52 protein-coding genes (1 of these 52 running past the window's edge) are annotated in these 57080 nt (G+C 63.9%); 33 read left to right on the top strand and 19 right to left on the bottom strand.

Features of this window, described 5'->3' with window-relative positions:
• Positions 1–3058: the 3' portion of a DUF3971 domain-containing protein gene (locus Q7U29_RS05190; RefSeq protein WP_304739199.1), read on the top strand. The gene continues 695 nt to the left of window position 1, outside the view; only the last 3058 of its 3753 coding nucleotides appear in the window; the start codon falls outside the window, past its left edge; it ends in the stop codon at positions 3056–3058.
• Between the two features lie 108 nt (positions 3059–3166).
• Here Q7U29_RS05190 and Q7U29_RS05185 read toward each other — a convergent pair whose 3' ends face one another.
• Together Q7U29_RS05185 and tyrS are read right to left on the bottom strand one after the other, a co-directional pair.
• Positions 3167–4414 carry an MFS transporter gene (locus Q7U29_RS05185; protein WP_304739197.1) on the bottom strand — a complete coding sequence of 416 codons (1248 nt, stop codon included), beginning with the start codon at positions 4412–4414 and terminating at the stop codon, positions 3167–3169.
• A gap of 54 nt (positions 4415–4468) precedes the next feature.
• Positions 4469–5722, bottom strand: coding sequence for a tyrosine--tRNA ligase (tyrS, locus tag Q7U29_RS05180; RefSeq protein WP_304739196.1), 1254 nt, complete (start codon positions 5720–5722; stop codon positions 4469–4471).
• A gap of 164 nt (positions 5723–5886) precedes the next feature.
• On the opposite strand from tyrS, the gene Q7U29_RS05175 reads away from it, so the two are divergent.
• Together Q7U29_RS05175 and Q7U29_RS05170 are read left to right on the top strand one after the other, a co-directional pair.
• Complete coding sequence (locus Q7U29_RS05175; protein ID WP_304739194.1) at positions 5887–6990, top strand: anhydro-N-acetylmuramic acid kinase; 1104 nt, start codon at positions 5887–5889, stop codon at positions 6988–6990.
• Between the two features lie 83 nt (positions 6991–7073).
• Positions 7074–7751, top strand: a complete 678-nt coding sequence (locus Q7U29_RS05170; RefSeq protein WP_304739192.1) for a glutathione S-transferase family protein — start codon at positions 7074–7076, stop codon at positions 7749–7751.
• 176 nt (positions 7752–7927) lie between these two features.
• Here the strand turns inward: Q7U29_RS05170 and Q7U29_RS05165 are convergent, their stop codons facing one another.
• Positions 7928–8575 (bottom strand): alpha/beta hydrolase, encoded by a 648-nt coding sequence (locus Q7U29_RS05165; protein ID WP_159009389.1) that lies wholly within the window; start codon positions 8573–8575, stop codon positions 7928–7930.
• A gap of 315 nt (positions 8576–8890) precedes the next feature.
• Between Q7U29_RS05165 and Q7U29_RS05160 the strand changes: the two genes are divergently transcribed.
• The 8 genes from Q7U29_RS05160 to Q7U29_RS05125 all read left to right on the top strand — a co-directional run bounded on the left by Q7U29_RS05160 (position 8891) and on the right by Q7U29_RS05125 (position 16544).
• Positions 8891–10057, top strand: a complete 1167-nt coding sequence (locus Q7U29_RS05160) for a cysteine desulfurase family protein (RefSeq protein ID WP_304739190.1) — start codon at positions 8891–8893, stop codon at positions 10055–10057.
• An 85-nt stretch (positions 10058–10142) separates the two neighbouring features.
• Positions 10143–11624, top strand: a complete 1482-nt coding sequence (sufB, locus tag Q7U29_RS05155) for a Fe-S cluster assembly protein SufB (protein WP_304739188.1) — start codon at positions 10143–10145, stop codon at positions 11622–11624.
• A gap of 126 nt (positions 11625–11750) precedes the next feature.
• A complete protein-coding gene (gene sufC, locus Q7U29_RS05150; protein ID WP_304739186.1) occupies positions 11751–12503 on the top strand; it encodes a Fe-S cluster assembly ATPase SufC in 753 nt (250 codons plus the stop codon).
• A 19-nt stretch (positions 12504–12522) separates the two neighbouring features.
• Complete coding sequence (gene sufD, locus Q7U29_RS05145) at positions 12523–13848, top strand: Fe-S cluster assembly protein SufD (protein WP_304739184.1); 1326 nt, start codon at positions 12523–12525, stop codon at positions 13846–13848.
• Positions 13845–15092 (top strand): cysteine desulfurase, encoded by a 1248-nt coding sequence (locus Q7U29_RS05140; RefSeq protein WP_304739182.1) that lies wholly within the window; start codon positions 13845–13847, stop codon positions 15090–15092. Before sufD ends, Q7U29_RS05140 begins: the two co-directional genes overlap by 4 nt.
• Positions 15089–15487 (top strand): SUF system Fe-S cluster assembly protein, encoded by a 399-nt coding sequence (locus Q7U29_RS05135; RefSeq protein WP_304739180.1) that lies wholly within the window; start codon positions 15089–15091, stop codon positions 15485–15487. The genes Q7U29_RS05140 and Q7U29_RS05135 overlap by 4 nt, the downstream gene beginning before the upstream one ends.
• A 72-nt stretch (positions 15488–15559) precedes the next feature.
• A complete protein-coding gene (locus Q7U29_RS05130; RefSeq protein ID WP_304739178.1) occupies positions 15560–15970 on the top strand; it encodes an iron-sulfur cluster assembly accessory protein in 411 nt (136 codons plus the stop codon).
• A 151-nt stretch (positions 15971–16121) separates the two neighbouring features.
• Entirely contained in the window at positions 16122–16544 is a 423-nt protein-coding gene (locus tag Q7U29_RS05125; RefSeq protein ID WP_304739177.1) for a TfoX/Sxy family protein, read from the top strand.
• A 129-nt stretch (positions 16545–16673) separates the two neighbouring features.
• On the opposite strand, the gene Q7U29_RS05120 is transcribed toward Q7U29_RS05125, so the two are convergent.
• The 3 genes from Q7U29_RS05120 to Q7U29_RS05110 form a co-directional block, all read right to left on the bottom strand.
• Positions 16674–17741: a GGDEF domain-containing protein gene (locus Q7U29_RS05120; RefSeq protein ID WP_304739175.1), complete on the bottom strand. Its 1068-nt coding sequence runs from the start codon at positions 17739–17741 to the stop codon at positions 16674–16676.
• Between the two features lie 152 nt (positions 17742–17893).
• Entirely contained in the window at positions 17894–19393 is a 1500-nt protein-coding gene (locus Q7U29_RS05115; RefSeq protein WP_304739172.1) for a DEAD/DEAH box helicase, read from the bottom strand.
• Between the two features lie 362 nt (positions 19394–19755).
• Positions 19756–20727, bottom strand: a complete 972-nt coding sequence (locus tag Q7U29_RS05110) for a helix-turn-helix domain-containing protein (protein ID WP_304739171.1) — start codon at positions 20725–20727, stop codon at positions 19756–19758.
• Positions 20728–20955: 228 nt separating this feature from the next.
• Here Q7U29_RS05110 and Q7U29_RS05105 point away from each other — a divergent pair, with 228 nt between their 5' ends.
• Positions 20956–22473 carry a caspase family protein gene (locus Q7U29_RS05105; RefSeq protein ID WP_304739218.1) on the top strand — a complete coding sequence of 506 codons (1518 nt, stop codon included), beginning with the start codon at positions 20956–20958 and terminating at the stop codon, positions 22471–22473.
• A gap of 132 nt (positions 22474–22605) precedes the next feature.
• Positions 22606–23409 (top strand): c-type cytochrome, encoded by an 804-nt coding sequence (locus Q7U29_RS05100; protein ID WP_304739169.1) that lies wholly within the window; start codon positions 22606–22608, stop codon positions 23407–23409.
• Between the two features lie 432 nt (positions 23410–23841).
• On the opposite strand, the gene Q7U29_RS05095 is transcribed toward Q7U29_RS05100, so the two are convergent.
• From Q7U29_RS05095 to parE, 4 genes are all read right to left on the bottom strand, one after another.
• Positions 23842–24612, bottom strand: a complete 771-nt coding sequence (locus Q7U29_RS05095; RefSeq protein ID WP_304739167.1) for an SDR family NAD(P)-dependent oxidoreductase — start codon at positions 24610–24612, stop codon at positions 23842–23844.
• Between the two features lie 118 nt (positions 24613–24730).
• Positions 24731–24919, bottom strand: a complete 189-nt coding sequence (locus Q7U29_RS05090) for a hypothetical protein (RefSeq protein ID WP_304739165.1) — start codon at positions 24917–24919, stop codon at positions 24731–24733.
• 168 nt (positions 24920–25087) lie between these two features.
• Positions 25088–25891 carry an outer membrane protein gene (locus Q7U29_RS05085; protein ID WP_304739164.1) on the bottom strand — a complete coding sequence of 268 codons (804 nt, stop codon included), beginning with the start codon at positions 25889–25891 and terminating at the stop codon, positions 25088–25090.
• Positions 25892–26118: 227 nt separating this feature from the next.
• The gene (gene parE, locus Q7U29_RS05080) at positions 26119–28176 is read right to left on the bottom strand and encodes a DNA topoisomerase IV subunit B (RefSeq protein WP_304739162.1); all 2058 of its coding nucleotides are present in this window, start codon (positions 28174–28176) and stop codon (positions 26119–26121) included.
• A gap of 240 nt (positions 28177–28416) precedes the next feature.
• On the opposite strand from parE, the gene Q7U29_RS05075 reads away from it, so the two are divergent.
• From Q7U29_RS05075 to Q7U29_RS05045, 7 genes are all read left to right on the top strand, one after another.
• Positions 28417–28947 carry a DedA family protein gene (locus Q7U29_RS05075; protein WP_304739216.1) on the top strand — a complete coding sequence of 177 codons (531 nt, stop codon included), beginning with the start codon at positions 28417–28419 and terminating at the stop codon, positions 28945–28947.
• A gap of 173 nt (positions 28948–29120) precedes the next feature.
• Entirely contained in the window at positions 29121–30110 is a 990-nt protein-coding gene (locus tag Q7U29_RS05070) for an MBL fold metallo-hydrolase (protein WP_304739160.1), read from the top strand.
• 335 nt (positions 30111–30445) lie between these two features.
• Positions 30446–31129 carry an FMN-binding negative transcriptional regulator gene (locus Q7U29_RS05065; RefSeq protein WP_304739159.1) on the top strand — a complete coding sequence of 228 codons (684 nt, stop codon included), beginning with the start codon at positions 30446–30448 and terminating at the stop codon, positions 31127–31129.
• Positions 31129–32178, top strand: coding sequence for an N-acetyl-gamma-glutamyl-phosphate reductase (argC, locus tag Q7U29_RS05060; protein ID WP_304739157.1), 1050 nt, complete (start codon positions 31129–31131; stop codon positions 32176–32178). Before Q7U29_RS05065 ends, argC begins: the two co-directional genes overlap by 1 nt.
• Positions 32179–32192: 14 nt before the next feature.
• Positions 32193–32786 carry a bifunctional 2-polyprenyl-6-hydroxyphenol methylase/3-demethylubiquinol 3-O-methyltransferase UbiG gene (locus Q7U29_RS05055; RefSeq protein WP_304739155.1) on the top strand — a complete coding sequence of 198 codons (594 nt, stop codon included), beginning with the start codon at positions 32193–32195 and terminating at the stop codon, positions 32784–32786.
• Positions 32787–32894: 108 nt separating this feature from the next.
• Positions 32895–34760: a caspase family protein gene (locus Q7U29_RS05050; protein ID WP_304739153.1), complete on the top strand. Its 1866-nt coding sequence runs from the start codon at positions 32895–32897 to the stop codon at positions 34758–34760.
• Positions 34757–35629: an alpha/beta fold hydrolase gene (locus Q7U29_RS05045; RefSeq protein ID WP_304739151.1), complete on the top strand. Its 873-nt coding sequence runs from the start codon at positions 34757–34759 to the stop codon at positions 35627–35629. The genes Q7U29_RS05050 and Q7U29_RS05045 overlap by 4 nt, the downstream gene beginning before the upstream one ends.
• A 65-nt stretch (positions 35630–35694) precedes the next feature.
• Here the strand turns inward: Q7U29_RS05045 and Q7U29_RS05040 are convergent, their stop codons facing one another.
• Positions 35695–36093: an MAPEG family protein gene (locus Q7U29_RS05040; protein ID WP_304739150.1), complete on the bottom strand. Its 399-nt coding sequence runs from the start codon at positions 36091–36093 to the stop codon at positions 35695–35697.
• A 74-nt stretch (positions 36094–36167) separates the two neighbouring features.
• Complete coding sequence (locus Q7U29_RS05035) at positions 36168–37985, bottom strand: alpha/beta hydrolase (protein WP_304739148.1); 1818 nt, start codon at positions 37983–37985, stop codon at positions 36168–36170.
• Between the two features lie 274 nt (positions 37986–38259).
• Between Q7U29_RS05035 and Q7U29_RS05030 the strand changes: the two genes are divergently transcribed.
• The 8 genes from Q7U29_RS05030 to Q7U29_RS04995 all read left to right on the top strand — a co-directional run bounded on the left by Q7U29_RS05030 (position 38260) and on the right by Q7U29_RS04995 (position 46395).
• Positions 38260–38550, top strand: a complete 291-nt coding sequence (locus tag Q7U29_RS05030; protein ID WP_304739146.1) for a hypothetical protein — start codon at positions 38260–38262, stop codon at positions 38548–38550.
• Between the two features lie 187 nt (positions 38551–38737).
• The gene (locus tag Q7U29_RS05025) at positions 38738–39958 is read left to right on the top strand and encodes an LL-diaminopimelate aminotransferase (protein ID WP_304739145.1); all 1221 of its coding nucleotides are present in this window, start codon (positions 38738–38740) and stop codon (positions 39956–39958) included.
• An 80-nt stretch (positions 39959–40038) separates the two neighbouring features.
• Complete coding sequence (locus Q7U29_RS05020) at positions 40039–41358, top strand: homoserine dehydrogenase (protein WP_304739143.1); 1320 nt, start codon at positions 40039–40041, stop codon at positions 41356–41358.
• Between the two features lie 78 nt (positions 41359–41436).
• A complete protein-coding gene (gene glpX / locus Q7U29_RS05015; RefSeq protein ID WP_304739141.1) occupies positions 41437–42435 on the top strand; it encodes a class II fructose-bisphosphatase in 999 nt (332 codons plus the stop codon).
• An 8-nt stretch (positions 42436–42443) separates the two neighbouring features.
• Positions 42444–42893: a GNAT family N-acetyltransferase gene (locus Q7U29_RS05010; RefSeq protein ID WP_304739139.1), complete on the top strand. Its 450-nt coding sequence runs from the start codon at positions 42444–42446 to the stop codon at positions 42891–42893.
• Positions 42894–42930: 37 nt separating this feature from the next.
• On the top strand, positions 42931–43650 hold the full coding sequence (locus tag Q7U29_RS05005) for a haloacid dehalogenase type II (protein ID WP_304739137.1): 720 nt from the start codon (positions 42931–42933) through the stop codon (positions 43648–43650).
• Positions 43651–43712: 62 nt separating this feature from the next.
• Positions 43713–45554, top strand: a complete 1842-nt coding sequence (gene recJ, locus Q7U29_RS05000; protein ID WP_304739135.1) for a single-stranded-DNA-specific exonuclease RecJ — start codon at positions 43713–43715, stop codon at positions 45552–45554.
• Between the two features lie 31 nt (positions 45555–45585).
• Entirely contained in the window at positions 45586–46395 is an 810-nt protein-coding gene (locus tag Q7U29_RS04995) for an SDR family NAD(P)-dependent oxidoreductase (RefSeq protein ID WP_304739134.1), read from the top strand.
• A gap of 18 nt (positions 46396–46413) precedes the next feature.
• Here Q7U29_RS04995 and Q7U29_RS04990 read toward each other — a convergent pair whose 3' ends face one another.
• On the bottom strand, positions 46414–47646 hold the full coding sequence (locus Q7U29_RS04990) for a lytic murein transglycosylase (protein WP_304739132.1): 1233 nt from the start codon (positions 47644–47646) through the stop codon (positions 46414–46416).
• A 56-nt stretch (positions 47647–47702) separates the two neighbouring features.
• On the bottom strand, positions 47703–48290 hold the full coding sequence (locus tag Q7U29_RS04985) for a MarR family winged helix-turn-helix transcriptional regulator (RefSeq protein WP_304739130.1): 588 nt from the start codon (positions 48288–48290) through the stop codon (positions 47703–47705).
• Positions 48291–48343: 53 nt separating this feature from the next.
• On the opposite strand from Q7U29_RS04985, the gene Q7U29_RS04980 reads away from it, so the two are divergent.
• Entirely contained in the window at positions 48344–48823 is a 480-nt protein-coding gene (locus Q7U29_RS04980; RefSeq protein WP_304739128.1) for a carboxymuconolactone decarboxylase family protein, read from the top strand.
• 17 nt (positions 48824–48840) lie between these two features.
• Here the strand turns inward: Q7U29_RS04980 and Q7U29_RS04975 are convergent, their stop codons facing one another.
• Together Q7U29_RS04975 and efp are read right to left on the bottom strand one after the other, a co-directional pair.
• On the bottom strand, positions 48841–50406 hold the full coding sequence (locus Q7U29_RS04975; RefSeq protein ID WP_370691697.1) for a M23 family peptidase: 1566 nt from the start codon (positions 50404–50406) through the stop codon (positions 48841–48843).
• A gap of 109 nt (positions 50407–50515) precedes the next feature.
• Positions 50516–51082, bottom strand: a complete 567-nt coding sequence (gene efp / locus Q7U29_RS04970; RefSeq protein WP_304739126.1) for an elongation factor P — start codon at positions 51080–51082, stop codon at positions 50516–50518.
• Positions 51083–51220: 138 nt separating this feature from the next.
• Here efp and epmA point away from each other — a divergent pair, with 138 nt between their 5' ends.
• From epmA to Q7U29_RS04950, 4 genes are read left to right on the top strand one after another with little or no spacing between them, the layout of a single operon-like run.
• Entirely contained in the window at positions 51221–52273 is a 1053-nt protein-coding gene (epmA, locus tag Q7U29_RS04965; protein WP_304739124.1) for an EF-P lysine aminoacylase EpmA, read from the top strand.
• Positions 52270–53382 carry a lysine-2,3-aminomutase-like protein gene (locus Q7U29_RS04960; protein WP_304739122.1) on the top strand — a complete coding sequence of 371 codons (1113 nt, stop codon included), beginning with the start codon at positions 52270–52272 and terminating at the stop codon, positions 53380–53382. Before epmA ends, Q7U29_RS04960 begins: the two co-directional genes overlap by 4 nt.
• Before the next feature lie 4 nt (positions 53383–53386).
• Positions 53387–53602 (top strand): hypothetical protein, encoded by a 216-nt coding sequence (locus Q7U29_RS04955; RefSeq protein WP_304739120.1) that lies wholly within the window; start codon positions 53387–53389, stop codon positions 53600–53602.
• Between the two features lie 16 nt (positions 53603–53618).
• Positions 53619–53870 carry a hypothetical protein gene (locus tag Q7U29_RS04950; protein WP_304739118.1) on the top strand — a complete coding sequence of 84 codons (252 nt, stop codon included), beginning with the start codon at positions 53619–53621 and terminating at the stop codon, positions 53868–53870.
• A gap of 58 nt (positions 53871–53928) precedes the next feature.
• Here Q7U29_RS04950 and Q7U29_RS04945 read toward each other — a convergent pair whose 3' ends face one another.
• From Q7U29_RS04945 to Q7U29_RS04935, 3 genes are all read right to left on the bottom strand, one after another.
• A complete protein-coding gene (locus Q7U29_RS04945; protein WP_304739116.1) occupies positions 53929–55014 on the bottom strand; it encodes a 3-deoxy-7-phosphoheptulonate synthase in 1086 nt (361 codons plus the stop codon).
• A 248-nt stretch (positions 55015–55262) separates the two neighbouring features.
• Complete coding sequence (locus Q7U29_RS04940; RefSeq protein ID WP_304739114.1) at positions 55263–55835, bottom strand: HdeD family acid-resistance protein; 573 nt, start codon at positions 55833–55835, stop codon at positions 55263–55265.
• Positions 55836–55955: 120 nt separating this feature from the next.
• The gene (locus tag Q7U29_RS04935; protein WP_304739212.1) at positions 55956–56993 is read right to left on the bottom strand and encodes a PrsW family glutamic-type intramembrane protease; all 1038 of its coding nucleotides are present in this window, start codon (positions 56991–56993) and stop codon (positions 55956–55958) included.
• Positions 56994–57080: the final 87 nt, after the last annotated feature.

Here is a 57080-nt window from a genome sequence, read left to right as displayed (position 1 = left end):
GGTCCGGATCTCGCCTGATGGCACCGTCACGGTTTCGGCCGGCGACACCGCCAAGCCACTCGCCACCGGCGTGGCCTCGAAAAAGGAAGCAGGGCTGGCGCCGACATTTCCGCGCCAGATTCCCGCGATGCCGCCAGCAAGCCCGTCGCCATCTTCGCCCGGCGCCACGACCGCGCCCGCGGCGCCGGTTCCCGACACCTCGCAGAGCGGTCTGCTCGCCGGCCTCGACTGGCTCGACAGCCTGAGCCTGACCGGGCTCGACGGGCAAAACCTCAACGAGATCGGCCTGAAGAACGGTAACCTTGTCGTCGACGACCAGCAGCGCGGCAACAAATGGACGTTCGAAAATATCAGCCTCAGCATGCGCCGGCCGAGTGGCGGCGGGGTGGCGATCAGTCTCGGTGAAGAAGGCAGCCGCGCCTGGTCGCTTCGCGTCGTGGTCGGAGCTCCCGCCAACGGGGTGCGATCGGTCGACATCCGCGCCACCAACGTGCCCACGGCCAATATTCTGCTGGCGATGCGGCTGAAGGACCTGACCTACAGCGCGGACCTGCCGCTGACCGGCGAGCTGAAGGGCGAACTCGGGCGCGACGGCCTGCCGACCTATTTCCGCGGCAAGGTAACCGCGGGCGCCGGGCACATCATCGACAGCGATACGCCTGACTATCCGATGGCGATCGATTCGGCCGAGATCAATGTCGAATGGGATTCCGGACGGCGCGTGCTGGTGGCGCCGTTCAAGATTATTTCCGGCGCGAACCGGGTCACGCTGTTGGCGCATCTCGAGCCGCCGAACGGCAATGTCGCCGAATGGCAGCTGGGATTTTCCGGCGGCACCATCGTGCTGTCGGGGGCGGACAACGAACAACCCCTGATTTTCAATCGCATCGCCATTGGCCTTCGCTTCGACACCGACCGCAAGCGCGTGCTGCTGACGCAGGCGGATATCAGCAACGGCGAGATCGGCGTCGCCGGCACCGGCAGTGTCGAATATTCCGGCGAGCCGCGCCTGACGCTGGGTTTTGCGGGAACGCCGATGTCGGCGTCGGCGCTGAAGCGGATGTGGCCGATCCTGATCGTTCCCGAGGTCCGCGAATGGGTGATCGAGCGGGTCGAACGCGGCTCGCTGCAGCGCATCGAGGTCGGCGTCAACTCGCCGGTTCGAAATCTGTCGCGGCGAGGACCCCCGATCCCGGATGACGGTCTTGCCGTCAACATCGTCGCGTCAGGCGTGACCTTGCGGCCGGTGGACGAAATGCCGCTGGTACGCGACGCCGACCTGAAGGCCCGGGTGACCGGCCGCACGGCGACCGTCACCATCGGGCAGGCTGCGTCCGATACGCCGACCGGGCGCAAGCTGAACATCACCGATTTCGTCTTCGAAGTGCCGGACATGGCGCCGAAACCGTCACCGGCGAAGATCCGGTTCCGGATCGATGGCCCGGTGCCCGCGATGGCCGAAATTCTCGCATCCGACCGCCTCAGCGAGTTTTCCGGCACCCTGATCGATCCCAATTCGAGCAAGGGCACGGTCAGCGCTCTGGTCACGCTCGGCCTGCCGGTCAAGGGCTCGCTCAGCAAGGCCGACACCACCTTTGCCATCTCGGCCGATCTGGCAGGTTTCTCCGCCGACAAACTGGTGATGAACCAGAAGCTTGAATCGAATGCGTTGAAGGTCACGGCCAATAACGCCGGCTATCAGGTCAAGGGCGAGGTCAAGATCAACGGGCAATCGGCCTCGCTGGATTATCGCAAGCCGAACGAGGGCGATGCCGACATTAAACTGCAGGCGACGCTCGACGACGCCAGCCGCGCCCGGCTCGGGTTCGATCTCGGCCCCGCCGTCACCGGCAACATTCCACTCAAGCTGTCGGGCAAGATCGGCGAAACCAGCCGGATGGGCATCGAGGCCGATCTGACTGCGCTGAAGCTCGACAATATCCTGCCGGGCTGGGTCAAGCTGCCGGGCAAGTCGAGCCGGGCGGTTTTCAACGTGGTGCAGAAGCAGCAATCCACGCGGCTCGAGGACATCGTGATCGACGGCGGCGGCGTTTCGATCAAGGGGTCGCTCGAGGTCGACCAGAACGGCGATCTGATCAATGCCAACTTCCCGACCTATTCGCCGTCCGAAGGCGACAAGACCTCGCTCAAGGCCGACCGCACCCCCGATGGGGTGTTGAAAGTGACGATGCGCGGCGATGTGTTCGACGGCCGCGGCTTCCTGAAGTCGGCCATGTCCGGCAAGGACGCCGACCCCAAGAGCAAGACCAAGAGCATCGATTTCGATGTCGACCTCAAGCTCGGCGCGGTGGCCGGCTTCTACGGTGAGGCGTTGCGCAGCGTCGACGTCAAGTTCTCGCGGCGCAACGGCGCGATCAAGAGTTTTACGCTGAGCGGCAAGCTTGGCCGCGATACGCCGCTGACGGCGGATTTGCGCCGCCCGCAGGGGCGCGAGCTGATCTATCTCGAAACCGCCGACGCCGGCGCGTTCCTGCGCTTCTCCGATACCTACGCCAAGGTGGTCGGCGGCCAGCTCAGCCTGGCGATGGATCCGCCGACGGTCGAGCCCAGCGCGAAAGAGGGCCTGATCAATGTCCGCGATTTCTCCATCAAGGGCGAGGCCTCGCTGGATCGCGCGGTGGCCGGCGGGCCGGCCGGCGCGCAGAGCGGCGTTTCCTTCTCGCGCGTGCGCGCGGAATTCACCCGGCAACGCGGGCAGCTCACGATCCGGGAAGGCGTCCTCAAGGGCCCGATGATCGGCGGCACCATCGAAGGCAATCTGGATTTCCCCGGCAACCAGGTGCGCATGAGCGGCACCTTCGTGCCGATGTACGGGCTGAACAATGCGTTCGGCCAGATTCCGCTGCTCGGGCTGATCCTCGGCGGCGGCAGCAACGAGGGGCTGATCGGAATGACGTACGAGATCGTCGGCACGCCGAGCCAGCCGGTGCTCCGCGTCAACCCGATTTCGGCGATGGCGCCCGGCGTGCTCAGGAAGATCTTCGAGTTCAACACCGGCAAGCAGAACAACCCGATCGAGTTTCCGCCGAACAACTGATTCCGTCGTTCCTCGTCATCGCGAGGAGCAAAGCGACGAAGCAATCCATTGCAACGGCATCCGAGCTATGGATTGCTTCGCTGCGCTCGCAATGACGGTTTAATTCGCTCACCGCCTCAGCGCCGGCACCACCAGGAACGGGATCAACCCCAGCACCACATTGACCAGCGCGAATGCGATCAGCCAGTTGTAGCCCTGGGTCCAGTCGTGGATCAGGCCGCCGGCCCAGGAGCCCAGTCCGGAGCCCAGCCCGCTGCCGATCGAAATCGTGCCGAAGATGGTGCCGACCCGCTCGCCCCTGAAAATGTTGAGCGCGGTCGCCGTGATCAGCGGCCCGCGCGAACCGATCATGCTGCCGAAGCAGAGGATAAAACCCGTCAGCAGCCAGTAGTTCGGATAATACTGAATGAGCCAGAGCAGGATGAGTCCGACGATCGAGACGCCGTAGCTGAACAGCACTGAAGGCCGGCGGCCGATGATGCCGTCCAGGGTCGAGATACCGAGCATGCCGAACAGCGTCAGGATGCCGGAAAAGCCCCAGGCGGTGGCCGCCTGCAACGGCGGAAATCCGGCGTCGATCAGATAGGCGACGATCTGCGCGGTGATCGCGTACATCGCCACCGCGGTGAAGAAGAAGGTGCAAAACAGCGCCCAGAAGGCGTGATGGCGGATTGCGCTGCCGAGCGTCCAGCCATTGTCGACGAAGTCAGCATCGGTTTTTCGGGCGATGTGCGGCGAGCCGGTGGCGAACAGCCGCCACGGCAGCACCAGCAGCGGCAGCAGCAGGCACAGCGCGACGATCCCGAACAGCTGGTAGGCATCGCGCCAGCCGATCCGGTCGATCAAGAGTTGCGAGGCCGGCAGCAGCACGAATATGCCGGCGCCGGTCGCCGAATACAGGATCGCCATCGCGGTCGGCAGCCGCGGGCCGAACCAGCGGCCGAGCAGGATTGAATTCGGCACATTGCCGATCAGGGCGATGCCGAGCCCGACGCAGAGCCCGACGCTGAGCTGAACCTGCCAGAGATGCTGCGCATGCGCCGCGACCAGGAACGCGGCGCCGAGCAGGAACAGCCCGAGCGAGTAGACGGCGCGAGGGCCGGAGCGGTCGAACAGCCGGCCGATCAGCGGCGCGGTCAATCCTCCCGCCAGCCAGGTCAGCGAATAGACCGAGACCACCTCGGCGCGGTCCCAGCCGAAATCTTCCGATATCGGTTTGAGGAATACCGTAAAACTCTCGCCGAGGCCGCGGCCCAGCACCGACAGTGCAAAGCACAGCGCGAGCACGTTGAGCGCCACCCGCGCCGGCTTCAGCGGTTTTGTCGGCGCATCCTCCCGTGGCGTATTCTGATCCATGGGAGAAGGGAGCGCGTTTCCGCGGCCCCTAGCAAGCGCATATAGCGAATGCGCCTATGCAGGCTTGAGCAGGACGTGGCGCTTGCGGCCCATGGACAGTTTGATCACGCCTTCGGGGGTGAGGTCCTTCGGCGTCAGCGACATCTTCTCGTCGCTGACGGCGGTGTCGTTGACGCGCAGGCCGCCGCCCTTGATCTGACGCCGTGCCTCGCCATTGGAGGCAACCAGGCCGGTCTTGACGAATGCCGCCAGCACGCCAAGCCCGGCCTCCAGCTCGGCGCCCGAAATCTCGATCGTCGGCAGGTTCTCGGCGTGCGTGCCTTCCTCGAAGGTCTGGCGCGCGGTTTCCGCCGCGGTGTTGGCGGCGTCGCGGCCATGCAGCAGCGCGGTCGCTTCCGTCGCCAGCACCTTCTTGGCTTCGTTGATCTCGCCGCCCTGCAACGCCGCAAGCCTGGCGATCTCGCCCATCGGCAGGATCGTGAACAGTTTTAAAAATTTCACCACGTCGGCGTCTTCGGCGTTGCGCCAGTATTGCCAGAAATCGTACGGGCTGAACTGGTCGGCATTGAGCCAGACCGCGCCCTGGGCGGTCTTGCCCATCTTTTCGCCCGACGCCGTCGTCAGCAGGGGCGTGGTCAGCGCGAACAATTGCGGCGTGCCCATGCGGCGGCCGAGGTCGACGCCGTTGACGATGTTGCCCCACTGGTCCGAGCCGCCCATCTGCAACCGGCAATCGACACGGCGCGACAGTTCGACGAAATCGTAGGCCTGGCAGACCATGTAGTTGAATTCGATGAAGCTCATCTCCTGCTCGCGCTCGAGACGCAGCCGCACCGAATCCATCGTCAGCATGCGGTTGACCGAGAAATGCCGGCCGATGTCGCGCAGCATCTCGATCCAGTTCAGTTTCGTGAGCCATTCGGCGTTGTCGAGCATCACCGCGTCGCTGGACCCTTCGCCATAGCGCAGCACCTTGGCGAACACGCCGCGGATGCTGGCCTTGTTGGCCTCGATCTCCGCGACGGAGCGGATGGCGCGCGATTCGTCCTTGCCGGAGGGGTCGCCGACCATCGTGGTGCCGCCACCCATCAAGGTGATCGGCTTGTTGCCGCTCTGCTGCAGCCAGTACAGCATCATCATGGTGAGGAAGTTGCCGATATGCAGGGACGGCGCGGTGCAGTCGTAGCCGACATAGGCCGTCGCCTGGCCCTTCGCGGCGAGCGCGTCGAGGCAGTCGAAATCGGAGCATTGGTGGACGAAGCCACGTTCCTGCAGGACGTTCAGAAAATCAGATTTAAAAGCAGTCATTTGTGTGCGACTCTGATCATTCTTATTTCACGGTAATTGTAACTGTTTGCGGAACCCGGACGGATTAGGCTGCTGCAAGCATGTGCGCTGTGGCATTATAAGATGTGCTGGTTTGACACAAGCCGGGCTTCACCGGAGGGGTGCCCCAATCGGGCACGATGGCAATGATGCTGACGGCAGTCGGTCTGATGAGCGGCACCTCGCTCGACGGGGTCGACGTCGCCCTGATCGAAACCGACGGCAAGCGGGTGAAGTCGTTCGGCCCGTCCGGCTACCGGGCCTATACCGCCCACGAGCGCGGCCTGTTGCGGCAGGCGCTGACCGAGGCCGTCAACCTGTCGCAGCGCGATGCCCGGCCGGGCATCCTGGGCGAGGCCGAGCGCGCCGTGACCCAAGCCCATGCCGAGGCGGTCGCCAGCTTTACCTCGCAGCACCACATTACCCGCGAAAACATCGATATCGTCGGCTTTCACGGCCAGACCGTGCTGCACCGGCCGGCGCAGAAATTGACCGTGCAGATCGGCGATGCCACCGCGCTGGCGAAGGCCATCCATATCCCCGTCATGTACGATTTCCGCGCCGCCGATGTCGAAGCCGGCGGGCAGGGTGCGCCGTTCGTGCCGGTCTATCACCGCGCGCTGGCGCAATCGCTGGAGCGCGAGGGCCCGATCGTCGTGGTCAATATCGGCGGCGTTTCCAACATCACCTATATCGACGGCAATGACGTCCTGATCGCCTGCGATACCGGGCCGGGCAACGCGCTGCTCGACGACTACATGTTCCGCAAGATGAACCAGCCGTTCGATTGCGAGGGCCGCCTGGCGGCCCAGGGCGCGGTCGATGTGCCTTGGGTGATCCGGGCGCTGGAGCATCGGTTCTTTGCGCTGCCGCCGCCGAAATCGCTCGACCGCAACGATTTTGCCTCGCTGGTGCTGCGCGAGATGCCGCCCGCCGATGGTGCGGCGACCCTGACCGCGTTCACCGCGGAAGCCATCGCCCGCATCGTGCCGCTGCTGCCGAAGGAGCCGAAGAGCTGGATCGTGGCCGGCGGCGGCGCCCGCAACCTCACTTTGCTGCGGATGCTGCGCGAGCGTCTTGCGCCTGCGACCGTCGAATCCGCCGACGCGCTGGGCTGGTCGGCCGACGCCATCGAGGCGCAGGCGTTCGGCTTTCTGGCCGCGCGCGGCCTGAAAGGCCTGCCGCTGAGCTATCCCGCCACCACGGGCGTGCCGATCCCGATGACCGGCGGGGTGATCGCGCGGCCGTGATCAGGATGCAGGTGCATCGATCTTGACAGTTTCATGCAAGTGCATTTAGTTTTATGCATCTGCATGAAACTGCGAGAACGATCATGGTCACGCCCCTGAAACTCATCAGCCACAAACTCTGTCCCTATGTGCAGCGCGCGGTGATCGCGCTGAACGAGAAGGGCGTTGACTTCGAGCGGGTCGATATCGATCTCGCCAACAAGCCGGACTGGTTTTTGAAGCTCTCGCCGCTCGGCAAGACGCCGGTGCTGCTGGTCGGCGACACCGCGATCTTCGAGTCGGCCGTCATCCTCGAATATCTGGAGGAGACGCAGCCGCAACCGCTGCATCCGGCCGATGCCCTGACCCGCGCCGAACATCGCGGCTGGATCGAATTCGGCTCGGCGGTGCTGGGCGACATCGCGGGCTTCTATGCCGCCAAGGACGAAGCCACGTTCAAGGCCAAGACGGCACAGCTCGAACAAAAATTCGCACGGCTCGAGACGCGTGTCGCGGCGGCGCCATGGTTCGACGGCGAAAACTTCTCGCTGGTCGATGCCGTGTTCGGTCCGGTGTTCCGCTATTTCGATCTGTTCGACGAGATAGCCGATTTCGGCATTTTCGCCAACAAGCCGAAGCTCGCGCGCTGGCGCAAGGCGCTGGCGGCGCGGCCATCGGTGCGATCGGCGGTCGGCGCGGACTATCCGGCGCTGCTGCGCGATTTTGTCGAGCGGCGGGAGTCGTGGTTGTCGGGTTTGCAGGCGCGGGCCCGCGCGGCGTGACGTTTGTGGGCGGGCAACTACAGCAAAGCTGTCGTCGCCCGGCTTCGACCGGGCGATCCAGTATTCCAGGAACGTTGGTTTTCAATCGAGAGGCCGCGGCGTACTGGATCACCCGCTTTCGCGGGTGACGACGGCTGGTCTGATGCCGCGATCGGGGCCTTGGCCAACGGCTGAACTCAGCGAACGTTGGCGAGCCGCATGTCGAGATAGCCGGTCACCGTTTCCATCAGCGGCTGCAATTTGCCGTCGAAGAAATGGTTGGCGCCCGGGATGATCTGCTGATCGATGACGATGCCCTTCTGGGTCTTGAGCTTCTCGACCAGGGTGTTGACGTCCTTCGGCGGCACCACCGCATCCTTCTCGCCATGCACGATCAGGCCCGAGGACGGGCAGGGCGCGAGGAACGAGAAGTCGTAGAGATTGGCGGGCGGTGCGATCGAGATGAAGCCTTCGACCTCGGGCCGGCGCATCAAGAGCTGCATGCCGATCCAGGCGCCGAACGAGAAGCCGGCGACCCAGCAGGCGCGCGCTTCCGGATTGATGGTCTGCGCCCAGTCGAGCGCGGAGGCGGCATCGGACAACTCGCCGGTGCCGTGGTCGAACGAACCCTGGCTGCGGCCGACGCCCCGGAAATTGAAGCGCAGCACCGAAAAGCCGCGATGCGCGAAGGCGTAGTAGCACTGGTAGATGATCTGGTGATTCATCGTGCCGTGAAACTGCGGATGCGGATGCAGCACCATCGCGATCGGGGCGTTCTTCTGCTTGGCCGGGTGATAACGGCCTTCGAGGCGGCCTGCGGGGCCGGTGAAGATGACTTCAGGCATTTTGATTCCTCGGCAAAATCAACCGCCTTTGGGCGGCCTCATCCGGCGTGTTCGCCAATGAAGCCTTGCAGAGTTAAAGGGGCGGATCAGGCGTCGTTTGGCGCGATGCGAACGGCGCTCGGTGAACTGGAGGCCGCGTTCTAGCATGAGGCGAGGGGCCAAAAGCAAGCTTCTTGAACATCTCGCAGTGCGTTCAACGCGTTAGCGTTTGCGATTGTCAGGCGACGGCGTGATCCCCACTTGCGATAAGGGTGCCCGGGGTCGGTTTTGGCGGCGGCCGTCGCGTATGCGTCTTTAAGGTAATATAGTACTACCATGCTTGACCGGATCTATCTCGACTGGAACGCGACCACGCCGCTGCGCCCCGAGGCCAGAGAGGCGATGGCGGCGGCTTGGGATCTCAGCGGAAATCCCTCGTCGGTCCACGCCGAAGGCCGCCATGCCCGCCGGCTGGTCGAGGAGGCGCGGGCCAGGGTCGCCGGCGCCGTCGGCGCCTCGCCGCGCAACCTCGTCTTTACGTCCGGTGGAACCGAGGCCAATGCGCTGGCGCTGACGCCCGGGTTGCGGCGGGGGTCGGGAACTCCCGTCGAACGACTGCTGGTGTCGGCCATCGAGCACGCCTCGGTGCTGTCGGGCGGCCGATTTGCGGCTGAGGCGATCGAACAGGTCGGCGTTATCAGGGCGGGATTGCTGGATCTCGATCGCCTGCGCGCGATGCTGGCGGGCGGTGCCCCGGCGCTGGTCTCGGTGATGCTGGCCAACAACGAAACCGGCGCGCTTCAGCCGGTGGGTGAAGCCGCTGAGATCGTACATCAAGCAGGTGGCCTGCTGCACGTCGACACGATCCAGGCCTTTGGAAAGATACCGTTTGATATCAATGATTTGGCCGCCGATCTGGTGACGCTTTCTGCGCACAAGATCGGCGGCCCCAAGGGCGTCGGCGCCCTGATTTTGGCGGACGGCGTGCTTGGCCTCGAGCCGGTGCTGCGGGGCGGCGGTCAGGAACTCGGCCGCCGGGCTGGAACCGAGAACGTGGCGGGAATCGCCGGGTTCGGCGCGGCGGCGCAGGCCGCCATGGTGACGCTGGAACATGACGCAGCCCGTCTCGGAGCGCTGCGAAGCCGGCTTGAAGGCGGCTTGCGGCGGACCCCCGGGATCATCGTGTTCTCCGGCGAGGTCCCCCGACTGCCCAACACCGTCCTGTTCACGATTCCCGGGCTCAGGGCGGAAACCGCCGTGATCGGCTTCGATCTCGCCGGTATTGCGGTATCATCGGGTTCGGCCTGTTCCTCGGGCAAGGTTCAGCCTTCCCACGTGCTGGAGGCCATGGGATTCGGTCCCGAACTCGCCCAGGGAGCTGTGCGTCTCAGTCTGGGCTGGTCCACGACATCCCGGGACGTTGATCGATGCCTCGAGGCTTGGCTTAAGCTTGCCGGTACACTACGTAAGGATAGCGACGAAACACTGCTTGAACGGTTCTAAGGCAGGTGATTTCCTCGAAGAAACATCGTAAAGCTTATTGGAATGATCCACACCGCGGTCCTTGAAACCGCGAGCGGAGGATGGAATGGCGGCCGTACAAGAGACCGTTGATCGGGTTCGCCGGATCGACGTCGATCAATATCGTTATGGATTCGAGACGCTTATCGAGTCCGACAAGGCCCCGAAGGGGCTGTCGGAAGATACCGTCCGCTTCATCTCCGCGAAAAAGAACGAACCGGCGTGGATGCTGGAATGGCGCCTGGAGGCGTATCGCCGCTGGCTGACCATGACGGAACCGAAATGGGCCCGGGTCGACTATCCCACGATCGATTACCAGGATCTCTATTACTACTCGGCGCCGAAGCCGAAGAAGACCATCGGCTCACTCGACGAGATCGACCCTGAAATCCTCGAAACCTACAAGAAGCTCGGCATTCCCCTGCGTGAGGTAGAGGTGCTGGAAGGCGTGGTGCGCCCGGAAGGCGAGCGCCGTATCGCGGTCGATGCCGTGTTCGATTCGGTCTCGGTGGCCACCACGTTCCAGAAGGAACTGAAGCAAGCCGGCGTGATCTTCATGCCGATCTCGGAGGCAATCCGCGAGCATCCCGAACTGGTGCGGAAGTATCTCGGCACCGTGGTGCCGACCTCCGACAACTATTTCGCGACGCTGAATTCGGCCGTGTTCTCCGACGGCTCGTTCGTCTACGTGCCGCCGGGCGTGCGCTGCCCGATGGAACTGTCGACCTATTTCCGCATCAACGAGCGCAACACCGGCCAGTTCGAGCGCACCCTGATCATCGCCGACAAGGGCGCTTACGTCAGCTATCTCGAAGGCTGCACCGCGCCGCAGCGCGACGAGAACCAGCTGCACGCCGCCGTGGTCGAGCTGGTCACGCACGACGACGCCGAGATCAAATATTCGACGGTGCAGAACTGGTATCCCGGCAATTCCGAAGGCAAGGGCGGCATCTACAATTTCGTCACCAAGCGTGGCGATTGCCGCGGCAACAATTCGAAGATTTCCTGGACCCAGGTCGAAACAGGCTCCGCCATCACCTGGAAATATCCGAGCTGCATCCTGCGCGGCGACAATTCGCGCGGCGAATTCTACTCGATCGCGATTTCCAACGGCCACCAGCAGGTCGATTCCGGCACCAAGATGATTCACCTGGGCAAGAACACGACCAGCCGGATCATCTCCAAGGGCATCGCCGCGGGAGTGTCGCAAAACACCTATCGCGGCCTCGTCACCGCACATCGCAAGGCCACCGGCGCGCGTAACTTCACCGCCTGCGACTCCCTGCTGATCGGCGACAAATGCGGCGCGCACACCGTGCCCTATATCGAGGCGAAGAATTCATCCGCGCTGTTCGAGCATGAAGCTACCACCTCGAAAATCTCGGAGGACGTGCTGTTCTACTGCGTGCAACGGGGCTTAAGCCAGGAAGAAGCCGTCGGCCTCGTGGTCAACGGTTTTGTGAAGGACGTGCTGCAGCAGCTGCCGATGGAGTTCGCGGTGGAAGCGCAGAAGCTGATCTCGATCAGCCTCGAAGGAAGTGTGGGGTGACGGTTTTGATGCCGTCATTGCGAGCGCAGCGAAGCAATCCATTGCGCGAAAAAAGCTGGATTGCTTCGTCGCAACGGCTCCTCGCAATGACGAAAATCTCTCGGTCGGTTTCTTAAGGACAATTCCATGTCTCTACTCGAAGTCAAAAATCTGCAGGTCCGTGTCGAGGAACGGGAAATTCTCCACGGGCTGTCGCTCACGGTGAACCCGGGCGAGATCCACGCCATCATGGGGCCGAACGGCTCCGGCAAGTCGACGCTGAGCCACGTGATCGCCGGCAAGCCGGGCTACGAAGTCACCGGCGGCGAGATCCTGTTCAAGGGCGAGAATCTGCTGGAGATGTCGCCCGACCAGCGCTCCGCCAAGGGCGTGTTCCTCGCATTCCAGTATCCGGTGGAGATCCCGGGCGTCGCCACCATGACGTTCCTGCGCACCGCGCTGAACGCGCAGCGCAAGGCGCGCGGCGAGAGCGAGTTCTCCACGCCGGACTTTCTGAAGAAGGTGCGCCGCGTCGCCGCGTCCCTCAACATTCCGCAGGACATGCTGCGCCGTGGCGTCAATGTGGGGTTCTCCGGCGGCGAGAAGAAGCGCAACGAGGTCTTGCAGATGGCGCTGTTCGAGCCCAGCCTGTGCATCCTCGACGAGATGGATTCCGGCCTCGACATCGATGCGCTCAGGGTCGCCGCCGACGGCGTCAATGCGCTGCGTTCACCCGATCGCGCCATGGTGGTGATCACGCATTACCAGCGGCTGTTGAACTACATCGTGCCGGATTTCGTGCACGTGATGTCGAAAGGCAAGGTCGTGAAGAGCGGCGGCAAGGAACTGGCGCTGGAGCTGGAAACGTCCGGCTACGCCCAGTTCGAAGACGCGGCTTGAGCAGATTGCGGATTTTGTGATGAACGTAGTACTGGCCAAGACCGAAACCGCCAATGCCACAAGCGATGTCATCGCTGTGGCGCGTGACCGGTTGCCCGGCACAGGCAAGGTTGCCGATCTGAGAAGGCAGGCGCTGGAAGCCCATCAGCGTCTGGGTCTGCCGCACCGGCGGATCGAGGACTGGAAATACACCGATCTGCGCGTGCTGATGCGCGAGGTGCTGCCGCTGGCGGCGGCGCCGGATGCCGAGGCGCTGAAGCGTGCGGCAGCCGCTCTAAAACTTCACGCCATCGCAGGTGTGCGCCGGATCGTGCTGGTGGACGGCGTGTTCGCGCCGACACTGTCCGAGACTTCCGATCTCGGCAAAGACATCAACATCCGCACGCTGCGCGAGGTGCTGGAAGCCGGCGATGCCGCGCTGCAGGCGCAACTGTTCGCGCCCGACAATTCCGATGCCATGGTGGCGCTCAACAGCGCGATGATGACGGATGGAATCGTGATCGAGGTCGCCGACAACGCGGCCATCGCGCTGCCGCTGCATATCGTCCATATCGCCAGCGGGGCCGCACCCGCGGCGATGTTCACGCGCTCCCTGATCCGCGTCGGCAAGCACGCCGGCGCCACCCTGGTGGAAAGCTATATCGGCGCCGAGGGCGCGAAAGCCTATCAGGTCCATGATTCCCTGATCGTTGCGATCGGCGATGGCGCGCGGCTCGACCATGTCCGCCTGATCGAGGACAGCCGCGAGGCGTTCAATATTTCCTCTGCGGTCGTGACGCTCGGCGCCAACGCGCATTTCAACACCTTCGGGATGAATAACGGCTCGCTGGTCAGCCGCTATCAGGCCGTCATCTCGGTGGCGGGCGAGGGCTCCCGGGTCGAGACCAACGGCGTCAACCTGCTCAACGGCCGCCAGCACGCCGACACCACGCTGTTTCTCGATCACGCGGTGCCGAACTGTTCGAGCCGCGAGATTTTTCGCGCCGTGGTCGACGACCGCGGCCATTCGGTGTTCCAGGGCCGCATCATCGTCCGCCCCAGGGCGCAGAAGACCGACGCCAGGATGATGACCCGGGCGCTGCTGCTGTCCGACGAGGCCGAGGCCGACAACAAGCCGGAACTGGAAATCTTCGCCGACGACGTGACGTGTGGACACGGCGCCACCACCGGCGCGCTCGACGACAGCCTGCTGTTTTACCTGCGCGCGCGCGGGCTTTCCGAAAAGGAAGCCCAGGCGCTGCTGATCCAGGCTTTCGTCGGCGAAGCGATCGAGCAGATCGCCAATGAAGCACTTCGCGAACTCGCGATATCGGCGGCCCAGCGCTGGCTGGCGGCACGGGGTTGACCATGCATCCAGCGGTCCTGAACGGTTCATATGATGTCGCGAGGGTGCGGGAGGATTTTCCCGCGCTGGCGCTCGAGATCTACGGCAAGCCGCTGGTCTATCTCGACAACGCGGCCTCGGCGCAAAAGCCCAATGCGGTGCTCGACCGCATGACGCAAGCCTACAGAAGCGAATACGCCAACGTGCATCGCGGGCTGCATTACCTCGCCAATGCCGCGACCGAAGCCTATGAAGGCGGCCGCGAAAAGGTCGCAAAATTTCTCAATGCCGGCCGCACCGAGGAGATCATCTTCACCCGCAACGCCACCGAGGCGATCAACCTCGTGGCGTCTTCCTGGGGTGAGCCCAATGTCAAGGCCGGCGACGAGATTGTGCTCTCGATCATGGAGCATCATTCCAACATCGTGCCCTGGCATTTCCTCAGGGAGCGCCACGGTGCTGTGATCAAGTGGGCGCCGGTTGACGACGAAGGCAATTTCCTGATCGACGAGTTCGAGAAGCTGTTGACCGATCGCACGAAACTGGTCGCGATCACGCAGATGTCGAACGCGCTCGGCACCGTCGTGCCGGTCAAGGAAGTGGTAAAACTGGCGCATGCCCGCGGCATCAAGGTGCTGGTCGACGGCAGCCAGGCCGCCGTGCACATGGCGATCGACGTGCAGGATATCGATGCCGATTTCTACGTCTTCACCGGCCACAAGCTGTACGGCCCGACCGGCATCGGCGTGCTCTATGCCAAGCACGAGCATCTGGTGGCGATGCGGCCCTTCAACGGCGGCGGCGAGATGATCCGCGAAGTGGCCAGGGACTGGGTCAGCTACGGCGATCCGCCGCACAAATTCGAGGCCGGGACACCCGCGATCGTGGAATCGATCGGGCTGGGAGCCGCGATCGATTACGTCAATTCGATCGGCAAGGAGCGCATTGCCGCGCACGAGCACGATCTGTTGACCTATGCCCAGGACCGGCTGCGCGAAATCAATTCGCTGCGCGTGATCGGCACCGCGAAGGCCAAGGGCCCGGTGATTTCGTTCGAAATGAAGGGCGCGCATGCCCACGATATCGCCACCGTGATCGACCGGCAGGGCATCGCGGTGCGCGCCGGCACCCATTGCGCGATGCCGCTTTTAGAGCGGTTCAACGTGACGGCGACGTGCCGCGCCTCATTCGGGATGTATAATACCCGTGAAGAAGTCGACCATCTGGCACAGGCGCTGATCAAGGCCCGGGAACTGTTTTCATGACCGACACCATCGAAGCCAAAAACCTTGAAGCCGGTCTGGAGGACAAGATCAGCAACATGGAAACCAGTTCGGCGCTGCCGCCCGAGGAGACCGAACGTCTCGGCGGCGAAATCGTGGCTGCGCTGAAAACCGTGTTCGATCCGGAAATTCCGGCTGACATCTACGAGCTCGGCCTGATCTACAAGGTCGACATCAAGGACGACCGCTCGGTCGACGTCATGATGACGCTGACGACGCCGAACTGTCCGGCGGCGGGCGAACTGCCGCAGATGGTGGAGAACGCGGTCGCCAGTGTTCCCGGCGTCGGCATGGTCAATGTCAATCTGGTCTGGGAGCCGGCGTGGACGCCGGATCGCATGACCGACGAGGCGCGCCTCGTCCTCAATATGTGGTGAAGCGTTAGTGCAGTGGGGCTTAACTTTTCAAGCGACGATCGCCGACATTGATTGGCGGCCAGGAATGACCACATGACCAATATGATACCCGCCTCACCAGCACCGGCAGCCAAGCCGAAGCCGCGCCCCCGTCCGCAGGTCATGAAGCTGACCGAAGCCGCCGCCCTTCGGATTACCGAACTGACCAGGCGCGCCGATTCCGAGATCGTCGGGCTTCGCGTCGGCATCAAGAACGGCGGCTGCGCCGGGCAATCCTACACCGTCGAATACGCCCATGAGGTCCGGCCGACCGACGAAGTCGTCGAGGACAAGGGCGTCATGATCCTGGTCGATCCCAAGGCGGTGCTGTTCCTGCTCGGCACCGAGATGGACTACAAGGCCGACAAGATGTCGGCGCAGTTCATCTTCAACAACCCGAACCAGACCGGCGCCTGCGGCTGCGGCGAATCGGTGCAGCTGACGGCCGCGAAGGCGGACGGCTGATTTAGCACAGGCCTATCATCCGTCGTCCCGGCCCCCGAGCCGGGACCCATAACCACCGGCGCCAGAAATCCAAAGAAGTTCTCGAACACCCTGCCGAAACGAGAATCCGCGGCGTATGGGCCCCGGCGTTCGCCGGGGCGACGGTGGAAAGATGGACCGCGATTTTCTGATCGATCTGTTTTCCGACTTCGGCCCGGTGACGATCCGCCCGATGTTTTCCGGCTTCGGCATTTCCGCCGATGGCATCAACTTCGCGCTGGCGCTGCGCGCCGGCCTGTTCTTTCGCGCCGACGCGCAGACCATTCCGCAATTCGAGGCGGAAGGGTCGACGCCGTTTTCGTATCAGACGCGGGCGAAGACCGTTGTCGTCAATTCGTACTGGCAGCTGCCGGCGCGGCTGTTCGACGATTCCGAGGAGCTGAGCATGTGGGCGAGGGCGGCCCTGGCCGCAGCCCAGCGCGCGGCGCTGCGCAAGCGGCCGAAGGCGAAGAAGGTGGCGAAGAAGGTTGCAGCCAAAGCGAAGGTTGCGGTCAAAAAGAAAAAGCCGCTGAAGCGAAAGAAATCCTCATCCTGAGGAGCCGCGCCTCTTTGCGCGGCGTCTCGAAGGATGGCGGCGGGCACCGGTCGCAGCCCCATGGTTCGAGACGCGCAAGAGCGCTCCTCACCATGAGGCTGTCGTTGGCGGACGCGATCGAATAAAACCTCACGCCACCTGGCTTTGGGTCTCGGCGGCGTATTCCGGATCGACTTCGCAGATCACCCGGTTGCGGCCGTTGCGCTTGGCGGCGTAGAGGCAGCCGTCGGCGCGTTCGATCAGTGAATCCGTATCGTCGCCCGGCTTCAGCATGGAAACGCCGACCGAGATGGTGACGCGTCCCAAAATCTCGCCGGTGGATTTCTTCTTCAGTTCCTTCGCCATCACGGCGCGGCGGATGTGGTCGGCAACCGTGAGCGCCTGGCGCAGCGCGGTGTTGGGCAGCACGACCGCGAATTCCTCGCCGCCGTAGCGGGCGGTGATATCCTGGCCCTTGATGGTCTGTTTCAGGGACATGCCGACCAGCCGCAGCACCTGATCGCCGGTGAGATGGCCATAGGAATCGTTGAACGATTTGAAGTGGTCGATGTCGAACATCAGCAGCGACAGCGGTTCGCCGCTGGCCAGCGCATTCTGCACCGCCATCTCGATCGAGCGGTCGAAATATTTGCGGTTGCCGAGGCCGGTCAGGGGATCGGTCAGGCTTTCCGCCCTGATCGCCTCGAGGCTCTGTTGCAGGTTGCTGATCTCGTTTTTCGACAGCGACAGCCGGTCTTCCAGCGCCTTGTTGGTGTCGCGCATCTCGCGGGTGGATTTCACCAGCGTCTCGACGATCGCCTTGATCTGTTCGCGGTCGCGCGCCACCGAGAGTTTTTGGGTCGCGCCGGACAGGCTGTCGTCGTAGCTCGCGGACATTCCGAGGGCATCGGAGATCAGCGTCATCACGTCGTCGATTTCGCCGATCACGCGCGCGCCGACCTTGTCGATGCGGTCGGTGGTCTTGATCTGGGAAAGGTAGGTTTCGTAGATCTGCTCGAGGTCCGCTTCGGTCAACTTGCCGTGGCGCGCCAGCGTCTCGTTGATGATCTTGTTGAGCGGTGAATTGTATCCGGTGGCGTAGACGTACCAGATTTCATAATTGCGGGGTACGGCGGTTTGCCGGAGCGACTTGATTTGGCCGAGCGCGACCTCGGCGAAGGCCATCGTACGTTCGTACTCGTCGAGCACCTTGATCACGGATCACGTCCCCAATATAGCGGGCAGCAATGCCCACTTTCCGGCGGCAATAACTAAAATTATCGCCGCCAAGTTAAGGGAGGATCATGAACGACCGGTAAACAGGTTCCCTACCGGTCTCTGGCTGAGGTTCAGCGGGCTTTAACCTGACTTCAGACCCTGGCGCGGACCGGCCGCAGCAGGAACGCCGGAAGATGCGAGTGATCGGCGGGCTCGGACGCGGGTTCGTGCTTGTTTTTCGGTGCTTCGGCCCGCCCGATCGATGGCGTGCGCGAGGGCGGCGGCGCCGTTGGCGGCGTGAATTCGGCCACGGATGTCTGGGGCTTCGGCTCGGCGTGACGGTCGCCGCTCGGGCGCCGGGGTTCGCGTTCACGTCGCGGCTTGCGGGCATCCTGCGCACCATCACGCGGATTCTCGCGTGAGCGTTCTCTCGAACCTTCCTTTGCACCGTGGCGTCCGCGCGATTGGCGGGGACGTTCGGTCTCCGTGCCGGCCGGCGTCGCCGCGGCATCGGCCGGCTCGGTGGCGCCGAGGCCCTCGAGGTGGGGAATGCTTTGTCCGATCAGCTTTTCGATCGCGACCATGGATTTCTGATCGAGCGAGGTGACCAGGGAGATCGCGGTGCCGGCGCGGCCGGCGCGGCCGGTACGGCCGATGCGGTGGACGTAGTCGTCGGCGTGGTGCGGTACGTCGAAGTTGAAGACGTGGCTGACGGCGGGAATGTCGAGCCCGCGCGCGGCGACGTCGGAGGCGACCAGCAGCGGGATTTCACCGTTGCGGAACTGGTTGAGCGCCAGGGTGCGCGCCGACTGTTCCATGTCGCCATGCAGGGCGCCGACGCTGAAGCCGTGCTTCTCCAGTGATTTGTAAAGCAACGCCACTTCGCGCTTGCGATTGCAGAAGATAATCGCGTTTTGCAGATCCTTGGCATCGCGCAGCAGGCGGCGCAGGATGTCGCGCTTGTCATGCGGCTCGCGGCCGACCGTGACCTGGAACTGGGACACACCGACGGCGGTGGTCGCGGGCCTGGAAACTTCGATCTTCTCGGGATTGTGCAGGAAGGTCTCGGTGATGCGGCGGATTTCCGGCGGCATCGTCGCGGTGAAGAACAGCGTCTGCCGGGTGAACGGGATCATCTTGCAGATCCGTTCGATGTCGGGAATGAAGCCCATGTCCAGCATGCGGTCGGCTTCGTCGATGACGAGCAGTTCGACGCCGGTGAGCAAGAGGCCGCCACGCTCGGTGTGGTCGAGCAGCCGGCCGGGGGTGGCGATCAGGACGTCGACGCCGCGCGTCAGCTTGGTGTCCTGGTCGCCGAAGGAGACGCCGCCGATCAGGAGGGCGACGTTGAGCTTCTGGCCGACGCCGTATTTATCGAACTGTTCCTTGACCTGGGCGGCGAGCTCGCGGGTCGGTTCCAGGATCAGGGTGCGGGGCATTCGGGCCCGGGCGCGGCCCTTTTCCAGCATGGTGAGCATTGGAAGGACGAAGGCAGCGGTCTTGCCGGTGCCGGTCTGGGCGATACCGAGAACGTCCCGGCGGGCCAGAACATGGGGAATCGCCTGTTCCTGAATGGGGGTGGGGGTGGTGTAACCGGTGGCCGCGACGGCGGCGAGCACCTTATCGGACAAGCCGAGATGGGTAAAAGACATTGAGCCTCTGGTCGAAACCGCCGCTTGGAATCTCGGAAAAAGACTGTCGCGCCCAACCCCGGAACGGCACGCAAATTTGCTCGGGATTATCGGATACGCAGACAGGCGGCTTACTCGAGGCATCGCGTTTCGATACCGGGCCGCGTCAGGCCGGAACATAGGGCCGAATTGGCTAAAGTCAATGGAGCCGCCGTGGGAAGGGCGGAAAAGCTTAATGTTTTTGCATGAATACCGGTCGAATCACCAGATGTAACGGATCACGCCCTTGCCGGCATAGCTGCGGGTGGCGTCCGGGAATTCGCCTTCAAAGGTGCCGGCTACCGACCAGCCGTTCATCCATTTCAGTTCGGCCGAGGCGGTCGTCAGCGCGGAGTTGCCAGCCTGCCTTGCGCCCTGAAGTCGCCCGGAGAGGCGCCGTGCGCGGCCTGGAATGCCCGGTAGAACGTCGCAAGGCTCTCAAAGCCGCTGGCGAAGGCGATCTGGGAAATCGACCGCTCCGGCGCCTCTTTCAACAGGCGGCGGCTTTCCCCGATGCGTTGCGCGGTCACGGTTTGCGCGAAGCTCATGCCGGATGCTTCGAACAAGGCGTAGAGGTGACGAACCGAGATCCCGAGCAGCCCGGCCACGAAGGCCGGCGACAGCGCCGCGTTGGCCAGATGGCGTGTGATCAGCCGACGGGCGAGCGACAGGTGTCCGACCCGGATGGCGGCCAGCGCCGCGCGGCTGGCCGGCCGGACGAGACCGCGCTCGACCAACGCAAGCTGCGCCAGCGCCTCAACCAGTGGCGTGGTGACAACAGGATCGCCCCCGTCGTCGGCTTCGGTCAGATCCGCGAAGCAGGACTCCAGCAGCGGTGTCAGCGATGGCTGGCTGCAGAACGGCTTTGGAAAGAGGTTGGGCGGGTCAGCATGACGTGCGATCAAGTCGGCCGCCGGCAGCTTGAGAACGCGCAGATGAAAGCCATCGTCGGCGAGCGGTGCCGTGCGGTAGGGCACGTCGGTATGGCTGGTGGCGAAATTCCCCTGGCGCAGGGCAAATTCGTCGCTGCCATTGACGCCGAACCAGCCGCCGCCGCCGAGCTGCTGATAGATGCACAGACTAGCGCCCGGGGCATGGGCGATGTCGGCGGCGGTGCGTTCGACGCGATAGGGCGAGGCGCGCAATTCGATCAGGCTGGCGGTGCCGATTTTTCGCAGCGAGAACTCACCGGAAAATTGCGGACGCCGCTCCGGTTCGAGTTCGGCCGTCACCCCGAACAGTCCCCTGGCACGAACCTCGCGCCAATGGTCGAAGCGGTGCGTCGGCTCGACCTGATCGGTAGACCATTTGTACACGGCGCTGCGCCTTGAATCCGCCAAGGGAATTTGAATAAGAATAAATTCCGAGGATCGTATCATGGACGCCGCAACAACGGCACATGGCCGGCCTGACTGTTTTTGGGTGCCGATCACCGCATTTCCGGCGCGGGCCACGGGATTGAACCGTTGGCGCGGGTATACCGACTACGGCATAGGATGGCTGGCACGGGCCGTGGATGAGTCGTGCGGGCAGGGAACTCCATGATGCGTTGGCTTTCCAGATTTCTGGCGATCGGCAGTATTGCGGCCACCGTGCTGGCGCTTGCCGCCCCTGCGCAGGCGGAAATGCGCGTCGCGCTGGTCGTCGGCAACAACGACTACCGGAACGTTCCGAAACTGCAGAAGGCGGTCAACGACGCCCGCACCATGGGCGATACGCTGAAGCAGCTCGGCTTTACCGTGATGGTCGCGGAGAACCAGACGCGCGCCGCCTTCAGCCAGACGCTGCTGGCGTTCGACAAGGCGGTCGGGCCCGGCGACACCGCGTTCTTCTTCTATGCCGGCCACGGTTTCGAGATCGCGGGCCAGAACTTCCTGCTTCCGACCGACGTGCCGCCCGCGACCGAGGGGCAGGAAGAACTGGTGCGCGACGCATCAGTTCTCGCTGACCGCATCATCGAGCGGCTGCAGAACAAGAAGGTGCGCACCGCGATCCTGGTGTTCGATGCCTGCCGCAACAATCCGTTCGAACGCCAGGGCACCCGTGCGGTCGCCGGTGGCGGCGGCCTCGCGCCGATGACGCAATTGCCCGAAGGCGTGTTCTCGATCTTCTCAGCGGGCCCCCGGCAGACCGCGCTCGATCGTCTCTCCAACAATGACGACAATCCCAATTCGGTGTTCACGCGAACGTTCGCCAGGCAGCTCACGGAGCCGGGCGCCAACCTGGTCCAGGTTGCGCAGCGCACGCGGCGCCTGGTCAGCGAACTCGCGGAGACCGTGCGCCACAAGCAGATCCCGGTCTATTTCGACCAGATGGTCGACGACGTGTTCCTCAACGGTCTGGCCAGGAAGCCCGCAGAGTCGCCGGCCGAAGCGGCGGCGCAACCCGCAAAATCGGCCGAGCCGCTGCAGCAGGTCGCGGCACTGCCGCCGGTGCAGCGCCTCGCGCCGGCGAACGAGTCCGTCAATGCGCCGATCGCCGCGTTCTCGCGCCACAATGGCGGCTGGACCGTGGTGTTCTCGATCGCCGACCCGACGCTGGGGATTTCCTGGCGGATCGGCGAGACCAGCACCTTCCGCGAGACCGGCTTCATCGACACGCTCGATCCGCGCACCCGCAAGCGGATGCCCAATCCCTCGATCGAGCTTCCCGCCGACGCGCCGGCGGCCACCATCCAGGTCCGCTATGTCGACGCCCAGGGCGAATTGCAGGGGCCGTTCCCGATCCGGTTCGATCCCGAGGCCGCGCTGATCCGCGACCAGCGCAAGATCCTCGACATGACCGCGACCAGCTGGCTGTCGTTCCGCGAGTTCAACGGGCTGCTGGTCTATTACACGCACCTGATGTCGTATCGCTGCGCGATCCGCGAAGTGCGCGTCGGCATCGACAGTGCGGTGCCGGACAAGGTGCTGAAAATGCCGCCCTGCGATCCCAGGGATCCCAGCGCGATTCCGCACGCGTCGCAGCCCTATCTGAAACTCGCGCCCGCAACCAGATCGGTCTCGGTGGAATTGACCTACCGCGACGGCAGCGTGTCGGAGATCAAGAGCTTTCGGCGCTAGTGGATGCGAAGTCGAACGCCGACAGCAGGCGCGATTGTGAGACCCCGAACAATCCAGGCGAAATTTGCTTGCTCACCCGCGCGGTTCCTGAATAGGCTTCGGTCGTACCGGACGCTGAGAGATCGTATTGCCATGGGTGCGACCCGACGAATGCTTGCAACGCTTGTTGCTGCAGGCCTGCTGCTGTCGGGCGTCCAGGCGCTTTGCGCGCAGGAAGGCAAAGGCGCCGCCGAGCCGGCGGAGCATGGCAGCCTCGCCGACTTTATCCATGGGTCGCCGCGGCAGCCCACTGAAGTCTGGTTACGCGCGGCGGGCGGGCGCATCTACGACAATTGGTGGGAATCGCTGGATCGCAAGAAGCCCGAAAGCACGCACCCCGCCTATCCGAAGAGCGGGCGGCGCTCGGGCGCGAACACCTGGCGCTGTGTGGAATGTCACGGCTGGGACTACAACGGCAAGGACGGACTGTACGGCAGCGGCGAGCGGTATACCGGCATCACGGGCATACGCCGGGCCTTCGGACGAGACGTGAAGCGGATCATGACGCTGCTGCGGGCGGCCCCTCACGGCTACAAGGAAGACATGATCAATGACGAGGAATTGCGGCGCGTCGCGATCTTCGTCAGCCGGGGCCAGGACAATGCCGATCGTCTGATCGACCTGAAAACCGGGAACGCAAAAGGCGATCCTGCGCGAGGCGCCGGGCTGTTCCAGACCACATGCGCCGCCTGCCACGGCTTCGACGGTCGCGCACTCAACTGGGGCACCGACAAGGAGCCGGCGTATATCGGCACCGAGGCCAACAGCTTCCCGCACGAGGTGCTGCACAAGATTCGCAACGCACATCCGGGCGCGGCGATGATCAACCTGCGCGGCTTTCCTCTCAAGGATGCCATCGATGTTCTGGCATTCGCCCGGACCTTGCCGTCGAAGTGACCGGAACATGTTCTTCGTGCGCCTGAACCCGGCGCCGCGCGCCTGCGGTTGATCCACCGCAATGGCATGACGTGTCGCGGCGGTACAATTACCATATGGATCGTCCGGCGCGCGTCCGATTGCAAGGATCCGGTATGCCAAAGGATCGAGATCGCTACGACACGGTGTCGATCGTCCTGCATTGGAGCGTGGGAATTTCGATCATCGCGATCGCGGCGATCGCCGCTGCCGGTCACCGAGCCCGTTGCCGTGGCTGCGGGGCATCACCGCGCGTCGGGTCGGCCGTCGGGGGCGGCCCGTGCATGCCCATTCGCCGGTAGCTCCGCACCGCTAACAACGGCGAGCGCTACTGTTCATGGGGTTGTTTTCGAGATTCTTCTCTGGAGGCCCCTGCGGCAGGCGCAGCCACGGCTGCGCACGGGATCGCCGGCCCTAGCCCATGATCGAGAACCCGCCATCGACCGGGATCGCGGTGCCGGTGACGAAGTCCGAGGCGCTCGATGACAGAAACACCGCGATGCCCGCGAAGTCGGCGATGGCGCCCCAGCGCGCCGCCGGCGTGCGCGCCAGCACCTTGTCGTGCAGGCCGTCGATCTCTGCGCGGGCGCGCCTGGTCAGGTCGGTGTCGATCCAGCCCGGCAGGATGGCGTTGGCCTGGATATTGTCAGCGGCCCAGGCCACTGCGCAGGAGCGGGTGAACTGCACGATGCCGCCCTTGCTGGCGGCATAGGCCGGCGCGAAGCTGGTGCCGAAGATCGACAGCATCGAGCCGATATTGATGATCTTGCCGCCGCCGGCCGCCTTCATGGCGGGGTGGGCCGCCTTCGAGCACAGGAAGGCGCTGGTGAGATTGGTCTTGATGACGCTGTCCCATTCCTCGAGTTCGAGCGCGTGCGGCGGCTTGCGGATGTTGATGCCGGCATTGTTGACGAGAATGTCGATGCGGCCGAGGTCTTTTGCGACGCGTTCGACCATGGCCGCGACATCAGCCTTGTCGGTGACGTCGGCGGTGACGGCGATCGCCTTGACGCCGCACGCCCTGAGTTCGGCGGCCGCGGCCGTCGATTTCGCTTCATTGCGCCCGACCACCGCTATGTCGGCGCCGGCTTCCGCCAGCCCCCGCGCCATGCCGAGCCCGATGCCGCCATTGCCGCCGGTGACGATGGCCACCTTGCCGGAGAGATCGAAGAGTTTGGTTGCCATGGCGGGTGTCCCTCTTTCTCGCGTCATGCCCGGCCTTGTGCCGGGCATCCACGTCTTTCTTTTCGCGGAATTCAAGCAGGAAAACGTGGATGGCCGGGACAAGCCCGGCCATGACGGGTCATGAGCGCCTGCCGCGCCAGATCAGGGTCGCCCCGAGCGCTGCCAGCGCGGCGCCGTACCAGGCCCACTGGGTCTGCTTGATCATGAAGCTCGATGCCGGCCAGGCGATCACGCCGGTGCCCTGGCCGATCCACAGCAGCCCGATCGCGAGTGCGAGGAAACCGATGATCGGAAGCCATATACGCATGGGTCTTGCTCGCTGGTAGCCGCAGAAATCGCGCGGCTGCCAGAGTGCTGCGCTTGTGCGGGGAGGGCAAGGGGGAGGAAACGACGACTCCGCCAGATCATCCTTCGGCAAGACACAAAAAAGCCCCGGCAAATGCCGGGGCTTTCGAGTTGGTCAGTTCGGGAGAGATCAGTACTTCGCGACGACCGGGCCACCCCAGTTGAAACGGTAAACCAGCTCGCTGCGGATGGTGTGGACGTACTTCTTGGAGTCGTCGGACCACTGGGTGGCGGCACCGGTCGCCACGAAGCGATAAGGATTGCTCTTCACGTCGAACTCCGAGAAGCGATACTCGGTCTTCCAGAACAGGCCGGGCAGGAAATTCAGCGCGTACTCATCGCCGGCGCCGATGTACCAGCCCTTGTAGGTCTGCTTGTCGGTGTAGAAAAACGAAGCGCCACCGGCGGGAGCTACGAAGAGGTTGTTGGTGTAGTTCTGCCGGTCAAAAGTCGCTTCCGTGTAGCCAACCGAGAAATAGGTCAGCAGGTTCGGAAGCGCGACCCAGCCCACGCGTCCGCCGAGCGACCATGCCGAGCTCATTTTCTCCTGACCAACCGTGCCCATAAAGCCGTTACCATGCTGGCCCTTGATGCTGGCGAAATCGTAGTCACCGTTTACACCAATGACGAAGCTGGTGCCCATGGCCGGGAATTGATAGTCACAACCCGCACCAACCGTGCCGAAGTAACCGCGGCCGCCGGCGGTTTCCGTCGCCGTGACCTGGGTTCGCGGTACGGTGAGGTTGTCGTAGGTGGTGTTTTCCTGGTTCCACATGCCGAAGCCACCGCCGCCGGCGATGTAGCAGCCGGTCCATGACGGCGCATAAGCGACCGGAGCAGGAGCTGCCTTGGCATAACGGGGAGCCATGTCGGCGGCGAGCGCCGGGGCGGTGAATGCCGCGATCGCGGTCAGTGCGACGACCAACTTTTTCATATTCGTTCCCCAGTAATTGGCGGTCGATCCGGACCAGCGTTTAATTTTCGAATTCGAAGAATCTCAAACCGTAGCCAAACTATAACCGGTTCCGTCCAAAATGCTGTTACCGGAGAAACACACTTGGCCGAAAACGAATGGAAGCAAATTTGCTGACAAAAACGGCAAATCTTCTCCGAAACGACGGAATCGAGCCATTTTAGGCGATCTTTGGCCCGTCCTGCGACCTAGACGTCCAGCAGATCCTCGCTGGCGAATTCGGCCTTGTCGGAAATGAAGGCGAAGCGGGCCTCGGCCCTGGTGCCCATCAGGCGCTCGACCGAATCGGCAGTGCCCTCGCGGTCATCGGCCAGCAGAACCACGCGCAGCATGGTGCGCTTGGCCGGGTCCATCGTGGTTTCCTTCAACTGCGCCGGCATCATCTCGCCGAGGCCTTTGAAGCGGCCGACATCGACCTTGGCGTTGGCGTTGAACTCGCTCTTCAGGAGCTGATCCTTGTGGGCGTCGTCGCGGGCGTAGATCGTTTTCGCGCCATGGGTCAGCCGATAGAGCGGGGGCACCGCGAGATAGAGATGCCCCTCGTCGATCAGCCGCGGCGTCTGCCGGTAGAAGAACGTGATCAGCAATGAAGCGATATGCGCGCCGTCGACGTCGGCATCGGTCATGATGATGATGCGGGAATAACGCAGGTCCTCCTCGCGGTAGTGCGCACCGATGCCGCAGCCGATCGCCTGCATCAGGTCGGCGAGCTGCGCGTTCGCGGTCAGCTTGTCCTTGGTGGCGGAAGCGACGTTGAGGATTTTCCCGCGCAACGGCAGGATCGCCTGGGTCTTGCGGTCGCGCGCCTGCTTGGCGCTGCCGCCGGCCGAGTCGCCCTCGACGATGAACAGCTCGGAGCCTTCCTGTGCGCTGTTGGTGCAGTCGGCGAGCTTGCCGGGCAGCCGCAGCTTCTTGACTGCGGTCTTGCGCGAGATTTCCTTCTCGGCGCGGCGGCGCAGCCGCTCGTCGGCGCGCTCGACGACGAAGTCCAGCAGCTTGTTGGCCTGCAGCGGATTGCCTGACAGCCAGTGGTCGAACGGGTCCTTGATCGCCTGCTCGACAATGCGCTGGGCTTCCGCGGTGGCGAGGCGGTCCTTGGTCTGACCCTGGAATTCCGGCTCGCGGACGAACACCGAGAGCATCACGGCGGCGCCGACCATGACGTCTTCCGAGACGATGGAGGCGGCGCGCTTGCCCTGGCCGACGCGTTCGGCGTGGTCCTTCAGGCCGCGCAGCATCGCGCTTCGCATGCCGGATTCGTGGGTGCCGCCGTCCTGCGTCGGCACCGTGTTGCAATAGGACGAGAGAAACCCGTCGGCGTCGGCGGTCCACGCGACCGCCCATTCGCAGGCGCCGTGGGCGCCGACCCGGCCGGACTTGCCGGAGAAGATGTCCGGATGCACCAGGGTGTCGGCATGAACGGCCGCGGCCAGATAATCCTTCAGGCCACCCGCGAAATGGAAGGTGTCCTCGGCCGGCACATCGTCGAGGCCCTTGAGCAGGGACGGATCGCAGCGCCAGCGGATTTCGACGCCGCCGAACAGATAGGCCTTGGAACGGGCCATCTTGAACAGCCGCTGCGGCTTGAAGGCGGCCTTGGCGCCGAAAATGTCGGTGTCCGGCTTGAACCGGATCCTCGTGCCGCGGCGGTTGTTGATCTTGCCGAGGTCTTCGAGCTTGCCCTTGGGATGGCCGCGCTCGAACGCCATGCGGTAGAGCTTCTGGCTGCGGGCGACCTCGACCTCGAGCCGCGAGGACAGCGCGTTGACCACGGAGACGCCGACGCCGTGCAGGCCGCCCGAGGTCTCATAGACCTTGGAGTCGAACTTGCCGCCGGAATGCAGCGTGCACATGATGACTTCGAGCGCGGATTTCTTCGGAAATTTCGGATGCGGGTCGACTGGAATGCCGCGGCCATTGTCCGACACCGTCAGGAAGCCGTCGGCGCCGAGCTCGACCTCGATGAAGGTGGCATGGCCGGCCAATGCCTCGTCCATGCAATTGTCGATGACTTCGGCGAACAAATGATGCAGCGCCTTCTCGTCGGTGCCGCCGATATACATGCCGGGCCGGCGCCGCACCGGCTCGAGGCCTTCGAGCACCTCGATGTCGGCCGCGGTATAGCCGGCTTCGGCGCTGGCAGCGCGCGAGGCGACCTTGAGGGGAGCGCGACCCTTTGGCTCGGCGCCCCCGAACAGATCGTTGTCCGTTTTGGTTTTAGCAGCTGATTTCAATGATTTGGCCATAGCTTTTCATGTGTTGCGCGCGCCCGCGGCGCAGCGAATCGATCTGCCTGACTATGCCATGGATGAGCTCAAAAAGTGACGGGCGGGCCGCTCGTTCCAAGTGAGCCGCAGTTCACGCGCGGTCCCCGGCTTTGTGACTTGATGTCGCGGAAGGGGGTGGTCTACCTGTCCTTGCATTGCAATCGCAGAAAGGTTCAATGCCCGTTCAATCAGCCGGCTGCCGGGGAAGGCTTTCTAAATATGGGAGATTTTACGCGCGCTGTGGCTGACTTCGTGCGCGACCATCAGGTCTGGGCGGCCCCCATCGTATTCGTGCTGGCGTTCGCCGAATCGCTCGCCTTTTTATCGCTGCTGGTCCCGGCCTGGGGGGCACTGGTGGCGATCGGTGCGCTGATCGGCGTCAGCGGCATCAGCTTCTGGCCGGTCTGGCTGGCCGGCGGGGTGGGCGCCGCACTCGGTGATTGGGTCTCCTACTGGTTTGGCTTCAAATACAAGGAACACGTCGCCGAGATGTGGCCGCTGTCGCGCTACCCGGAGTTGTTGCCGCGCGGCGAAGCCTTTGTGAAAGACTGGGGCGTGCCCAGCATTTTCATCGGGCGGTTTTTCGGACCGTTGCGGGCCTCGGTGCCGCTCGCTGCCGGGATATTCGAGATGCCGTACTGGCGGTTTCAAATTGCGAATTTTTCATCCGCGCTGGTCTGGTCGGCGGTGTTGCTGCTGTTCGGCGATGTGATGGCGCATATCGCCGGATGGCTGTGGCGGGCTGTCTGAGCGCGCACCGGTCGGCTGGAATATGCAGCGGGCAGGGGTGTTAGCCACTTTGGACGCCAGGTATTGCGCCGCGCCGGTGTGAGCATTGCGTTTGGAACACTGGTAAAGCCGGCCCGACACCGAGAAACGGGAATTCCGCGCTCATCGAACCAACTCACTGGGAGGACATCACGATGGAACTGACACGACGTCACGCACTCGCCGGAGCCGCCGCGCTCGCCGTCACGCCGCTGCTGCCGAATGTATCGGTCAAAGCCGCAGCACCTGCGGCCGACAAGCAGGCGCCCAGTTTTTATCGCTACAAGGTCGGCGACGCCCAGGTGAACGTCATCTCCGACGGCGTCAATAATTTTGCACTCGGCGATACCTTCGTGCTCAACGCGAAAAAGGACGAAGTCAACGCCGCGCTGGAAAAGGCGTTCATGCCGAAAGACAAGATGAGCATCCAGTTCGCGCCGCTGGTCATCAATACCGGCGGCAAGCTCGTGGTCGTCGACACCGGTAACGGCCCGGCGGCCTTTGCATCGAGCAAGGGCAATGTCGGGCAGTTCGCCAGCAACATGGCCGCCGCCGGGCTCGATCCAAAAGCCGTCGACATCGTGGTGATCTCGCATTTTCACGGCGACCACATCAACGGCCTGCTGACGGCAGACAATGTGCTGGCATTCCCGAATGCCGAAGTGCTGGTGCCGGCCGCCGAGTGGAAGTATTTCATGGACGATGGCGAGATGGCCAAGCAGACCAGCGACCGCATGAAGGGCGTCTTCGCCAATGCCCGTCGCGTTTTCGACGCGGGATTGAAGAAGAAGGTGACGCCCTACGAAATGGGCAAGGACGTCGCGCCCGGGCTGCAATCAGTGGCTTCGTTCGGCCACACGCCGGGCCACACCTCGTTCATTCTGTCGTCCGGTTCCGACAAGGTGTTCATCCAGTCCGACGTCACCAACCTTCCGGCGCTGTTCGTCAAAAATCCAGGTTGGCATTTGATGTTCGACCAGGACCCGGCGATGGCGGAAGCGACCCGCCGCAAGGTCTACGACATGCTGGTGGCCGACAAGATGCGGGTCCAGGGCTTCCACTATCCGTTCCCGGCCAATGGTTATGTCGAGAAGGATGGCAACGGCTACCGGCTGGTGCCGGCGCCGTGGAGCCCCGTGATCTGACACTTTGCGGTCATTCCGGGGCACGGGCAAAGTGAGCGAACCTCAGATGTGCAATTGCACATCGGGGAATCTCGAGATTCCGGGTTTGGTCCTATGGACCACCCCGGAATGACGTTCACTCATCTTGACGAAAACAGCGCCGGGCCTTATAGCCCGCGCCCATGACCAACGCCGTGACCATGTCAATCGCTCGCCGCCGCCGCAGCTCTGCGGTATGGGCGGACGTCTGCGTCTGAGATTGTCGCCCCTGCCGCCGGACCCGATCCGCGGCAATTTCCTCATACTTGCCAGCGTGATCTGACCCCGGCGGCTCCTACGTCCAGCCGGAGTTTGCGATGTATACGCCCCCGATGTTCAAGCCCGATCGCGCCGCCAGCCTCGCGTTTGCGGAAGCACGCGGATTCGGCACGGTCTGCGCCTGGGACGGCGCCAGGCCGGTCGCCTCGTCACTGCCGTTTTACCTCGACTATGCCGACGACGGCACGCCGCTGGCTGCGTTCCATGTCGCGCGCCATAACGCGCTGGCGGGCCTTGCCGACGGAACCGCGTCCTGGCTGATGGCCGTGAACGGCGCCGACGCCTATGTGTCGCCCGACTGGTACGCGTCGCCGGATCAGGTGCCAACCTGGCTGTATCAGGCCGTGCACTTGACAGGCACCGTGCGAAAACAGTCCGACGATGAACTCGGCCGCCATCTCGACGCGCTGAGCGCGAAGTTCGAAAACTGGCTGGCGCCGAAACCGCCCTGGCTGGCGTCGAAGATGACGGCCGGGCGGCTGGATGCGATGAAGAAAGCGATAGTGGGTCTGGTCATGACGGTGGAAGCGGTCGAGGGCAGCTTCAAGCTCAACCAGCACAAATCCGATACCGACCACGTCGCCATCACGACCGCGCTGTCCGGGCAGAAGGAGGCGGCAGCAGAGGTTCTGGCCTGTGAAATGCGCGGGTTGCGTCCGCAATTGTTCGAGAGCCAGGCGACACAATTGAATGCTAAGACGACGTCAGAAGGAGAGATGTGATGAGCACGAAGAAGAAGATCGGCATTCTGGGTGCGTCCGGCTACACCGGCGCCGACGCGGTGCGCCTGCTGGCGCGGCATCCCAATGCCGAAATCACCGCGCTCACCGCCAACACCCATGCGGGCAAGGCCATGGCAGAGGTGTTTCCGCATTTCTTCATGCTGGACCTGCCGAAGCTGGTGGAATGGGAAAAGGTCGACTGGACCGGGCTCGACGCGGTGTTGTGCGGGTTGCCGCACGGCACCACGCAGGAAATCATCGCCGCGGTGCTGGCAGCCAATCCCGCCATCAAGATCCTCGACATGTCGGCGGATTTCCGGCTGCGCGACATGAACACCTACGCGCAATGGTATGGCCACGAGCACCGGGCGCCGAAGCTGCAGGGTGAAGCCGTCTACGGTCTCACCGAATTCTACCGCGAAAGGATCGCCGCGGCGCGGCTGGTGGCCTGTCCCGGCTGCTATCCGACCGCGGCGCTGCTGGCGCTGGTGCCGCTCGCGAAGGCCAAACTGATCGACGTCGACGACATCGTGATCGACGCCAAATCCGGCGTCACCGGTGCCGGCCGCGGGCTGAAGCAGAACACGCTGTTCAGCGAAGCCGGCGAGGGGCTCTCGCCCTATTCGGTCGGTACCCATCGGCACTCGCCGGAGATCGAGCAGGAGATCGGCGTCGCGGCGGGCTCGGCCGTGACGGTCAATTTCACGCCGCATCTCATTCCGATGAGCCGGGGCGAGCTCTGTACGTCCTATGTCAAACTCAGCGGCGGCAGTGCGGACGATCTGCGCGCGGCGCTGGTGGCGGCCTACAAGGACGAACCGTTCGTGCATGTCGCGAAAAAGGGCGTGCTGCCGCAAACCCAGAACGTGCGCGGTTCGAACTACGTGCAGATCGGCGTGTTCGCCGACCGCATCAAGAACCGCGCCATCGTCATTTCGGTACTCGACAATCTGGTCAAGGGTTCGGCCGGGCAGGCGATCCAGAACATGAACCTGATGTTCGGGCTTCCGGAAGCCGCCGGGCTGGAGCAGATCGCGCTGTTTCCGTGATTTGAGGAGTCGCCTTGGACGAGGATACGCTTCAGTTCTACCGCAGCAACGCGCAGGCCTATGCCGGGCGTGAGTTCACCTCGCGCCGCGCGCGGCTTGACCGCTTTCTAGCGATGCTGGCTCCCGGAGCCCGCATTCTCGAACTTGGATGCGGCGCCGGCGCCGATTCCGCGCAAATGCTCGCCGCCGGATTCGACGTTCGTCCCACCGACGGTTCGCCGGAACTGGCGGCGGAGGCATCGCGTTTGCTCGGTCGCCCGGTCGAGACGCTGCTGTTCCATGACCTCGACAAGGTCGAAGCCTATGACGGTGTCTGGGCCAACGCCTGCCTGCTGCATGTGCCGAGAGCGGAGTTGGCGCATGTGCTGGCGCTGATCTGGCGCGCGCTGAAGCCCGGCGGCCATTTCTACGCCAGCTTCAAGGCCGGAGAGGAAGACGGGCGGGATACCCTCAATCGCTACTACAACTATCCATCGCCGGAATGGCTGCGCGAGACCTATGCCAGCGCGGGCCGCTGGAATTCACTGGCGATCGAGAAGGGCGAAGTCAGAGGTTTTGACAACGAATGGGCCGAGATGCTGTTCGTGGTGGCGCGTAAAGACCTCTGATCCATTCTCCCGGGCCATGTTCACCGAAGCCGAACCGGGCCGGTTTGCGACCTTCAGTTGAATCCTCCATCGCGCCATGGCACTCTGTTGCCGCGGATGGGGGATGGAATGTCGCGCATAGCCATCGTAATCGGCGTGAACAAGCCAAGGGCCCCGGCGCCCCTGCAGGGCGCGGTGAATGATGCAAAGGCATTTGCCGGCTGGATCGCAAAACAGGGCTTCGAGGTAAAGGCGTTCACCGACGAAAAGGAACCGGTGACGTTCGTCGGCATTTTTACGGAAGTCGAGCGCATTGTGACGGCTGCGACCTATTCACAGGTCGTGATTTATTTCGCCGGCCATGGCCTCCAGAATGGCGGCTCCGAAGTGTGGCTGCTCTCAGGCGCCCCGAATAATGCAAGCGAGGCGATCTCGGTGGAGGCTTCGGTGATGGCCGCGCGGGAAAGCGGGCTTACCAGCGTTGTATTCATCTCGGATGCCTGCCGGTCGATCCCCTCCGGGATGCAGAGCAGCCGAGTTGACGGCGGCTCGATCTTTCCCAATTTGCCACTCAGGCGGCCCACCCGGCCGGAGATCGATCGCCTGTTCGCGACGCTGCCGTCGCTGGTCGCTGTCGAGGCCGCAAATGCGGACGACAAGGCGCGCCGTGGAGGCATATTTACCCGGGAATTCATGAAAGGGTATTTCGAGCCGCCGTCCGCGTTTGTCGACAAGGTACCCGAGAACGGCCAACTCATCGAGGTGGTGACAAATCGAAAGCTGAGGGATCTGGTTCGCGACCTGATCGAGGACGCGGCATCGGACGAAATGCCGAAGGCCGGACAAACTCCGGAATTCATCCTGGAATCGGTCCAGGCTTACGTCGGTCGCGTCGAGCGCGCACCAAAGGGTCTCATCGTCGAGCCGGATCTTGATCTTCCCGGCCTGGAGTCGCTGAGCAGGCTGGAGAAAGGGCTATCCACGCGTTTTGAAAATTTTGAACTTCGCCGAGACCGCGGTTCGCGTCCACGCCTGCCGCGCGAACGGAAACCTGAACGCGAGAGAACGTCACCCCCGTCGGTCGCAGCGCTGGCTCGCCAGGCAATCGAAGTCGCCACGCAGGGGCAGGGTGCGCGCGCTGCAGCGGCACTGGCGCGGGAAAAGCAACATGGCGTCGGCATTTCAGACGCGATCGTCCGCTACTCGGGTCAAGCCCCGGTCGACCACTTTGAGACGCAGACCGGGTTCGCGGTGAACGGGGCCAGCGTCGTCATGGCGAATTCCCTGCAATTTCCAGCCGAGCTCCTTGGTAACCAACTCGTGCGTCTTCAGCCCGTACGTATCGATGCTGCCTCGGCCAGTGTGTTGATTGAATTCGAGGACGGCAAGGGCACGGTGTTACCGGGACTGCGTGGCTACATCGGGCACATCTTCGTCGATGATGGCGTCGTCACCAACGTCAACTACGTTCCTTCCGCAAACAGCACGAGATGGAATGAATATCAAACCGTACGGGAGGATGTTGAGGCATTGCGCGCCGCGGTGGCGGCCGCCGCCGGTCTCGGCGTGTTTCGGATTGCGCCTCAGGAAGCACAGTCTTTTGCCGACAAGGTGCGAAAACTCAAGGTGTTCGATCCGACTCTCGGTTTGTACGCCGCCTACGCCTATGCCAGCGCCGGTCTCGAAGCGGATGTCGAATCCGTTCTGCAATACATGCGTGCCGATCTGAAAGCGGAGCTGTTCGACGTTGCCATGCTGGCGCGCCGGGGGGTTGGTCCGCGCGAAGCCGGCCCGGATCCCGCAAAGGATCTTCCGATCCTGCCATTCTGTCCAATGCTGCGACAGGGCTGGTCACTGCTGGCGGTGCGAGACGCCCAATTGCCGCAAGCCGCACGTGAGGCACGAAACTGGTTGCTGCCGGCGCTGTGGACCACATTCGCGCCGCAAGGCGTCCAACTCCTGCGAAACGCCATGGAGCGAGGTGAATTCCAATGAGACTGCTGCTGATCCACGGCCGGGCGCAAGAAGGCAAGTCGTCGGAAATCATCGAGGACGAGTGGATGAATGCGCTTCGCCGCGGTTTCTCGGGCGCCGGCGTCAGCGCGCCGGCTGGCCTCCAAATCGATGCCCCGTTCTACGGCGACGAACTCATGAAGCAACTGGCGCGCCACGATTTGCCTCCGGCCGATGACGTCGCCACGCGCGGCGGTGCAGGGGACGGCGACTATGCGGCGTTTCTCGAAGACGTGGCGGTCCAGCTTAGCGGTGACGACAAGGTCACCGATCGCGAGATCGAAAGCGAAATGGAACCGGGGCCGCAGGAGCGCGGTCCGCAAAACTGGGAATGGGTGCAGGCCGTCATCCGTGCCGTCGATCGTCGTGTCCCCGGCGTTTCGAGCTACAGCATCGGCAAGGTGCTTCGGGACGTCTTTGTTTATGTCAACGATTCCCGAACGCGACGCGAGATCAACAGGATTGTCGCGGCCAAACTGACCGGAGAGCCAACCGTCGTCGTCGGGCACTCCCTTGGTTCGGTGGTCGCCTATGAGGTGCTGCGCGAACATGCCGGCAATTCGGTGCTGCGCTTGATAACGGTTGGATCGCCGCTTGGTATCCGCGCGATACGTAACCAGCTCAAGACGCCGCTCACGATGCCTGCGGGGGTCAAGGACTGGTACAACGCGTATGACGACCGCGATGTCGTCGCGCTCTACCCACTCAATTCCGAGAATTTCGCCATCAAGCCGCCGGTCAGGAACTATCCGTTCGTGAATAATCACACCGACAACCGGCATGGCATCGGTGGGTATCTCGACGACGCCGATGTTGCCGGTCAGATTGCCGCCGCACTCGCCGGGCGTTGATCCAGGCCCTGCGATGCAGGCCGTGCGGTGCAGCGCACCGCGCGGCACCGCGTCCGGGACACGAGTTATACCAGCTGGAAAATCGCCAGCGCCAGCACGACCTGGGCGAAGAAGCCGACGGTAAAGGCCAGCGTGCGGAACACCGGCAAGCCGATCGTGTAGACGATCAGATGGGCGACGCGGGACCAGAAATACACCGCGCAGGCATATACGGTCCATTTCGTCGAATAGTCGATCTGCGCCAGGATCAGCACCAGCGGCGCGAAGATGATGAGGTTCTCGACCGCGTTGTCATGCGCGAACATCATGCGATTGGCCCACTCGGCATGCGGCTTGTCGTTGCGCGACGGATTGGCCATCGCGCCGGAGAGGCCGCGAATCTGGCAGCGGTTGAGCACGTAGGGGATCCACATCACGCCGGTCAAAATCACCGTCAGCGTCAGCCAGAATATTTCACGCGTCATAGGTTCCCCCTCACTCAATTGCGAATCCGGGCCACGGGGCCGGGATGGTTATAGCCTAATCGCGGAAGATTGCGCTACGCGCGAACACGGACGTAGCTGCCGGGCGCGTCTTCGATCGGCGGCATCGCCTCGGAGCCGACCGGCCGCGCCGGAACCGTCTCGGCGTCGATGCTTTCGAGCCATTGGCGCCAGTCCGGCCACCACGAACCCTTGTGCTCCTGCGCGCCCTTGAGCCAGTTCGCCAGCGTGGTGTCCTTGATATTGTCGTTGGTCCAGTACTGGTATTTTCCCGACGCCGGCGGGTTGACCACGCCGGCGATATGGCCGGACCCCGACAGCACGTATTTCACCGGACCGCCGAAGAACTGCGAGCCGTAAAGCACCGATTCCGCCGGTGCGATGTGATCCTCGCGGGTCGCCAGATTGTAGACCGGCACCTTCACCTTCGACAGGTCGAGCAGTGTGTTGTCGAGCACCATGCTGCCGGCGGACAGCCGGTTCTCCAGATAGCAGTTGCGCAGATAGTAGGAATGGTTCGCCGCCGGCATCCGCGTCGCATCCGAGTTCCAGTGCAGCAGATCGAACGAGGAGGGTGATTGTCCCTTCAGGTAGTTGCTGACGACATAGGACCAGATCAGGTCGTTGGAACGCAGCATGTTGAAGGCCATCGCCATCTTGCTGCCTTCGAGCACGCCGGAGGCCTGCATGTCGCGCTCCAGCGCCGAGACCTGGTCTTCGTCGACGAACACCAGGAGGTCGCCGGCATGGGTGAAGTCGACCTGGGCGGCAAAGAAGGTGGCGGATGTCACCCGCACCCTGCGCTTTTCCGCCAGCCATGCCAGCGTCGAGGCGAGCAGGGTGCCGCCGACGCAATAGCCGGCGGTGTGAACCTTCATCTCGCCGGTCACCCGTTCGATGACGTCCATCGCCGCGAGCGGGCCCTGCTTCATGTAGTCTTCGAAGGTCTTCTTGCCGAGTGCCTTGTCCGGGTTGACCCACGAGATCACGAACACGGTGATGCCCTGGTCGACGCACCACTTGATGTAGGACTTCTCCGGCTTGAGATCGAGGATGTAGAACTTGTTGATCCAGGGCGGCACGATCAGCAACGGCGTGCGCAGCACGGTTTCCGTCGTCGGCGTGTACTGGATCAGCTGCATCAGCTCGTTCTGGAAGATCACCTTGCCCGGCGTCGTCGCCATATTGACGCCGACCGCGAGATTGGCGGGGTCGGACTGACGGATCCGCAGCGTGCCATGTCCGGCCTCGATATCCTCCGCCAGCATCTTCATGCCGCGAACGAGGTTGTCGCCGCTGGAGGCCAGCGTCTCGCGCAGCACTTCCGGATTGGTGAGGACGAAATTCGACGGCGCCAGCGCGTTGGTGATCTGCTGGACGTAGAATTCCGCCTTCTTGCGGGTGTGCGCGTCGAGGCCATCGGCGTTGCGCACCAGATCTTGCGCCCACTGCGTGGTGAGCAAATAGAGTTGCATCACGAAATCGAAGAACTGGTTCGATTTCCACTCCGGATCCTTGAACCGCTTGTCGCGCGGCGAGGGCTCGATCGCGGGCTTCGCCGCTTCGCCGGCAAGCCGGCGCGCCGATGATCCCCACAGATCGATATAGGCCTTGGCGATCCTGGCCTGCAGGTCTGCCGATCGCTCCTTGTCCGACAGCCAATATTCCGCGACCGCGGAGAATGTCTTCACCACCTCGCCGAGTTCGTTGGGCGGCTTGTCCCTGGCTTCGCCGTTCTCGCGCGGTTTCAGATAGGCCGCTAGCGCCTGGCCGCTGCTCTCCATCGCCTTCGCAAGGTTCATCGCGAAGGCTTCGGGATCGAATTTTTTCGGGACTTGAGTCTCGACTTGGGTCTCGGTGGCGACTTCACTCATGGGACGACACTATAGGTTCATTTCCGGTTCGTCACCGCGCGTAATCGGCGCGGAGGAATTAGGGGTTAACCTCCCGCACTGCACCCGCTGCAGTGCGATAAAATTCTTGGTTCCGACATATTGAGGCCCCAACGCTGGGCTTTGCTGTTTCGGCTTTAATCGTTTCGGGCGACAAAGGTTTGAACGACGGAGCCGGATCAGAAGAAGAATTTGACGTATTGCCGCTGCAAGGCTCATACCAGCGGCACGGGTGAGGCGGGGATTTCCTCAGCGGATGGCGATCGATCGGCACATCATGGCAGCGACGGCGGCAGCACTGTTGCTGTCGGCGCTGGCGCTCGGCGGCTGCGCGACATCGATCGCGGATATGCCGTTGGTCGGCACGCCGGCGGATGCCCCCGCGCGGCCGAAGGAGGCCGGCGTCTATCTTCCGGTTCACGACTTGCCTCCCGATCGCGACCAGGCCGCGATGGGGCCGGCGCAGCAGGCGGAGGCGCTGCGCGAGTTGGCCGCCGCCCGGGACCAGCAGGCCTCCACCGCCGCCAAGAACTCCGCCGCAAAGTGAGCTGATTTTCGCTATTACGGCTGGCGCAGCCGGGCTCGCGTGGTAAAACAATCCCGATTCAACGGTTTGGCGCGGAATTTGCTCTAAATCATTGATCGAGCGGGCTTTCTGCGCGGAATCGAGTCCGCGGTGCTGCAAGCCATGCTGCTGATCCCTGCCGCGACCCGGTTCCGGAGCTATGAGACCGATGGAAGAATTTTACCGCATCCGCCGTCTGCCGCCCTACGTGTTCGAGCAGGTCAACCGGGCCAAGGCAGCCGCACGGAATGCCGGGGCCGACATCATCGATCTCGGCATGGGCAATCCCGATCTTCCGACGCCGCCCCATGTGATCGAAAAGCTCAAGGAAACCCTGGGCAAGCCGCGGACCGACCGCTATTCGGCCTCGCGCGGCATCACCGGCCTGCGCAAGGCGCAAGCGGCGTATTATGGCCGGCGTTTTGGCGTGAAACTCAATCCGGAAAGCCAGATCGTCGCCACACTGGGCTCGAAGGAGGGGTTTGCGAACGTCGCGCAGGCGATCACCGCGCCCGGCGATGTCATTCTGTGCCCCAATCCGAGTTATCCGATCCACGCTTTCGGGTTCCTGATGGCCGGCGGCGTGATCCGCTCGGTTCCATCGGAGCCGACGCCGCAATTCTTCGAGGCGGTGGAGCGCGCCATCATCCATTCGATCCCGAAGCCGCTGGCGCTGGTGGTCTGCTATCCCTCCAATCCGACCGCCTATGTCGCGAGCCTCGATTTCTACAAGGATCTGGTGGCGTTCGCCAAGAAGCACGAGATCTTCATCCTGTCGGACCTCGCCTATGCCGAGGTCTATTTCGACGAGAACAATCCGCCGCCCTCGGTGCTGCAGGTTCCCGGCGCGATCGACGTCACCGTCGAATTCACCTCGATGTCGAAGACATTCTCGATGGCCGGCTGGCGCATGGGCTTCGCCGTCGGCAACGAGCGCATCATCGCAGCACTGGCGCGGGTTAAGTCCTACCTCGATTATGGCGCCTTCACGCCGATCCAGGTGGCGGCGACCGCGGCATTGAACGGTCCCGACGACTGCATCCGCGAGATGCGCGACACCTACCGCAAGCGCCGGGACGCGCTGGTGGATTCCTTCGGCCGCGCCGGCTGGGACATTCCCGCGCCGGCGGCCTCGATGTTCGCCTGGGCGCCGCTGCCCAAGGCGTTCCGTGACGTCGGCAGCATGCAGTTCGCGACCCTGATGGTCGAGAAGTCGGGCGTGGTGGTGTCGCCAGGGGTGGCCTTCGGCGAGCACGGCGAGGGGTACGTCCGCATCGCCATGGTGGAAAACGAGCAGCGGATCCGCCAGGCCGCCCGCGGCGTGCGCCGCTTCCTTGAAAGCGGGCTTGAAACGTTGCACAACGTGGTTCCTCTCGCCAACCGGCGGTAGGCATGACCCCGAAAAGTGGACTTCCGGTTTTCGGACAAGGTCATGCCTAGTTTGAGTTTCTCTTTCAGGTTTTTCCGGTCATGGTCGCACCCTTGAAAGTGGGTATTGCGGGGCTCGGCACTGTTGGCGCCGAAGTCGTCCGTCTCATCGAGCAGCAAGGCCGGATCTTGTCGGCGCGCTGCGGACGCGGCGTGCGGGTGGTCGCGGTCACCGCGCGCTCCAAGGTGAAGAAGCGCGGGCTCGACCTGCGCGGCGTCGAATGGGCCAAGAGCCCGCTGGCGCTGGCCAACGATCCCGGCATCGATTGCTTCGTCGAGTTGATGGGCGGCTCCGGCGATCCCGCGCTGGCGGCGATCGAGGCGGCGCTGAAATCCGGCAAATCGGTGGTGACCGCCAACAAGGCGCTGATCGCCAGGCACGGATTGCGGCTGGCGAATGCGGCCGAAAAGCATGGCGGCGCGCTGAATTTTGAAGCGGCGGTCGGCGCCGCCATTCCCGTGATAAAAACCCTGCGCGAGGGTCTGGCCGGCACCGGCATCAACCGCGTCTACGGCATTCTCAACGGCACCTGCAACTACATCCTGACCAGGATGGAACAGGAGGGGCTTTCGTTCGCCGAATGCCTGAAGGACGCGCAGCGGCTCGGTTATGCCGAGGCCAATCCGTCGTTCGACGTCGACGGCCACGACACCGCTCAGAAGCTCGCCATTCTGGCCAGTCTCGCCTTCGGCACCAAGGTGGCGCAGAGCTCGGTCTATGTCGAAGGCATTTCCTCGATCGCGCCGGAAGATCTGCGCGCCGCGGAAGAGCTGGGCTACCGGGTCAAACTGCTCGGGGTCGCGGTGCGGACCGCCAAGGGCATCGAACAGCGCGTGCATCCGACCATGGTGCCGAAATCGTCCTCGATCGCGCAGGTGATGGGCGTCACCAATGCGGTGACCATCGACGGCGAGGGCATTCCACCGATCACGCTGGTGGGTCCCGGCGCCGGTGGCGCTGCGACCGCTTCTGCCGTGGTCGCCGACATCGCCGATGTCGCGCGCGGCATCCGCGCCAATCCGTTCGGACGCCCGGTCAAGAAATTGCGCGCGACCACAAAGGCGCCGATGGAGCGCCATGAGGGCGGCTACTATATCCGGCTGATGGCGCGGGATCTCGCCGGCACTGCCGCCACCATCGCCACCCGGCTGGCCGAGCAGAAAATTTCGCTGGAGTCGATCGTGCAGCGCCACCCCGATGGTGTTGACGTCGGCGCTGCGACGAAGAAAGCTTCGCCGGTGCCGGTCATCCTGATTACCTACGCCACCAGCGAGGACGCGGTCTATCGCGCGCTGCAGGCGGTGCAGCGCGACAAGGTGATCAGCGGCCGGCCGCAGGTGATACGGATCGAAAAGAACTGACGCGGCGTCCGAACGGACAATGCGTGAAACGATGGTACGGGTCGCCAGACCCGCAGTGACGTCTTAGGGAGTTTGCCAATGTCGACACATATTTCTGTTCCGCCGCAGTTGCTGCTCGAGCGCATCCTGACGCTCGAGATCGTGCGGGTGACGGAGCGCGCGGCGGTGTCGGCGGCAAGGCTGCGCGGCCACGGCAAGGAGAAAGAGGCCGACCAGGCCGCGGTCGACGCGATGCGCCGGGAGCTCAACAAGCTGCCGATCGAGGGCACCGTCGTGATCGGCGAGGGCGAGCGCGACGAGGCGCCGATGCTGTTCATCGGCGAGAAGGTGGGCATGAATGCCGGCCCGAAGGTCGATATCGCCGTCGACCCGCTCGAAGGCACCACGCTGTGCGCCAAGAACATGCCGGGCGCGATCGCGACCATGGCGATGGCCGATGGCGGTACGCTGCTCCATGCGCCCGACGTCTACATGCAGAAGATCGCGGTCGGTCCGGGTTACGCCAAGGGCGTCGTCGAACTCGACGCCTCGCCCGCCGACAACGTTCGCCGGCTGGCCAAGGCGAAGGGCGTCGATGCTTCCGCGATCACCGTGCTGGTGCTTGATCGCCTGCGCCATGCCGACATTATTCATGAGGTGCGCGGCACCGGTGCGGCGGTGCGTCTGATCACCGACGGCGACGTGGCCGGCGTGATCCACTGCGCCGATCCCGATAACACCGGGGTGGATATGTATATCGGCACCGGCGGCGCGCCCGAAGGCGTGCTGGCTGCGGCTGCGCTGCGCTGCATCGGCGGCCAGATGCAATGCCGGCTCATTCTCGATACCGAGGAGCAACGCGAGCGCGCCCACAAAATGGGGGTCAAGGATCCGCGCATGATCTACGGCATCGAGGACATGGTGAAGGGCGACTGCCTGTTCGCCGCGACCGGGGTCACCACCGGTTCGCTGCTGTCAGGCGTCAAATTCCGCAAGGGCGTGATCGAGACCGAAACCGTTGTCATGCGCTCGGTCACGGGCACTGTCCGCTACATCAAGGCCGAACACCGCCAGCTCGAAAAATTCCACCTCGACTGAGCAACGCCATGACCGGTACTGTCCTGATACGACCGGTTGGTGAAGACGAGCGCGAAGCGTGGAATCCGCTATGGGCGGGCTATCTCGCCTTCTACAAGACGGCGCTGACGCAGGATGTCAGCGATCTCGCCTGGATGCGATTTCATGATCCGGACGAGCCGATGTTTGCGCTGGGCGGCTATGTCGACGGCGAGTTGGCGGGGTTCGCCCACTATTTGTTTCACCGTTCGACCTGGGCGCCACACCGATACTGCTATCTGGAAGATCTGTTCGTCGCCGAGACGGCACGGGGCCGAGGGCTCGGACGGGCGCTGATCGAGGCGGTTTACGCCAAGGCCGGGGCCGCCAGCGCCAGCCGCGTTTACTGGCTGACGCAATCGGACAATGCAACGGCGCGTGCGCTGTACGACGGGGTTGCCGACAATCTCGGATTCATCCAATACCGCAAGGTGCTCTAGACGCGGCGCGGTCAAGAACAAAAAACAGGGAGTGGACATGTCCAGTGTTTCGGCGGTCAAGGCGCTGGTGTTCGACGTGTTCGGTACTTGCGTCGACTGGCGCACCAGCCTGATCAACGACTTTACAAAATGGTCGGAGACCCGCGGCATCAGGGCCGACTGGACCGCTTTGGTCGACGGCTGGCGGGCGGTCTATGCCGCCTCCATGGATGAGGTCAGAAAACATCCCGAACGCGGCTACATGATCCTGGATACGCTGCACCGGCAGTCGCTGGAAAAGCTGGTCGCGCAGTTCGGGATTTCCGGATTGAACGAGGCTGACCTGCACTACCTCACCATGGGCTGGCACCGGCTTCATGCCTGGCCGGACACTGTGTCCGGGCTGACGCGGCTGAAGACGAAATACATCATCTCGCCTTTGTCGAACGGCAATGTGGCGCTGCTGACCAATATGGCGAAGTTTGCCGGGATGCCCTGGGACCTGATTCTGTCGGCCGAACTGTTCGAGCACTACAAGCCCGACCCGGAAACCTACCTCGGTGCCGCAAGACTGCTTGGCCTGGCGCCGGAGCAGGTGATGATGGTGGCCGCGCACAACCAGGATTTGAAGGCCGCGCAGAATCTGGGATTGAAGACCGCCTTCGTGGCGCGGCCGACCGAATACGGCCCGTTGCAGAAATACGATTTCGAGGCGACCGGCAACTGGGACATCGTCGCCGCGGATTTTAACGGGATAGCCGATCGAATGGGCTGTTAGCGCCCCGTAGCGTCAGTTAATCATTGCAGCGGCGCGCTCCGTGCTCAGTCATTGAAGGCATCATGACGCTCCCCGCATCCGCATTGCCCGTCGAAGCGCCGCCGGCGTTTCTCGGCGTCGCGCGTTCAGCGACCGGAAAACTGTGGCGCGACCGGCTCGATGCCCGCGGCGCGGCACGGGCGCTGGCGATTGCGCAGCGCTATCAATTGCCGGAAATGCTGGCGCGTGTGCTGGCGGGGCGCGACGTCGAACTCGACGAGGTCCAGGATTTTCTCGATCCGACCATTCGCAAAATGATGCCGGATCCCTACACCGTGACCCAGATGGAAGCCGCCGCCAAACGCATCGCGGATGCCGCCACGCGGCGCGAGCAGGTTGCGATCTTCGGCGACTACGATGTCGACGGCGCCACCTCGGCCGCGCTGCTGGCATGGCATCTGCGCCATTGCGGGCTCGACCCCCTGATTCATATTCCCGACCGGATATTTGAAGGCTACGGCCCCAATACCGAAGCCATCCGCATGCTCGCGGGCAAGGGCGCCACGCTGCTGGTGACGGTGGATTGCGGCACCACCAGCCTTGAGCCGCTGGCCGAAGCTCGGCGGCTCGGGATGTCCGTGGTCGTGATCGATCATCACCAGTCCGGCGACGAATTGCCGGAGGTCGACGCGCTGGTCAATCCGAACCGGCCCGACGATCTTTCCGGCCTTGGTCATCTCGCCGCGATCGGTCTCGTGCTGGTGACGCTGGTCGCGGTCAACCGGGAACTGCGAGCGCGGGGGTTCTGGACCGGTGAAATGCCGGAACCCGATCTGCTCGGCATGCTGCATCTCGTCGCGCTCGGCACCGTCGCCGACGTCGCGCCACTGACCGGTCTCAACCGCGCCTTCGTGGCCAAGGGCCTGATCGCGATGCGGCGGCGCGATCATGTCGGACTCACCGCGCTGATGGACGTGTCGCGGCTGAACGGCCCGCCCGAGGCCTGGCATCTCGGTTTCATGCTGGGGCCGCGCATCAATGCTGGCGGGCGGATCGGGCGTGCCGATCTCGGGGTGCGGCTGCTGCTGGAAGGCGATATTTCGGAAGCCGCACGGATCGCCGCCGAGCTCGACCGCCTCAACATCGAGCGCCGCGTCATCGAGCAGATGGCGGAGGCGCAGGCCGAAGCCGAAGCGCTGGCCTCGCTCGGGCTGGAAGACAAGGGTGCGGTCATCGTCACGGCATCGGAAGGCTGGCATCCCGGCGTGGTCGGCCTCGTCGCGTCACGCCTGAAGGAAAAATTCTCGCGGCCGGCTTTTGCCATTGCGCTGGAGCCGGGCGGAATCGGCACCGGCTCTGGCCGCTCGATCTCCGGCGTCGACCTCGGCAAGGCGGTGCGTCAGGCGGTCAAGGAAGGGCTGCTGATGAAGGGCGGCGGTCACGCCATGGCCGCCGGCGTCACGCTGCGCAAGGAGCGACTGGCGGAGTTCCGCGCCTATATGGAAAGCGCGCTGGCCGCCGACGTCGCCAATTCGCGCCACGAAAACGAGCTGTTCATCGATGGCGCGGTCAGCGCGCGCAGCGTGACCCCGGATTTCGCCGCTACGCTCAATCGCGCGGGCCCGTTCGGCAGCGGTAATCCCGAGCCCGTGGTGGCGCTGCCGTCGCACCAGCTTGTTTATGCCGATGAAGTCGGCCAGGCGCATCTGCGGCTGCGGTTCAAATCCGGCGATGGCGCCATCGTCAACGGCATCGCGTTTCGCTCGATCGGACAAAAGCTCGGCAATGCGCTCGTCCAGCATCGCGGCCAGCCCTTGCATGTCGCGGGATCGCTCGCGGTCGACCGCTGGCAGGGCACCGAGCGGGTGCAGTTTCGCGTGATCGACGTTGCGGTGCCGGATCAGGGTCCGGCGATGATCCGGTAGACCAACAATAACGATAACAACGGGAGTGGAAATGACGGGGCAGGTTGCAGGCAAGGTAGCGCTGGTCACGGGCGGTTCGTCCGGCATTGGTGCCGCGGTCGCCGAGTTGCTGGCGCGCGAAGGCGCCAGGGTCGTCGTCACCGATATCGATGATCTCAAGGGCCCCGAGATTGTCGCCGGCATCAAGAAGGCCGGACACGAGGCGGTGTTCCTGCATCAGGACGTGACCAGCGAGCCGCGCTGGGAGGAAGTGGTCGCCGACGTCGGGAAACGCTATGGCCGGCTCGATATCCTGGTCTCCAATGCCGGCATTGGAATATCGGTACCGTCGATCGTGCACATGTCGCTGCAAGACTGGCGGCGGCAGACCGCGATCAATCTCGACGGCGTATTCCTGTCGGTAAAACACTCGCTGCCGCTGATGCGCCGGACCGGCGGCGGTTCGATCATCATGATGTCGTCGCTGGCGGGCCTGCGCGGCGCGCAAACGCTGGCCGGCTACTGTGCGACCAAGGGCGGCGTGCGGCTGTTCGCCAAGGCGATCGCGATGGAGTGCGCGTCCTTTGGCGACGGTATCCGGGTCAACTCGGTGCATCCCGGCATCATCGACACGCCGATCTGGGGCAAGATTCCGACGGAAGCATCGGGCAGCGGGCAAAATGCCCCGATCGATGCGGAAGAACGCGCGAGACTGGCGGCGCCGCTCGGCCGCGTCGGCCATGCCGTGGAAATCGCCAGCGGTGTGCTGTATCTGGCATCCGATGCCTCGCGCTACGTCACGGGGACGGAACTCGTGATCGACGGCGGCATGAATGCGGGTGGGGCGGTAAGGCAGGGGTGAGAAGAGCCGCGGCTGCCGTCACGGTCCCTGCCGCAAACGCGCCAGCACCCTCAATCCGCCGTAGCCATCCGCGGGCAGCAGTCCCATCTTGGTCTGATAGGCCTTGACCGCCTTCATGGTGTCGTTGCCGACACGGCCGTCGGTGCCGCCGGTGTCGAAACCAGCCTTGGTCAGACGGGTCTGCATCTCCTGCACCTCGGCGAGCGTCATGACCCGCTCGGAGCCGGGGAACGGCTGGATGAAGGGTGGGCCGCCCAGGATGCGGTCGCCAAGATGGCAGATCGCCAGCGCATAGTTCATCGAGGGGTTGTAGCTGCGCACCGCATAAAAGTTCGGACCGAGCAGGAACGCCGGGCCGCCTGCGACCGGCACCCACATCTGCGCCGATGCGTTCGGTTGCGGGAATGGCTGGCCATCGGCGCGCGTCACCCCGGCGCTGGCCCACGCCGCATAGGTGCGGTTGCCGCTGGCGGCCGCGCCCGGCGCGCGCACCTCATAGCCCCAACGTTCGCCGCGGCGATATTTGCCGCGATTGAGCAGATAGCGCGCGCTGGAGCCGAGTGCGTCGTCCGGTTTGCCGAATGGCGAGACTTTTCCGTCGCGGTCGTAGTCGGTCCCGACATTGAGCCAGACTTCCGGCATCCACTGGGTATGGCCCATTGCGCCGGCCCATGAGCCGCGCATTTCCTCCGGCGTGCCCCAGCCACGATCGACGATCTTCAGCGCGTTGATCAGTTCGGTTTCCCAATAGGCGCGGCGGCGCGGTTCGTTCCAGGCCAATGCCGCCAGCGAGGGAAATATCGGGCGCATATGGTTCTGTTGCACCAGGGGATCGCCATAGGCGGACTCGACGCCCCACAGCGCCAGGAGCGTGCCGCGCTCGACGCCAAAATCCTGTTCGATCCGGGTGAATAGCGCTTCGTTCCTGCGCAGGGCTTCCTTGCCGGCGGTGATGCGCCAGTCCGAGGCACGGCGGTTGACGTATTGCCAGATCTGCTCGTGAAACTCGGGCTGCTTCGCCATCTGTTTGAACACGGACATGTCGGGTTCGATGCGGCCCATCACGCGGGTGTAGGTCGCGTCCGAAACGCCCTTTGCCAGCGCGCGGGCGCGAAAACCGTCGCGCCACTGCTCGAAGCCGGGTGGTGCCGCAAACGCTGCGAGGGGATGCGCGAGCAGGGCGCCGGCGCCGAGGGTCGATCGCAGCAGCGTGCGGCGGGTCGGGGTACCAAGAGAATCAGAATGTTTCATCGGGGCACTCTACCGGCCAGGGAGGCGGCGCGGCAGAGGTCAATGCGCCGCTGGAACTAGCGATCCTGCTGCAGGTCTGCGGCAATTTTGGACAGCCAGCGCCGCACCGTGGCTTGCGCCTTGGCGCCGAGCCCCGCGATCAGCCGTCGTTCCAGCGCCTGGACGGGACGGCGGCACTGGTCGAGCAGGGCGCCGCCGCGGCGGGTCAGCGTCCATTGCAGCACCCGGCCATGAACGGGGTGCTGCGTCTTGCGGATGGCGCCGTCGCGTTCCAGGTTCCGCATGATGACGCCGACGGTCTGCGGGGTCAGCAGCGACACCCGGGCGAGATCCGCGCCCGACAGCCCGGGATAAGCCCGCAGCATGGTCAGGACGGCGAATTGCGGCGGGGTGACGCCGAGATCGGCCAGCCGTCGTTCCAGCGTCAGCCGGGTCGCGGCCTGGGCCTGCCGCAGCAAATAGGCGAGGTGGCCTTGTTCGCCGCGCTTGCCCTTGCCCGGTGGCGGCGGGCGGACGCCGGCGCGATCGGGAGCCGGCGCGGATTTTTGCCGGCGCGGGGCCGATTTTGACGCGGCGCCCGATTTTCGTCGTTTCGGCGCCTTCCGAACCGGGCGCGATTTTGCCGGCGTTCTGATCTTGCGCATGATATAAGTGCTCTTATAATAAATCAGAGCACTGATAACATGAGGTACTGAAGATGTCACATGCCCGCAGCGAATACGCTGACTTCAAGGCGCTGGCGCCGGATGTCTTTGACGCGGTGCTCGCGCTCGGCCAGTTCGCCGCCAAGGCCGGACTCGACCAGCAGCTGCTCGAGCTGATCAAGTTGCGCGCCTCGCAGATCAACGGCTGCGCCTTCTGCGTGCAGTATCATATCCTGCAAGGCGAGAAGCTCGGCCTGTCGGCCGACAAGCTCAACCTCGTCGTGGTGTGGCGCGAAGCGCCGCTGTTTTCGGCGCGCGAACGCGCGGCTTTGGCATGGACCGAAGCGCTGACATTGCTGGCCGGCGGCGTCAGCGATGAAATCTACGCGCAGGCGAGTGCGGAGTTTTCCGAGAAGGAGCTGACCTATCTGACGTCCGCGATCGCGTCGATCAATGTCTGGAACAGGTTCGGCGCCAGCTATCGCTGGACCCCGCCGGCGCGGCCATCGGCGCCGAAGGCCGCGGCGTCATAGCCATCAGTTCTCGGCGATCAGTTCTCGCTGCCTTCCTTGGCATCGATGTGACGAAGCACATCCTCCGGCAAGGCATGCGCCACGGCAGATGCCGATGGCGCCTGGGGCCCGGTTTCGCGCCCGCGGCCACGGATCAGGCGTTCATAGGCCGAGATCAGGGTGACGTAGGGATTGACCCAGAGCCAGCCGTCGCGCGTGAACACCTGCACGTCGAAATGCAGATGGCGGCTGGTGCCGTTGGGAAAGTCGAGAAAGTTCGAGACCACGCCGAATTTCTCGCCTTCCGCGACGAGGCGCCCGTTGAGGACGCCGTCGGCATCGAGGCTCACCGGGTTCATGTGCATGTAGCGGAAGCGGATATGTTCGGTGCGGCTGTTGACCTGCAGCGTTACCGCCTGTTGCTTCGGCGAGCGGATCACGACGCTGTCGCGAACTGCGACCACTCCCTGCTGCCTGGGATCGCATTTGTCGCTGCCTTCGCCGACACCCGCGCATTCGCCGGCGCGGATATCCTGCCCCTGGTGGCCAAAGCCGCCGGCGCATTGGCCGACGCCGAAACTGCGGGCCTCGCAAAAATTGTCCTGCCAGGGATAGCCGCCGTTGTAACCGGAATTGCCGCCGGCCGGCTCGTCGCTCTTCTCGCGCGCCCTGCGCTTCATGAAGGACTGCGAATGGGCAAAGGCCGGGGCCTTTTCAAGCGGAAAGCGGATTTGCGAATAGGCGGTGAAGTCGGCGCGTCCGCCCTGCTTGCGGAAGCCGGTGTTGGCAATGATATCGCCGGCCGGCCGATAGCTGAAATCAGGCGAGCGTTGCAACGGCCGTTCGGCGACACCGGAAGGCATGTCCATGCGGGGCCGCGAGGGCAGGCCGCCGGCGACGCGCAGCGCTTTGAGGAAACGTTCGGCGACCGGATAGGCCTCGCGGCAGGCCAGCCGCCGCGGCCGCGGCGTCGAGTCGAGGCACTGGATCGACACCACATAGGGAACGCCGAAGCGCGTGAAGGCATAGCGCACATAGCCTTCCCGGATGAAACGGCGCAGGTCGGGGAATTCCGCCATCAGCGACTTGACCGGCTCGCCCTTGCCGCCGAGGGGATCGCTGATGTCGTAGATCAGGCTCGAGCCGGTGATCTGCACTTCGACCGGCTTTGCAAAGGTTCGCTGCGGCATGCCGTCGCCGGCGCCGGGTTCGAGCGAGAACACCGCGTCGTAGCCGGCGGGACCGGCGTCGAACAGGTCGGCGGGCCGGAAGTCGGCCTGAAAGCGCGCCAGCGACAGGCTGGCCGGCCCGCCGCCCAGGCGGGTCTCGAGAAACGCCGCGGTGTCGAACGGTAGCAGCACCGGCACCCGGCTTCGCCCGATACCGGTGAAGATCGGTGAGGTCACCGCGTTCAACTGCAGCAGCGCCGGCATGGTGCGCGGATCGTAGGCCGGCAGCCGCCGCTGGCCGGAAAAGGTGAAGGTGGATGCGACCGCCGGCCGGCTGTTGATCTCGGTTCTCAGCTGGTCGAGGGCCACACGCCATTCGATGCGCACGGCCGAAACCGCCGGCGTCCGGAACTCATCGGCGAGGGCAACAGCCATGCCGGCCGGGAGCAAAACGAGAGATGCCAGCCAACGCGTGACGAACCGGACAGCCTTCGTAGCCAATGCTTCGCCCCCCGGCGCCAGTATTGAGCCGCCTGATCTCCGCCTAATCCTTGGCGCGTTCGACGTAGGATCCGTCCTCGGTCATGACCACAATGCGGGTTCCGACGCCGATATGCGGCGGCACGTTGGTGCGCAAGCCGTTGGAAAGGATGGCAGGCTTGTAGGAAGACGACGCGGTCTGGCCCTTGGTGACCGGCTCGGTTTCCACGACTTCCAGCGTCGCGCGCTGCGGCATCTGGATCGCCACCGGGGTGGTGCCGTGCAGCGAAAGCTTGACGGTCATGTTTTCCTGCAGGAAGGCCTTGGCGGTTCCGATCACGTCCTTGGGCACCTGAACCTGATCGTAATTGTCGTTATTCATGAAGTGGAAGCCGTCGGCGTCTTCATAGAGGTAATTGAAGTTCTGGTCCTCGATGGTCGCCTTCTCCACCTGGTCCGTGGTCTTGTAGCGCTCGGAAACCTTCACCCCGTCGCTGATTCGGCGCATTTCGATCTGGCTGACCGGAGTTCCCTTGCCGGGGTGGATGTTCTCGGCGGTAAGAACCACGTAAAGCTTGCCGTCTTGCTCGATGACGTTGCCCTTGCGAATAGAACTGGCGATGACTTTCAAGGCTGTTTTTCCTGATATTCTGGCCCCGGCCCGATCCGGACAAGGGCGTCCCGGGGCCGTTGAGGCGGTTTCGGGCTGCAACATACTGATTTTGCCGCTTGATGCCAGCAATTTGCGGCCGGATGAGGCGGTCCGCTGATGGCCGAAACCGACCGGATTTCGCCCTGGTGGACGCCCGCGCGCCACGCCGACGTCAGGCCGTTTCTGACCGCGCGGAGCGCGATTACAAGGGCCGTGCGCGGTTGGTTCGACGAGCAGGGGTTTGCGGAGGTCGAGACCGGGATTTTGCAGGTTTCGCCTGGCAATGAGACCCATCTGCATGCGCCCCGCACCGATCTCACCCGCGCCGACGGCCAGCGCGTCAGCCGCTATCTGCGGACCTCGCCGGAATTCGCCTGCAAGAAATTGCTGGCGGCCGGAGAAACCAGGATTTTCGAATTGGCGCGGGTATTCCGGGACCGCGAGCGCGGCGACCTGCATCTGCCGGAATTCACCATGCTGGAATGGTACCGCGCCGAAGCCGGCTATGATGCCGTCATGGCCGACAGCATCGTCATCATTGCGCATGCGGCGCAGGCCACCGGCATCGGGCAGTTTTCGTTCCGCGGCAAGATGGCCGATCCCTTCGCCGAACCAGAGCTGCTGACGGTCGCGGCGGCGTTCGAGCGTTTTGCCGGCATCGATCTGCTCGCCACCATCGCGGACGGTCGCGGCGATCGCGCCGCGTTGGCGGCTGCAGCAAACGTGCGGGTGCGGATATCGGATGACGACACCTGGTCCGACATCTTCAGCAAGGTACTGGTCGAGCATGTCGAGCCGAGACTGGGGCAGGGGCGGCTGACCGTGCTGTTCGAATACCCGGCGCCGGAGGCGGCGCTGGCGCGGACCAAACCATCCGATCCGCGGGTCGCCGAGCGCTTTGAGATTTATGCCTGCGGCGTCGAACTCGCCAATGGTTTTGGCGAGTTGACCGACGCGCCCGAACAGCGCCATCGTTTCGCCGAAGCGATGGATGAAAAGCAGCGGCGCTACGGCGAGCGCTATCCGCTGGATGAGGATTTCCTCGCCGCGGTCGGGCAGATGCCGCAGGCCAGCGGCGTCGCGCTCGGTTTCGACCGGCTGGTGATGCTGGCGAGCGGCGCCTTGCGGGTCGATCAGGTGGTGTGGACGCCACCGGCAGGTGAGGCATGAACAGGATCAAATTCCAGAGCAGCATTAATTTCAAACCGGCCGCGACCTTGCGCGAGGTGACGGAATTGGTCGCCCAGGGCCTCGTCCGGGTGGAGGATCTTGCCGATCTGCAGAAGGTGGCGGCACGCTACGCGGTGGCGGTGACGCCTGATATCGCCGCCTTGATCGACCCCGACGATTCCCTTGATCCGATCGCGCGGCAGTACATTCCGAGCGCCGAGGAATTGGTCGTGCAGGCGAACGAGAGCGCCGATCCGATCGGCGATCACGCGCATTCGCCGGTGTCGGGCATCGTTCATCGCTACCCCGACCGGGTGCTGTTCAAGCTCGTTCACGTCTGCGCGGTGTATTGCCGCTTCTGTTTTCGCCGCGAAATGGTCGGGCCGGGCAAGGCGAGCGCGCTCTCGCAAGGCGCCTACGACAATGCGCTGGCCTATATCCGCGCGCATTCCGAAATCTGGGAAGTGATCCTGACCGGCGGCGATCCCCTGATGCTGTCGCCGCGGCGGCTCGCGGAAATCATGGCGGATCTGGCTGCGATCGATCACGTCAGGATTATCCGCATTCACACCAGGGTGCCGGTCGCCGAACCCCAGCGCATCAGCGACGAGATGATTGCGGCGCTGAAGGTCAAGGGAGCTGCGACCTGGGTTGCGCTGCATGCCAACCATCCGCGCGAACTGACCGGCAAGGCGCGCGCCGCCTGCGCCGGGATCGTCGATGCCGGCATTCCCATGGTCAGCCAGAGCGTGTTGCTGCGCGGCGTCAATGACGATTCCGTGACGCTGGAAGCGCTGATGCGGGCGTTCGTCGAATGCCGGATAAAACCCTATTACCTGCACCACGGCGACCTCGCGCCCGGCACGGCGCATCTGCGCACCACGATCGAGCAAGGGCAGCAATTGATTCGAACTTTAAGGGGGCGGGTGTCCGGCCTGTGCCAGCCGGACTACGTGCTGGATATTCCCGGCGGCCACGGCAAATCCCCGGTCGGACCGAGCTACTTGTCGCAGGAAAACTCCGCATCGGAAGATGAACCCGGCGCCGAAACGCGCTATCGTGTGGTGGATTATTGCGGGGACGTTCATCTCTATCCTCCGAAGCCGTAATCCAATGGCGACCGACGGAGAAACGACGAGGCCGGAGCCGCCGGAAGAGGAGGACAACCGCAACGTCGAGAACGCCGTGCTGCTCGGCTTTCTCGCCGTGCTGGTGGGAGCGGGAGTTTGGCTGCTCGGCACCATGGCGGACGTGCGAAAGGTTCAGGACTGTGCTGCCCAGGGGCGCCGCAATTGTGCAACGATCGAAGTCCCGGAACGGGTGCGATAGAAACAGGAGAAGCAAGATGCGAAAGTTGATCACGACCACGGCGCTGCTGATCCTGATCGGCAGTCCGGCGGCGATCGCACAGACCGGAACCGGCGGCGGATCATCCACCGCGACGAAAAATCCGCCGCGGGAAGCCCCGATCGGCCACCGCCAGCCGCGCGCCAGCGATGTGCCTTCGGAGAAGAACCTGAACGATCCGAACGATTTGCTCAGCAAGGAAAACGCCATCCTCGACCGCAAGATCAAGGGCATCTGCCGCGGCTGCTAGGCCACGGACAGAGCAGGTAGCAGGGCGCGGACAGTGCGCCCCGCTGACGGTCAATTGCCTATGCCGACAGCTCCCGAAGTTGGTGACGCCGCGCTTCCCGTCTCGCCGTAACGGCGTCGGCCAGCAGGTTCAACGCCGGCACCGTGGTCTGCCAGTCGATGCAGCCGTCGGTAATGCTCTGCCCATAGGTCAGCGCAATACCGGGCACCACATCCTGGCGGCCCGCCACCAGATTGCTCTCGATCATGAAGCCGACGATGCGCTGATCGCCGTCGGAGACCTGTCCCGCGATATCGGCAACGACCAGTGGCTGGTTCTCCGGCTTCTTGCTGCTGTTGGCGTGACTGGCGTCGATCATGATCCGCGGTGCCACGCCGGCGCGTGCCAGTTCGGCCGAGGCGGCAGCGACGCTGGCCTGGTCGTAATTCGGCCGGCTGCCGCCGCGCAGGATGATGTGGCAGTCCTCATTGCCCGAGGTCGCCGCGATCGCCGAGCGCCCGCGTTTGGTGACCGCCATGAAATGGTGCGGATGCGACGCCGACTTCACCGCGTCGGCGGCGATGCGCACATTGCCGTCGGTGCCGTTCTTGAAGCCGACCGGACAGGACAATCCGGAAGCGAGTTCGCGATGAATCTGGCTTTCGGTGGTGCGCGCGCCGATCGCCGCCCACGCCACCAGATCGGCGATGTATTGCGGCGTCGCCACGTCGAGGAATTCCGTTGCCGCCGGCAGGCCGAGATTGTTCACGGCGGACAGAACGTTACGGGCGAGGCGCAGGCCCTTGTTGATGTCGAAGCTGCCATCGAGGTCGGGATCGTTGATCAGTCCCTTCCACCCCACCGTGGTGCGCGGCTTCTCGAAATAGACGCGCATGACGATTTCCAGCCGATCGGACAACCGGTCGCGCAAGGCGGCGAGGCGGGTGGCGTACTCCACGGCGGCGACGGGATCGTGCACCGAACAGGGACCGACGACGACCAGAAGGCGGTCGTCGGACCCGTTCAGGATGGCGTGGATGGCGTTGCGCGATGCCGTCACCACGCGCGTCGCGGTCAGGGTGCGCGGAATTTCGTGCATGACCTCTTGCGGCGTACTCAGCTCTTTTATTTCGTCGATTCGAAGGTCGTCTGTGGTGCTCAACACGGCTATGGCTCCTGTTTTGAGGGACCTGCCGGCCAAAAAAAAGCCGCCAGATCAGGCGGCGGCTGTTCGGACTTCTTGCTGCAATTCTTCAGATTGAGCGTGATCCTCCCACCGCCAGCGAGCTGTCGAAGCTAAAATACCAATAGTTGCTGGTGGCGACGGTGATCATGGGCGCTCTCATAGCGCATGCCTGATGTCGTGTCATCCAAAAAAACGGACCGCGGACAGCGGTCCGGATCAGTCCTCGATCAGCTCTTGCGCGCGGCGAGCGCCATCCCGATCAACGACGCTCCGCCGAACAGCAGGTTGATGCCGACCAGAAGCCCGATTGCCCATTCCGCCGAGCCCGGCAAGCCCATGATGATCATGGCCGATATCAGGATGTCCAGCGCACCGGCGAACGCCATCCAGCTCCAGCGCTCCGACAATTCGCGGCGGTGCTGCAGCGCGTACATGATGGTGGCGACGCCTTCGGCGAGGAAATAGGCTCCGACCACGATGGTGAGGGTGAGAATGCCCTGCGCCGGCTTGGCCAGCAGGATGATGCCGGCGCCGACCGCCAGCGCCGCCGAAATCAGCGACCACCAGAAGCCCGGCATCTGCCGGGCCCAGAATGTCAGCGCGAGGCCGGCGACGCCGGAGATTACAAACATCCAGCCGAGGAAAATGGTGACCGCAAGGCTCGCCAGCGGCGGCACGACGATCGCCGCCAATCCCAGGATCGCCAGCAGGATCCCTTCGACCAGAAAGGCCTTCCAATGCGCGCGGACCGCAGCGCCCATTTCGGATTGCAGCCTGGTGATATCCTCGGGAAGGGTCATGAGGGTCTTTCCTTGCCTGCACGCCGGGATGACTTCAGCAATATAGCTTGCGGCGGCGGCAGTGGGACAGATTTGTTGATGTCATCGCTTGCGCGAGATCAAGGTCGCCGCCAATCCGGCTCAACCCTGGTTAGGCACGGACGAAAACCCCTCGGCCGTCTCGCGCATGCGATTGCGGCCGAGAATATAGACCGCGCTGGTCGCTACCAGCAGTGCTGCGCCGATCAGGATGGCGATGAGGCCGATCGGGACCAGGACCAGCGCAGGGTTGCGGTCGGGATTGACGAACCATTGATGGATCGACGTCAGCACGAAGGCGAGGCCGGCAAAGCCGGCGCCGCCGCCGAGCACCAGCAGCGCCCACATCCGCCTGAGTTCGCTGAGCCGCTCGCGCGCGACTTCGGTGCGCGGCGCGTGATGGCGGCCGACCTTCCGCACCAGCCGAATCGCAAGGCCGATGGTGCCGAAGCCGATCAGCAGACTGGTGGCGCCCAGAACAAGTCGGGTGGACGATACCAGGTCCGGATTTTGCTGCAGCGTCAGCAGCGGGAAGTCGAAAGCGGCGTGCAGCGTCAGCGGTGCCAGCAGTACCAGTGTCCAACTGGAGATCCGCGCCCAGTCGCGGTTGTGCCGGTTGGCGCCGAGCGCCGTGCCGGATCGGGCGATGGCGATATAGGCGCCGGCGATGATGCCGAGCGCGCCATGGAACGGTACGGTGAGGACGCTGCGCAGCGCGGCCAGCGACCGCCAGATCTCCTGGTGCTGCACGAGGTAGGCGAGATTTTCGTAGGCGGCGAAGCCGAGGCCGGCGGCGGCGCCATAGACCACGGGGTCCATCGGGTCCGAGCCCGGCCGGCGCCGCGTCGTGACCGCGACGATGACGAGAATTTTGACGATCTCCTCGGGCGCCGCGATCCCGAGGATCGAATGCAGCGCCTGCGCGAGCCCAGGGTGCTCCGGAACCGCGAACAGCAACATCAGCGGCTTCCGCACCAGGCCGAGCAGCGAAATGCTGGCGGCGCCGAGCAGAAAGGCGGTCCAGACCCGGGCGGGCGGGCCGGGCCGCTCGCCGGCGGCGATCACAAGCCACAGGATCAGGAGCGCCGGCGCGATTGCGGCGGTGCCGATGACGGTGGGGAGGGCTTGGAGGAGGAGCATCTGCGGAGCGGGAGCCGGTGTGATGAGGATCAGCGGATGGAGCTTCTTCGAGATTCCGGAGGTTGTGAGACCCGAGCTCCCAGCTCC

The sequence above is a fragment of the Bradyrhizobium sp. genome (assembly GCF_030654605.1).
Lineage (GTDB): Bacteria > Pseudomonadota > Alphaproteobacteria > Rhizobiales > Xanthobacteraceae > Bradyrhizobium.
Note: the sequence above shows the minus strand (reverse complement) of the source record. Positions and strands in the feature narration are given on the sequence as shown.

Excerpts from the sequence above, each read along its gene's own strand:
- Q7U29_RS05185 (WP_304739197.1), bottom strand. The coding sequence starts at position 4,414 with ATGGATCAGAATACGCCACGGGAGGATGCGCCGACAAAACCGCTGAAG.
- tyrS (WP_304739196.1), bottom strand. The coding sequence starts at position 5,722 with ATGACTGCTTTTAAATCTGATTTTCTGAACGTCCTGCAGGAACGTGGC.
- Q7U29_RS05175 (WP_304739194.1), top strand. The coding sequence starts at position 5,887 with ATGATGCTGACGGCAGTCGGTCTGATGAGCGGCACCTCGCTCGACGGG.
- Q7U29_RS05170 (WP_304739192.1), top strand. The coding sequence starts at position 7,074 with ATGGTCACGCCCCTGAAACTCATCAGCCACAAACTCTGTCCCTATGTG.
- Q7U29_RS05165 (WP_159009389.1), bottom strand. The coding sequence starts at position 8,575 with ATGCCTGAAGTCATCTTCACCGGCCCCGCAGGCCGCCTCGAAGGCCGT.
- Q7U29_RS05160 (WP_304739190.1), top strand. The coding sequence starts at position 8,891 with ATGCTTGACCGGATCTATCTCGACTGGAACGCGACCACGCCGCTGCGC.
- sufB (WP_304739188.1), top strand. The coding sequence starts at position 10,143 with ATGGCGGCCGTACAAGAGACCGTTGATCGGGTTCGCCGGATCGACGTC.
- sufC (WP_304739186.1), top strand. The coding sequence starts at position 11,751 with ATGTCTCTACTCGAAGTCAAAAATCTGCAGGTCCGTGTCGAGGAACGG.
- sufD (WP_304739184.1), top strand. The coding sequence starts at position 12,523 with ATGAACGTAGTACTGGCCAAGACCGAAACCGCCAATGCCACAAGCGAT.
- Q7U29_RS05135 (WP_304739180.1), top strand. The coding sequence starts at position 15,089 with ATGACCGACACCATCGAAGCCAAAAACCTTGAAGCCGGTCTGGAGGAC.
- Q7U29_RS05130 (WP_304739178.1), top strand. The coding sequence starts at position 15,560 with ATGACCAATATGATACCCGCCTCACCAGCACCGGCAGCCAAGCCGAAG.
- Q7U29_RS05125 (WP_304739177.1), top strand. The coding sequence starts at position 16,122 with ATGGACCGCGATTTTCTGATCGATCTGTTTTCCGACTTCGGCCCGGTG.
- Q7U29_RS05115 (WP_304739172.1), bottom strand. The coding sequence starts at position 19,393 with ATGTCTTTTACCCATCTCGGCTTGTCCGATAAGGTGCTCGCCGCCGTC.
- Q7U29_RS05105 (WP_304739218.1), top strand. The coding sequence starts at position 20,956 with ATGCGTTGGCTTTCCAGATTTCTGGCGATCGGCAGTATTGCGGCCACC.
- Q7U29_RS05100 (WP_304739169.1), top strand. The coding sequence starts at position 22,606 with ATGGGTGCGACCCGACGAATGCTTGCAACGCTTGTTGCTGCAGGCCTG.
- Q7U29_RS05095 (WP_304739167.1), bottom strand. The coding sequence starts at position 24,612 with ATGGCAACCAAACTCTTCGATCTCTCCGGCAAGGTGGCCATCGTCACC.
- Q7U29_RS05090 (WP_304739165.1), bottom strand. The coding sequence starts at position 24,919 with ATGCGTATATGGCTTCCGATCATCGGTTTCCTCGCACTCGCGATCGGG.
- Q7U29_RS05085 (WP_304739164.1), bottom strand. The coding sequence starts at position 25,891 with ATGAAAAAGTTGGTCGTCGCACTGACCGCGATCGCGGCATTCACCGCC.
- parE (WP_304739162.1), bottom strand. The coding sequence starts at position 28,176 with ATGGCCAAATCATTGAAATCAGCTGCTAAAACCAAAACGGACAACGAT.
- Q7U29_RS05075 (WP_304739216.1), top strand. The coding sequence starts at position 28,417 with ATGGGAGATTTTACGCGCGCTGTGGCTGACTTCGTGCGCGACCATCAG.
- Q7U29_RS05070 (WP_304739160.1), top strand. The coding sequence starts at position 29,121 with ATGGAACTGACACGACGTCACGCACTCGCCGGAGCCGCCGCGCTCGCC.
- Q7U29_RS05065 (WP_304739159.1), top strand. The coding sequence starts at position 30,446 with ATGTATACGCCCCCGATGTTCAAGCCCGATCGCGCCGCCAGCCTCGCG.
- argC (WP_304739157.1), top strand. The coding sequence starts at position 31,129 with ATGAGCACGAAGAAGAAGATCGGCATTCTGGGTGCGTCCGGCTACACC.
- Q7U29_RS05050 (WP_304739153.1), top strand. The coding sequence starts at position 32,895 with ATGTCGCGCATAGCCATCGTAATCGGCGTGAACAAGCCAAGGGCCCCG.
- Q7U29_RS05045 (WP_304739151.1), top strand. The coding sequence starts at position 34,757 with ATGAGACTGCTGCTGATCCACGGCCGGGCGCAAGAAGGCAAGTCGTCG.
- Q7U29_RS05040 (WP_304739150.1), bottom strand. The coding sequence starts at position 36,093 with ATGACGCGTGAAATATTCTGGCTGACGCTGACGGTGATTTTGACCGGC.
- Q7U29_RS05035 (WP_304739148.1), bottom strand. The coding sequence starts at position 37,985 with ATGAGTGAAGTCGCCACCGAGACCCAAGTCGAGACTCAAGTCCCGAAA.
- Q7U29_RS05030 (WP_304739146.1), top strand. The coding sequence starts at position 38,260 with ATGGCGATCGATCGGCACATCATGGCAGCGACGGCGGCAGCACTGTTG.
- Q7U29_RS05025 (WP_304739145.1), top strand. The coding sequence starts at position 38,738 with ATGGAAGAATTTTACCGCATCCGCCGTCTGCCGCCCTACGTGTTCGAG.
- Q7U29_RS05020 (WP_304739143.1), top strand. The coding sequence starts at position 40,039 with ATGGTCGCACCCTTGAAAGTGGGTATTGCGGGGCTCGGCACTGTTGGC.
- glpX (WP_304739141.1), top strand. The coding sequence starts at position 41,437 with ATGTCGACACATATTTCTGTTCCGCCGCAGTTGCTGCTCGAGCGCATC.
- Q7U29_RS05010 (WP_304739139.1), top strand. The coding sequence starts at position 42,444 with ATGACCGGTACTGTCCTGATACGACCGGTTGGTGAAGACGAGCGCGAA.
- Q7U29_RS05005 (WP_304739137.1), top strand. The coding sequence starts at position 42,931 with ATGTCCAGTGTTTCGGCGGTCAAGGCGCTGGTGTTCGACGTGTTCGGT.
- recJ (WP_304739135.1), top strand. The coding sequence starts at position 43,713 with ATGACGCTCCCCGCATCCGCATTGCCCGTCGAAGCGCCGCCGGCGTTT.
- Q7U29_RS04995 (WP_304739134.1), top strand. The coding sequence starts at position 45,586 with ATGACGGGGCAGGTTGCAGGCAAGGTAGCGCTGGTCACGGGCGGTTCG.
- Q7U29_RS04990 (WP_304739132.1), bottom strand. The coding sequence starts at position 47,646 with ATGAAACATTCTGATTCTCTTGGTACCCCGACCCGCCGCACGCTGCTG.
- Q7U29_RS04985 (WP_304739130.1), bottom strand. The coding sequence starts at position 48,290 with ATGCGCAAGATCAGAACGCCGGCAAAATCGCGCCCGGTTCGGAAGGCG.
- Q7U29_RS04980 (WP_304739128.1), top strand. The coding sequence starts at position 48,344 with ATGTCACATGCCCGCAGCGAATACGCTGACTTCAAGGCGCTGGCGCCG.
- Q7U29_RS04975 (WP_370691697.1), bottom strand. The coding sequence starts at position 50,406 with ATGGCTGTTGCCCTCGCCGATGAGTTCCGGACGCCGGCGGTTTCGGCC.
- epmA (WP_304739124.1), top strand. The coding sequence starts at position 51,221 with ATGGCCGAAACCGACCGGATTTCGCCCTGGTGGACGCCCGCGCGCCAC.
- Q7U29_RS04960 (WP_304739122.1), top strand. The coding sequence starts at position 52,270 with ATGAACAGGATCAAATTCCAGAGCAGCATTAATTTCAAACCGGCCGCG.
- Q7U29_RS04955 (WP_304739120.1), top strand. The coding sequence starts at position 53,387 with ATGGCGACCGACGGAGAAACGACGAGGCCGGAGCCGCCGGAAGAGGAG.
- Q7U29_RS04950 (WP_304739118.1), top strand. The coding sequence starts at position 53,619 with ATGCGAAAGTTGATCACGACCACGGCGCTGCTGATCCTGATCGGCAGT.
- Q7U29_RS04940 (WP_304739114.1), bottom strand. The coding sequence starts at position 55,835 with ATGACCCTTCCCGAGGATATCACCAGGCTGCAATCCGAAATGGGCGCT.
- Q7U29_RS04935 (WP_304739212.1), bottom strand. The coding sequence starts at position 56,993 with ATGCTCCTCCTCCAAGCCCTCCCCACCGTCATCGGCACCGCCGCAATC.